The organism is Reyranella sp., assembly GCF_004297405.1.
Taxonomy (GTDB): Bacteria; Pseudomonadota; Alphaproteobacteria; order Reyranellales; family Reyranellaceae; genus Reyranella.
In genome coordinates this window covers 55405-111931 of the sequence record NZ_SCVC01000021.1, presented here as the reverse complement: position 1 = coordinate 111931, position 56527 = coordinate 55405, and the positions used below count along the sequence as shown (strand labels likewise).

Below are 56527 nucleotides of genomic sequence, written 5' to 3'. Positions count from 1 at the left end.
ACAAGACGTGGGCGCGACTGGCCGATGGCACGCCGCTCGTCACGGCTGAAAAGCGTGGCCAGGGCTATCTGGTCCTGATGCACACCACGGCGAACACGGGTTGGAGCAACATGTCGCTGTCCGGCCTGTTCGTGAACATGCTGCAGCGGCTGGTGACACTGTCTCGCGGCGTTGCCGGCGATGGCGTCAACAAGGCGCTGAAGCCCTGGCGCACCCTCGATGGTTTCGGTCGCCTCGGCGCGCCGCCGGCCGGCATCCAGATGCTGCCCGCCGATGCCGGCGAGACGTTCCTTCCCAAGCCCAGCTCGCCGCCGGGCCTCTACGGCGACGAGAATGCCCAGGTCGCCTTCAACATCGGTGGCCGCATCCAGCCGCCCAAGCCGCTGGTGCTCCCGAGCGGCGTGACGACCGACAGGCTGTCGGAGGGCGGCGAAACCGACCTGTCACGCTGGTTCCTGCTGGGCGCGCTCCTGTTGCTGCTGGCCGATCTGCTGATCTCGCTGTGGTTGCGTGGCCTGCTGCCGCGCGCCCTCCGGTTCAGCCGCGCCGCGCCGGCAGCCCTGCTGCTGGCAGCCGCGATGACCGGCGCACCGGATGTCCAGGCACAGCAGCTCCAGCCTCCTCAGCGGCCGACGACGCAGACCAGCACGCCCCAGGAGAAGCCCGGCCCGCCGCCGCTCACCGAAGAACAGGCGCTTAAGGGCTCGCTCGACATGCGGCTCGCCTACATCATCACGGGCGACAAGGAAGTCGACGACATCAGCAAGGCGGGTCTCGAAGGCCTGAGCGAGATCCTGCGCAACCGCACGTCCGTCGAGCCGGCCGATCCCGTCGGCCTCGACCTGGAGCGCGACGAACCGCGGCTCTATCCGCTGATCTACTGGCCTGTGACCGCGACGCAGCCCGCTTTGTCCCCGCGCGCGCAGGCGGCACTCGATCGCTACCTGCGGACAGGCGGCATCATCTTCATCGACACGCGCGATCAGCAGATGAGCTTCGATCGTCCGGCCGGTGGCAATCCCGACCTCAAGCGCCTGCTGGCCGGCGTCGAGACGCCGCCCCTGCAGACGATGCCGCCGGACCATGTGCTGACCAAGGCGTTCTATCTTCTGTCCGACATGCCCGGCCGTTGGCAGGGCGGAAAGCTCTGGATCGAATCTGGCAACGGTCGCGTCAATGACGGCGTCACGACGATCGTGATCGGTTCCAACGACTATGCCGGCGCCTGGGCGGTCGACCAGCGCGGCCGCGGCGTGATGCCGGTCTCGCCCGGCGGCGAGACGCAGCGCGAGATGGCCTTCCGCTTCGGCGTGAACCTCGTGATGCATGCGCTGACCGGCAACTACAAGGACGATCAGGTCCATCTGCCCGACATCATGCAAAGGCTCAGGCGATGAACATGACCTCGGCCGTTTCCGTTGCTTTCGATCCCCTGCTGCCGTGGGCGGTGCTCGCTGTCCTGGGAGGCATCGGGCTCGTCCTGGTCCTGCTCGGCCTTCGGGCTGGCGCGCGCGGCACCCTGTGGCGACTGGGTTCGCTCGTCGTCGTGCTGGCCGCTCTCGCCAATCCGTCGCTGATCGAAGAACAGCGCAAGCCGATCGCCGACGTGGCGCTGGTCGTGGTCGACGACAGCGACTCCATGTCCATCGGCGAACGGCGCCAGCAGGTACAGACGGCGCGCGAAGTGTTGAAGCGCAAGCTCGGCCAGCAGGACGGTCTCGAGATTCGCGAAACGGTGTTGCCGCCGTCACACATCCAGCTCGGCAGCGAGCGGCCGGGCGGAACGCGTCTGATCGAGGCGATGCGGTCGGCACTGGTCGAAGTCCCTCCGGAACGACTGGCAGCCGTCGTGCTGCTGAGCGACGGCCAGGTCCATGACGTGCCGACAGGCGTGCCGCCGGAATTGGGCGGCGCGCCTCTGCATGCACTGATCGCCGGCAAGAAGAACGAGCGCGACCGGCTGATCGTGCTCGAACAGTCGCCGCGCTTCGGCGTCGTCGGCCGCCAGGTGACGGCCAAGTTCCGGATCGAAGATCCCGCGGGCGGCACCGCGCCGGTCACGCTTTCGGTCGGTGGTGACGTCGTCAGACGCATCGACGTGCCGGTCGGCCGCTCGGTCGAACTGCCGATCACCGTCGGCAATCCCGGTGCCAATGTCGTCGAGCTGGAAGTCGGCGCCGGTCAGAACGAGCTGACGCTCGACAACAACCGCGCCCTCTTCACCATCAACGGCGTGCGCGACCGTCTGCGCGTGCTGCTGGTGTCGGGCGAGCCCTACCAGGGCGAACGGGCGTGGCGAAACCTGCTGAAGAGCGACCCCGCCGTCGATCTGGTGCACTTCACGATCCTGCGCACGCCGCAGAAGGACGATTTCACGCCGGTGCGCGAACTCTCGCTGATCGTCTTCCCGATGCGCGAGCTGTTCGAGCAGAAGCTGAAGGAGTTCGACCTGATCATCTTCGACCGATACGAGTCGGGGAACCTGATCACGCGCGACTATTTCCGCAACATCGCCGAGTACGTGAAGGGCGGTGGCGCGCTGCTGGTCTCGGTCGGCCCGGTCTTCGCCACGCAGCGTTCGCTCTACCGCACGCCGCTCGGCGCCGTGCTGCCGGCGGCGCCATTGGGTGACGTGCTGGAAACGCCGTTCAAGCCCAAGGTCACCGACATCGGTCAGCGCCATCCGGTGACGGCCAACCTGCCGCAAGCGGGCGACCCGAACAAAGAGCCCGAGTGGGGCCGCTGGTTCCGCCTCGTCACCTCGCGCACCGAGCGCGGCAACGCCGTACTGTCCGGCGCCGAGGACCGGCCGCTGGTCATCCTCGATCGCGTCGGCGAGGGCCGCGTGGCGCAGCTCATGTCGGATCACCTGTGGCTGTGGAACCGTGGCATCGACGGCGGCGGGCCACAGCCCGAGCTGGTTCGCCGCGTGGCGCATTGGCTGATGAAGGAGCCCGACCTCGAAGAAGAAGCCCTGCGTGCGACGGCAGTTGGTGGTCGCATCGAGGTAACGCGCCGCACGCTCGCCAACAGCTTCCCGCCGGTTGCGATGACCAGCCCCGGCACGGCGCCGAATGGGGGCGAGACGCGGACGTTGGAGCTGAAGCAAAGCGCGCCAGGTCTCGGCGTCGCGATCGTCGATGTCGACAAGCCCGGTCTCTACCGTTTCGACGACGGCACCTTGCGCACCGTCGCCGCCGTGGGCAGCCCCGATCCGCTGGAATTCTCCGACGTGCGCGCGACCGATGCCAAGCTGAAGCCCCTGGTCGAAGCGACCAACGGCGGCCTGATGTGGCTCAGCGACCAAAGCGAACCCGATATCCGCGCCGTGCGTCCCGGCCGCGCCGCGGGCGGTTCCGACTGGATCGGCGTGCGCCGCAACGAGGGCTACACGGTCGCCGGCATCAACCAGCTTCCGCTGCTGCCCGGCATCCTCGTGGCGCTGGCGTTCCTGATGGCCATCGGCAGCGCCTGGTGGCGTGAAGGGCGCTGAAAACGGCGAAATCTGCCGTTACTAACCAGAAACTTGATCGCCTGCTTCTTGGCGCCATTTTGGGGCCAAGAGGTAAATCCAATGATCGAACTCAGACCTTTCGAGAAGCTCGGCAAGTCGAACCACGGTTGGCTCAACGCCAACTTCCATTTCAGCTTTGCCGAATACCGCAACCCGGAGCGCATCCATTGGGGCGCGCTGCGCGTGTGGAACAACGACCGCATTGCGCCGCAGTCCGGTTTTCCGCCGCACCCGCATCGCGACATGGAGATCGTCACCTACGTCATCAAAGGCGCGATCACGCACAAGGACCACCTCGGCAACGAGGGCAGGACCGAAGCGGGCCAGATCCAGGTGATGAGTGCGGGCGACGGTATCCAGCACGCCGAGTACAACATGGAGCAGGCCGAAACCGAGCTGTTCCAGATCTGGATCCTGCCCAACAAGCAGGGCGTACCGGCACGCTGGGAAACCGTTCAGTTCCCGACCGACGGGCGTGACGGCAAGCTCGTGCCGCTGGCGTCGGGTCGCGGCGATAATGGAGCGATCCCGCTCTATGCCGACGGCTCGTTGCTCGCAGGCACCCTGAAGGCAGGTCAGACGATCCGCCAGAAACTCGGTGGCAAACCCACCTACCTCGTGCCGGCCAAGGGCAAGATCGAGGTGCGGGGCAGCGATGGCCAGCCTGTGACGGCCAAGGCGCGCGATGGCGTCGCCGTCGTGGACCAGGACGAAATCGAGCTCACCGCGCTCGAGGACGCCGAGATTGTGCTGGTCGAAACCGACAAGCTGAACTGAGCGTCCGTACAATTGACGCTAGGGACCGGGCGGGCTTTGATCCCGCCCGGTTTTCGTTTGGGAGAGAGACATGGCCTACAAGGGCTTCGATCTGACGGGCAAGGTGGCGCTGGTGACCGGCGGCAACGGCGGCATTGGCCTCGGCATGGCCGACGCGATGGCGGAAGCCGGTGCCGACATCTGCATCTGGGGTACCCGCAAGGAGAAGAACGACGCGGCCGTCGCCCAGCTCAAGAAGCATGGCCGCAAGGTGCATGCGCAGACCGTCGATGTGGGCGACGAGAAGCAGGTCCAGGACGCTTTCGCCGAGACGGTCAAGGTGATGGGCCATGTCGACAATTGCGTCGCCAATGCCGGTGTCTCCGGCCGCGGCAAGGGCTCGATCCTCGAGATGGATTACGAGGAATGGCGCCGCGTGCTGCGCGTCAACCTCGACGGCGTCTTCTTCACCTTCCGGGCGGCTGCCAAGCACATGGTCGAGCGCGGACAGGGCGGCTCGCTGGTTGCCATGGCCAGCACGGCAGCTATCGAAGGCGCGGCCCGGTCCAGCCACTACGGCGCGAGCAAGGGTGGCGTCACTGCCATGGTGCGGGCGCTGTCCGTCGAACTGGCGCGCTACAAGATCACCGTGAATTCGATTCTGCCCGGCTGGATCGAGACCGAGATGACCGCGAATGCCGTGGCCAACCCGAAGTTCGCCGACAACGTCCTGCCGCGCATTCCGCACCGTCGCTGGGGTACGGGCGCCGATTTCGGCCCCATCGCCGTCTATCTGGCGAGCAGTGCTTCGAGCTACACGACAGGGCGCGACTTCGTTATTGATGGCGGCTATACGTTGTTCTAGCCCTAGCTAAATTCACGTCCGCGTCCATATCCGCACCCTCGGGGGATCAAAAATGATGAATCGGTTTGCCGCTTGCCTCGCCGTCGTCGTCGCGCTTGGCGCTCTGCCGGCTGCTGCCCAGCCGCAACCCAAGCAAGTCGCGGCGCCGGGTAAGCCCGCGGCAGCGGCGCCGGCCGGGGATGATCGCTATGTCGGCTACTACTATCCGAAGCCCAGCTCGACGGAGCACTACACCTCGCCGATGCAGACGATTGCCGGCACCGACCGCGCCCAGCGCGTGCAGTTCGCCACCGTCGTCTCCCAGGGCACGATCCAGTCGGCGTACCGGGTTCCCTATGCGGTCTTCGTGAAGGGCGAGAAGGCCGACAAGATGATCATCGTCGGCCTGCAGCCCGGCGAGCTCGGCACCGTCTATCGCATGCGTGCGATCCTCGCGAACATGACGACCATGTCGCGCCTCTCGCCGTTCTTCCAGGAGCGCACCGTGGCGGAGGATGCCAACTTCTTCGACCTGCTGAAGCTGCTCGGCTTCCAGCAGATCACCATTACCGACGGTGACAAGGTCACCCATCAGGTGGACATCAAGTAAGCCGCTCTAGATCGCGTTCATGCCGCCGTCGATCACCAGCTCGGCGCCGGTCATGAAGCGGGACTCGTCTGAAATCAGGTAGAGCACGCCGTAGGCAATGTCCTCCGGCGTGCCGAATTCCCCGACCGGTACGCGCTGACGCGTACGCTCTCGCGCCTTCTCGCTCGGCAGGATGCTCTCGCCCATCGGCGTGATGATGATGCCGGGATGCACCGAGTTGCAGCGCACCTTGTAGCCCTTGCGCGCGCAATCGATCGCCACGGTCTTGGTGAACTGACGCACGGCCCCCTTGCTCGCGCCATAGGCCGAAAGGTCGGGCGTGCCGAGGAAAGCTGCCAACGACGACAGGTTGACGATCGATCCACCACCGGACGAACGCAGGGCCGGCACGCCGTACTTGCAGCCGAGGAACACGCCCTCGACGTTGATCGACAGGATGCGGCGCCACTGCTCCAGACTCTCGCCCTCGAAGGTCGAGGGGAATGGCCCGGCGATCCCGGCATTGTTGACGAGCCCGTCCAGCCGCCCCTCGCGTGCCAGGATATCGTCGATGATGCGCTTCCAGTCGGCTTCCTTCGAGGTGTCCTGTTCCTCGAAACGCGCGCGGCCACCAATCTGCTGCACCGTCTCGAGACCGCCCGGCCGATTGACGTCAGTGACGATCACGGTGGCGCCTTCGGCCGCGAGCAGCTTCGCGGTGGCGCGGCCAATGCCCGATCCGGCACCCGTGACGAGCACGACTTTGTCTGCAACGCGGTCCATGTTTTCCTACCTCTGATTTCCTTGTCGCGACGCTAGAAGCAGCGCAGGTTCGCGACAAGCAGGGAGGAACGGATGGCTCGCACGCTGGAATTCTACTTCGACTATGGCAGCCCCTACAGCTATCTGGCCGACACACAAGTTGCCGCCATCGCCGCGCGCACCGGCGCCACTCTGGTCAGGAAGCCGATGTTGCTGGGTGGCGTGTTCAAGGCGACGGGCAATGCCTCGCCGATGACGGTGCCGGCCAAGTCGAAATGGGCATCCACCGACATGCCGATGTGGGCGAAGCACTATGGCGTACCGTTCCAGCCCAATCCGCATTTCCCCGTGAACACGCTCGCCCTGATGCGCGGCGCCGCGGCGGCCGAAATCGACGGGCTGTTCGAGCACTACCATCCGGCGATCTACAAGGCGATGTGGGTGGACGGGCGCAACCTCAACGACATGAAAGAAGTCGCTGCCGTGCTCACCGCCGCCGGCATCGATGCCGCGGCCTTCGGCAACCGGATCCAGGATCAGGACGTCAAGGATCGCCTCAAGGCCACGACCGAAGACGCCGTGGTACGCGGCGTGTTCGGCGCACCAACCTGTTTCGTGGACAGCATGATGTTCTTCGGCAACGATCGTCTGCCATTCGTGGAAATGGCGCTCAACGGAGACCTTAAATGAAAAGACTCGGGGCACTCGTCGCGGCTGGCACCCTCTTCGCCGCCCTGCCCTCTTTCGCCCAGACCGTCGGCACCTGCCCGCGCGGCGGTGGCAGCAGCCAGCCGCAACCCGTGCGCATCCTGTTCGACCTCGGCAGCTCGCACATCCGGCCTGCCGAGAAGCCTGTCATCGCGCAGGCGGTGAAGACCGCCAAGGATCGGCAGGTTTCGGCCATCTGCCTGATCGGCCATACCGACAAGCTGGGCGACAAGGCCTACAACGAAAAGCTCTCGCGGGCGCGGGCACAGGCCGTCGCCGCCGAGATGGTGCATGCGGGTTATCCGGGCAAGGACATCACGATCGTCGCCGACCCGGAAGCCTTCGGGAACATGAGCCTGGGCAAAGAGAATGCCTCGGAGATCGATCGCAAGGTGACGATCTTCTACGCGCGCTGAAGCGGCGTCTGCGCGCGCTGAAGGTCAGGTACCCATCTCGATCGCGACCTTGCCGACCACCTTGCGGTCGATCAGGGCGCGGAAAGCATCGGCCGCGCGCTCCATCGGGAAACGATGCGAGACGTGCGGCCGCATCACGCCGAGGCCAGCAAGCCGCGGCAGCTCCTCGACATAATCCCGGCCGAGCTCGGGCGAGTGACGCAGGATCGTCTCGCCGGCCCGCACGCCCAGCACGGTCAGGCCCTTGATCAGGATGTGGTTCGACATGAGCTTACTCGGCCCGCCCGAGGTGAAGCCCACCACCAGCAGCCGCGCGCCATAGGCGGCAGCCCGTACGGATTTTTCCAGCACCTCGCCACCGACCGGATCGTAAACGACGTCGACACCACGGCCGTCGGTCAGGCGTTTGACCGCCGCGACGAAGTCGTCAGTGCGATAGTTCACGACATGATCGGCGCCGTTCTGGCGCACGACGGCCAGCCGGGCATCGTCGCTGCCGGTGGCGATCACCGTGGCGCCGAGATGTTTGCCGAGCTGAACGGCCGCCAGACCAACGCCGCCCGAGGCGCCGTGAACCAGCAACACCTCCCCCTTCTTGAGCTGGGCGCGATGAACCAGCGAATGGAAGGCGGTCTGGGCCGCGACCCTGAAGCCCGCGCCCTCGGCGTAGGACCAGTCCTTTGGAAGATGCAAAAGCGGGCCACTGGCCGGCACGCGGACATATTCGGCGAAGGCGCCAGGGCGAACGCCGAAGATCACCCGGTCGCCTGGCTTCCAGCCCGTCACGTCGGCGCCGACAGCGTGGATCGTGCCCGCGCCTTCCATGCCGGGAACAAACGGCAGCTCCGGCTTGTGCTGGTAGCCGCCCGACACCATCAGCACGTCGGGAAAGTTGACCGAGGCCGCACCGACCCGGATCACGACATCGCCCGGCCCCGCTTCGGGGATCGGGCGTTCTTCGATATGAAGGACTGAAGGATCGCCAAGGCGATCGCAAACGACCGCCCGCATCAGGCTAGTCGAGCTCGAAGGCGTTCTTGTAGTCGAGCTTCAGCGCCGGATCCTGGTCTTCCTTCTTGAGGAAGCAGTTGCCGACTACCAGGACCTCGATCTCGCTGCCCATGAAGCAACGGAAAGCGTCCTCGGGTGTGCACACGATCGGCTCGCCACGGACGTTGAACGAGGTGTTCACCAGAACCGAGCTGCCGGTCTTGGCCTTGAACGCCTCGATAAGCTTGTGGAAGTCCGGATTGGTCTCTTCGTGCACGGTCTGGACACGCGCCGAATAGTCGACATGCGTGACCGCTGGAATGTCGGAGCGCGGCACGTTCAGCTTGTCGATGCCGAACAGCGCTTCTTCCTCGGCCGTCATGGCGCGGCGACGATCCTCGACCACCGGCGCGACCATCAGCATGTAGGGGCTCTCGGTCTTGATATCGAAGTACTTCGACACGTCCTCGCTCAGCACCGCCGGCGCGAAGGGGCGGAACGATTCGCGATACTTGACCTTGAGATTGAGCGTCTTCTGCATCGAGGGCGAACGGGCATCGCCCAGGATCGAGCGGGCGCCGAGCGAGCGCGGCCCGAATTCCATGCGGCCCTGCATCCAGCCCACCGCCTTGGAGTCGGCCAGTGCCTGCGCCGTCTGTTCGATCATCGCGGCATGGTCGAGACGGGTGAACTTGGCGCCGGCGGCCGTGAGGCGCTCGGCGATCTCGTCGTCCTTGAAGTCCGGCCCAAGGTAGGAGCCGGCCATGCTGTCCATATGACCGTTGAGCTTGCGCGCCTGGCCGAGGAAGCCGTGATAGGCGGCGTAGGCCGCGCCGACCGCGCCGCCGGCATCGCCGGCCGCGGGCTGCACCCAGATGCCGTCGAACACGTTCTCGCGCAGCAGCTTGCCGTTGGCGACGCAGTTCAGCGCCACACCGCCGGCGAGACAGATGTTCTTGGCGCCGGTTTCCTTCTTCACCGACTTGCCGAGGCGGATCACGATCTCCTCGGTGACGGCCTGCACCGACGCCGCGAGGTCCATGTGATGCTGCGTGAGCTGCTGCTCGGGCGTGCGCGCCTTGCCGCCGAACAACGCGCCGAACTTGTCGTTCGTCATGCGCAGGCCGGTGCAATAGTCGAAATACTGCTGATCCAGACGGAACGAGCCGTCTTCCTTGAGGTCGACGATCTTGTCGAGGATCAGGTTCTTGAACTTGGGTTCGCCATAGGGCGCGAGGCCCATGACCTTGTATTCGCCCGAGTTGACCTTGAAGCCCGTGTAATAGGTGAAGGCCGAATAGAGCAGGCCGAGCGAGTGCGGGAAGTGGATCTCGCGCAGCATCTCGAGCTTGTTGCCCTGGCCCCAGGCCAGCGACGTCGTGGCCCACTCGCCGACACCGTCCATGCACAGCACGGCGGCTTCTTCGTAAGGCGACGGGAAGAAGGCCGAGGCGGCGTGGCTCTGGTGATGCTCGCCGAACAGCAGGCGCTTATGCCAATCGAAGTCCGGCTCCCAACGCTTCATCTCGTCGCGCAGCAGCGTCTTCTGGAACAGCTTTTCCTTCAGCCACAGCGGCATGGCCATACGGAAGGAACTGAAGCCGCGCGGCGCGTAGGCGAGGTAGGTCTCGAGCAGTCGCTCGAACTTCAGGAACGGCTTGTCGTAGAAGGCGACATAGTCGACGTCCGGCAGCTTGATGCCGGCGCGGTCCAGACAGAACTGGACCGCATTCTGCGGGAAGCCCGCATCGTGCTTCTTCCGGGTGAAGCGCTCCTCCTGCGCAGCGCTCACCAAATGGCCGTCCTCGATAAGCGCCGCAGCACTGTCGTGATAGAAGGCCGAGATGCCGAGCACCCGCATGGGACTGGTCCTACCGGATTAGAAGAGTGTGTAGATGAATGGCGCGATCGCCGACCCCTTGGTCAGCACGATCAAGCCGCCGAAGATCACCATCATGATGAGGATCGGCAGCAGCCAGAATTTCTTGCGTTCTCTCATGAACGCCCAGAGTTCGACAATGATTGAGCCCATGGCTCGGTCCTTTCGCGATCAGAACTGGTTGCGCATCGACTGCGGCGGCGGCCCTGGCGGGGTGCGCTCGATCCAGTAGGTCTTGGCATTCCGGTCGAGCTTCAGCCGCAGGAAATCCTTGCCGAAAGCCCGCATCACCAGACCGATCGGCATGATCGTCACGAAGAACAGCAGGCCGAGGATGAGCGGGTTCATCACCTTATAAAGGAGAAGCCCGAACTTCAGCCAAAGCCGGTTCAGCGGACCGAGAATCTTGGGGAAAGTCAGTGCAACGACAAGGAACGCTACCGCAACCGGTAGCGTCCAATGCCATGCCCAACTTTGGTGCCACAGCGAGAACGCCGTGAGGATGCCGAAAAATCCGGCAAAGACGAGACCAAAGCCGCGATCGGAGCCCGCCTTGACGTGCTCCTCTCGCGAAAAGTCTTCATGAAGCTGGCTGGTCGCCATGTGCTAAGCGTTCGCGGTTCCGTTTGGGGGCTCTTAACTCCCTGATCCCAAACGCCAAGTCAATTGGCGACCTCGTGAGCGGTTATTCCGCCGCGGCGGCAGCGACCTGGTTGTACCCCAGCAGCGCCGACAGGGTCCGGCGCCACACGGCCGTGGCGCGCTCGAAGCTGAGCCCGTCCCGGCGGCGGAGCACGATCCAGGCGTCGAGCGACAGGGCCGCACCGATCGCATCGGCCAGCTCCTCGCGGGCCTGCTCGTCCAGAGCCTCGAATTCAGGCGCAAACGTCTGGAAAGTAGCCGCCCGAAGCTCGCGCTTGGACGCCAGACCACGCTCGATCAGGGCCGGATGGCCGACGAACTGGCCGGCTGCAACCCGCAGCGGGACAGTCTTGTCGAACAACTCGGCGAAATTCTGCACCAGCGAGGCGATGCGGATGACCTGCGGCTCGTTGGCCGCCGTCGGCGCCGGGGCCGCCACGTCCTTACGGATGGCGTCCATGACAGTTACGAAAAGTGACTCAACATCGCCGAAATGCTGGAACACCGAACGCACCGAGACGTCCGCGCGCTTGGCAACCGCAACCACGGTGGGGGCGGTGCTGGTTTCGGCGATCATCGCCTTCGCCGCTTCAATGACCTTACGACGGGTCTCGGCCGCACGCCGATTGCGCCCATCGGTCCGGCCACCCGTCCCGCTCATGTCCGCCGCCGTCGTCGTTGCCACTGCGTTGCCGCGCGGCATCACCGCTGCTTCGCTCATGTGCTCTTTCCTATCCGAAGTGGAGGCGAACAGATGGTCAAGGACCAGTACGTCGCCTATGGAGGGCGTGAGATAAGGGTCGAGTAAGGCAGGAACAAGGTAAACACCGTCGCACCACCATGAATACGAGCCATGCAAAAACCCCGCTCGCGGTCCTCTGGGACTTCGGCGGCGTGATTCTCTCCAGCCCGTTCGAAGCGTTTAATCGTTACGAATCAGAGGCTGGTCTTCCCAAAGATTTCATTCGCGGCCTGAATGCGCGCAATCCGAATACGAATGCGTGGGCAAAGATGGAACGAAGCGAAGTTTCCCTCGACGGTTTTGTCGCACTCTTCGAGGAGGAAGCGCGGGCGCAAGGTCACGCTGTCGACGGCTGGAAGATCTTGCAGGCACTGAGCGGCGACATTCGGCCGCAGATGGTGGAAGCCCTGCGCCGCTGCAAGGCAGCCTTTCGCGTCGCATGCATCACCAACAACATGAAGTCGGGCGAAGGCCCGGGCATGGCACGCGGCCCGGAGAAGGCCAAGGCCGTCGCCGAGATCATGACTCTTTTTGAGCATGTCGTTGAATCGAGCAAACTCGGCCTGCGCAAGCCGGATCCCAAGATCTATCGGCATGCCTGCGATCTTCTCGGCGTGCCGCCGGAGCGATGCATCTATCTCGACGATCTCGGCATCAACTTGAAGCCGGCGCGCGAGATGGGCATGCGCACCATCAAAGTGGTGGATCCCGACGTCGCGATCGACGAGCTGCAGGCGATGGTGGGGATTCCCCTGCGAGGCTGATGCAGGTGAAGCGCGTCGCGCGCCCGATCACGGCGAAGTATCTGCAGAACGCGGCTGCGTTCTATCTCGAACGATATGCGAGTTCGGCGGAAGGATTGCGGCGCGTGCTACGGCGTCGCGTGCGCAAGGCGGAGATGCTCGACGCACCTGTGATGGACAACGTCGAACAGGCGATCGAAGTCGTCGTCCAGAAGTTCGTCACGGCCGGCTTGCTCGATGACAAGGCTTTCGCCCAGACCAAGGCGCGCTCCCTCCATCGTCGCGGCGCGTCGAACCGCCTGACCCGACAACGCCTGCAGGCGGCCGGCGTCGACCAGGATACGGTCGACCACGCCATGACCTCGCTCGACGACGAGCTTGGGTCTGACCCAGCGAGCCGTGAGCTGAAGGCGGCGGCGGCGTTCGCACGGCGGCGGCGTCTCGGCCCCTATCGGGCAAAAGATCGCGAGTCGTATCGCCTGCGCGACCTGGCGGCGCTGGCGCGCGCCGGGTTCGCCTACGACCTCGCCCGCAAGGTGATCGATGCCGCCGATCCCGACGCCCTTGCCGGCACGCTGGACGAAGCCTGACCGGCTCGCCATGGTTTCAAAGGAAGAGGCTCCCATGACCGTCACGATCTGGCACAACCCGCGCTGCAGCAAATCCCGGCAGACGCTCGATCTTCTCCGGAGCAAAGGCGTCGAGCCGACGGTGCGCGAATATCTCAAGGAGCCGCCGAGCAAAGCCGAGGTCGAAAAGCTGATCGGTCTCGTGGGCGGCGACCCAGCCGAGCTGATCCGCGACGGTGAGGCTGAATTCAAGTCGCTGAAACTCGACAAGACCAAACTCGGCAAGGCCGAGGTCGCCGAGGCGATCGCGGCCCATCCGATCCTGCTGCAGCGTCCCATCGTGGTGTCCGGGTCGCGTGCGGCGATCGGGCGGCCGCCAGAAGCCGTTCTTTCGCTTCTGAAATGACACCATGACCGGACGGCTACGCCTCTGGTCGGGTTACGTCCTCTTCTTTTATGTCATCACGCATCTTCTCAATCACGCCCTCGGGCTGATCTCGCTGCGCGTTCTCGAGGCGGGCCGCCACTGGTTCGTCTTCATCTGGCACAATCCCATAGGCCAGGCCGTTCTCTACGGCGCCCTGTTCACCCACTTCTTCCTCGCTTTGTGGTCGCTCTACCGGCGCCGTGCACTCAAACTGTCGCATTGGGAATGGCTGCAATGGAGTCTCGGCATCCTGATCGTGCCGCTAGGCACGATCCATGTCGTCGGCACGCGACTGGCCCATGAATTCTACGGCGTCGAACCCGGCTACCCCTGGGTGCTGGCCTCCATGCTGGTCGGCGGATGGGAAAGCATCGCCCGACAGTTCTCGCTGCCGCTGGTCGTATGGGTTCATGCCTGTATCGGCCTGCACTTCGCCTGGCGCCTGAAGCCCTGGTATCGCGACTGGCTGCCCTACCTCTACGCCGTCGCTTTGCTGGTGCCAGTGGCCGGCATCGCCGGCGCCGCCATCGCCCTGCGCGATGTCGCCGACCTCGCCCAACGACCGGGCTTCCTCGACAGCCTGTTCGAACGCGTTCGTGCGCCAACGCGCGAGCAGGTCGCCAACCTCTATATGATCTCCTACACATTGCAGAGCGTGGCGCTGGCGCTGCTGGTGGCGATGTTCGCCGCACGGCCGCTGCGCGACCTCTGGGAACGGCGTGCCGGTGTGGTCCGCCTCGACTATGGCGAGCGGCGAAGCGTGACCCAACCCACGGGGTTCACGATCCTGGAGATGAGTCGTCTCGCCGGTATTCCGCATGCGTCGGTGTGTGGTGGCCGTGGACGCTGCTCGACCTGTCGCGTGCGCGTCGGCGGTGTCGATCGTGACAAGCTGCCGTCAGCCCAGCCTGAGGAAGCGAAGGTGCTGGCGCGTATCGGTGCGCCGCCCCATGTGCGCCTGGCCTGCCAGGTCAGGCCACCGCCCGGCCATTACAGCATCACGCCGCTGCTGCCGGCCTCGGCAGGACCGATCGAGGCCTATCGCCGCCAGCCGCAGGCCCATGGCGGCGAGCAGTACATCGCCATCCTGTTCGCCGACATCCGGGGCTTCACCTCGATCTCCGAAGGCAAGCTGCCCTACGACGTGGTCTTCCTGCTCAATCGTTACTTCCGCGCCACCGGTCAGGCGATCGAAGCGGCCGGCGGACGGCTCGACAAGTTTATCGGCGACGGCGTGATGGCACTCTTCGGTTTGAACCGGACGCCCGAAGTCGCATGCCGGCAGGCGCTCGATGCAGCCCGACGCATGTCGGATGCGCTGACCGATCTCAACGAAGCCCTGTCGGGAGACCTCGACCAGCCGTTGCGGATCGGCATTGGCCTTCATGCAGGACCCGCCATTGTCGGCGAGATGGGCTACGAACGCGCCGCCCAGATCACGGCCATCGGCGACACGGTCAATACGGCGAGCCGGTTGGAGACTCTCACCAAGGAGTTCGGCGTCGAGCTGGTCGTCTCGCAGGAACTGTTGGACCGCGCCGGCATCGACCTCGGCGATGCCGCCCGCCACAATGTCGAGATCCGTGGCCGCCAGGGGCGGCTCGCCGTACGCGCCGTGAAGCGGGCAGGTGAACTCACGCCAATGTCATAAGATTTTCGTTGCCCGCCGAACGGGCCTGACAAGAATCGCAATCGTCTTCGGGAGGTACCCATGCGCTCCATCCTCGTTGCCGCCATGACGTCAGCGGCCATCGTTCTTTCGGTTCCTGTCCTTGCCGCAGGCGGCGGTGGTGGTGGCATGGAGCAGCCACAGGCCAAGCCTGTCGATGCCAACTACACGCGTGCCAAGGCGATGATCGAAGCCAGGGATTACAGAGGCGCGGTGCCGCTGTTGCAACAGGTCGTGGCCAAGGATCCCAGGAACGCCGACGCTTACAATCTCATGGGCTTTGCCACCCGCAAGTCGGGCGATGCTGCCGGCTCGCTGCAATACTATCAGCAGGCACTGGCCATCGACCCCCGCCATATCGGCGCCTACGAATATCTCGGCGAGGCCTATCTGATGATGGGCCGGCTGCCCGACGCCGAGCAGCAACTGGCGCGCCTCGATTCGCTCTGCACCTTCGGCTGCACCGAGTATCGCATGCTCAAGGCCGCGATCGCCGACTTCAAGGCGGGCAAGCGCCCGACGAACTAGCGTCCGTCCCTCAATGGGCGACGAGCAGCGGTACCGTCATGCTCGCGAGCAAGGTCCGGCTGGCGCCCCCGAGGACCATCTCCCGCACGCGCGAGTGGCCGTAGATCCCCATCACGATCAAGTCGACGTCGCGATCGGCGGCGCGTGAGAGGATCACGCCGCCGACATCGGAGCCTTCCGCGCTATCGTGCTGGAGGACAGCCTTCACGCCGTGGCGGGACAGCCATTGGGCAATATCCGCACCCGGCTCGTTGGCCGCCGACGTTTTCTGCGGATCGATCATCAGCAAGGTCACCTTCACCGCCGCCTTCAAGATCGGCAACGCTGCCGTGGTCGCGCGCACCGCCTCGCGGCTGTTGTTCCAGCAGACCATCACATTGCCGCCCGGCGGCTTCATGACGCCGATGTGGGGAACGATCAGCGTGGGCCGCTCCGTCGCCATCGCCACGCGCTCGACCAAGTCCGACGATGTGGTCACCGGCAAGGCTTCGGGATCGTACTGGCCCAACACGATCAGGTCGGCGTACCGCCCCGCCTCGATCAGGCACTCGTCGGCCATGCCGGCCACAGTGCGCCATTCGCTGGAATCGCCGGCACTGCCGGCCAGGTCCTGGAAAATCGCGGAAGCCGCCGCCTCATCGGTACGGGTCGTCTCCTCGTAACTGGCGTAGAGCGCGTCCATGGCCGCGCTGGCATCGGTGAATATCGGCGTCTGGAAAGGCTGCCGGACATGCAACCCGATGAGATGCGCTCCATGTTGCCGTGCAACATCGGCGGCGATCCTGAGCCGGCCCGCCGCGCCACGCGTCGCATCGCAGTGCACGAGGATGGTCTTGTAGCCCATGGTGATCCTCCCGAGGTTGCCCGTCTGCCCTCGGGTACAACGCAATTGCTCGCGCAAGGATGCGAAACTCTCGTCCGCATCGACACTTGCAGCCTTTCCCGATCGTGCGTTCGCCCGCTATGCTGGCGCGGAATAAACGCCCGTTCACGCCGCCGCATCCGGAGGGCTTCCCGCGATGAGTACCGTCACTCCCGTTCCTCTCGTCTTTGGCGACTATGCGCTGGAGGATCGCTACCGGCTCGGCAAGGGCCGCGTGTACATGACCGGCATCCAGGCGCTGGTGCGCCTGCCGATGATGCAGCGCCAGCGTGACCTCGCGGCCGGCCTCAACACCGGCGGTTTCATCTCCGGCTATCGCGGCTCGCCGCTCGGCATGTACGACAACGCGCTCTGGGGCGCGAAGCGCTACCTCAAGGAAAACAACATCCACTTCCAGCCCGGCCTCAACGAGGACCTGGCGGCGACGGCGGTGTGGGGCAGCCAGCAGACCAACCTGTTCCCCGGCGCCACCGTCGATGGCGTGTTCTCGATCTGGTACGGCAAGGGCCCCGGCGTCGATCGTTCGATGGACGTACTGAAGCACGGCAACGCCGCCGGCACGTCACCGCATGGTGGCGTCATCGCGCTGGCCGGCGACGACCATGGCTGCCAGTCCTCGACCTTGCCGCATCAGAGCGAGCAGGTCTTTTCGGCCGCGATGATCCCCGTCGTGAATCCGGCGACGGTGCAGGAATACCTCGACTTCGGCATCCTGGGCTTTGCACTGTCGCGCTACTCGGGCTGCTGGGTCGGCTTCAAGGCGATCTCCGAGACCGTCGAGAGCGGCGCCTCCGTGTGGGTCGATCCCGAGCGCATCCAGATCGTGATGCCCACCGACTTCCAGCTCCCGCCGGGTGGCCTCGGCATCCGCAACCCCGATCCGCCGCTCGAAGCGGAGAAGCGCCTGCACGGGCCGAAGATGGATGCCGTGCGCGCCTTCGTGCGCGTCAATGGTTTCGACAAGACGGTGATCGATCCGCCCCGCCCGCGCATCGGCATCATGACCACCGGCAAGGCCTATCTCGATACGCGCCAGGCTTTGGAAGATCTCGGCATCAACGACGAGCGCGCCAAGGCGCTCGGCATCCGCCTCTACAAGGTCGGCGTCACCTGGCCGCTGGAGCCCGAAGGCGCCCGGCGCTTCGCCGAAGGCCTGCAGGAAGTGATCGTCGTCGAGGAGAAGCGCTCGAACCTCGAAGACCAGCTCATCCGCCTGCTCTACAACCTGCCGGCCGACCGTCGCCCGCTGGTGATCGGCAAGGCCGACGAGACCGGCCGCATCATCCTGCCGAGCGAGGGCGAGCTGACGCCGACCGGTGTCGCCATGGTGATCGCCAACCGGCTGATGAAGCATCAAGGCGAGTCACCCGAACTGCGCCAGCGGCTGGCCCGCCTCGAGGCCAAGGAGAAGCTGCTCGCCGCGCCGCCGCCCAAGGTGGCCCGCACGCCATTCTTCTGCTCGGGCTGCCCGCACAACACGTCGACGCGTGTGCCCGAAGGTAGCCGCGCCATGGCCGGCATCGGCTGTCACGGCATGGCGATCTGGATGCCGGAGCGGCGCACGTCGCTCATCTCCCACATGGGTGGCGAAGGCGTGGGCTGGGTCGGCCAGGCGCCGTTCCATTCAGACAAGCACATCTTCCAGAACCTGGGCGACGGCACCTACTACCATTCGGGCTTGATGGCGATCCGCCAGTCCGCGGCCGCGGGCGTCAACATCACCTATAAGATCCTGTTCAACGATGCCGTCGCCATGACCGGTGGCCAGCCGCATGACGGGCCGCTGACGGTGCCGGAGATCACGCGCCAGGTCGAAGCCGAGGGGGCGAAGAAGGTCGTCGTCGTCACCGACGAACCGGATAAATATCCGATGAACGCCGGTTTCGCGCATGGCGTCACCATCCGTCATCGCGACGAGCTCGATGCCGTGCAGCGCGAACTGCGCGACATTCCGGGTCTGACCGTGCTGGTTTACGACCAGACCTGCGCCGCTGAGAAGCGCCGCCGCCGCAAGCGCGGCACCTTCCCCGATCCCGCCAAGCGCGTGTTCATCAACGACGCCGTCTGCGAGGGCTGCGGCGATTGCTCCGACAAGAGCAACTGCGTGTCGGTGAAGCCGTTGGAGACCGAGCTCGGCCGCAAGCGCCAGATCGACCAGAGCAATTGCAACAAGGACTTCTCCTGCGTGAACGGCTTCTGCCCGAGCTTCGTGTCGGTGCATGGCGGCGCCGTCCGCAAGGCACGCCGGCCGCAGCTCAAGGTCGTGCAGGACGATCCTTTCGCATCGCTGCCCATGCCGACACTGCGGCCTCTGAGCGAGGCCTACGGCATCCTGGTGACCGGCATCGGTGGCACCGGCGTGATCACCGTCGGTGCGCTGATCGGCATGGCGGCCCATCTCGAAGGCAAGGGCTGTACCGTGCTCGACTTCACGGGCCTCGCGCAAAAGAACGGCGCGGTGATGAGCCATATCCGGCTCGCCCCCAAGCCCGAGGATCTGCATGCCGTCCGCATCGCTGCCGGCGGCGCCAACCTCGTGCTGGGTTGCGACATGGTCGTGGCAGCCTCGCCCGCGGCGCTCTCGCGCATCGAGCAGGGCGTCACCAAGGCGGTGATCAACGGCCATATGCAGCCGGTCGCGGCCTTCGTCATGAACGGCGACATGGACCTCGGCGCCGAAGCGATGATGAAGGCGATCCGCGACGCCGCGGGTGACGAGGCAACGTCGTTCATCGACGGCACCGGCCTCGCCACGGCAATCCTGGGCGATTCGATCGCAACCAACCTCTTCATGCTGGGCCATGCCTGGCAGAAGGGGCTGATCCCGCTGTCGCTGGAAGCGATCGATCGCGCCATCGAGCTGAACGGCGTTGCCGTCGAGACCAGCAAGCGCACCTTCGCCTGGGGTCGTCTGGCCGCACACAATCTCGCCGCCGTGCAGGCCGCCGCCAAGCCGACGCTCCGCGTCGAGAAGCCGGTCGCCCGCACCCTGGCCGAGATCGTGTCCAAGCGGGTCGACCTCCTCACCGCCTATCAGGACAAGGCCTATGCCGAGCGCTATCGCGCCCTCGTCGACAAGGTCGCGAAGGCCGAGAAGGACAAGGCGCCGGGCCGTCGTGGCCTTGCCGAGGCCGTCGCCAAGTCGCTCTACAAGCTGATGGCTTACAAGGACGAGTACGAAGTCGCCCGCCTCTACACCGACGGCGAGTTCCTGAGGAAGCTCGGCACGCAGTTCGAAGGCGACTACAAGCTCACCTTCCATCTCGCGCCGCCGCTGTTCGCCGATCGCGATCCGACGACGGGCCAGCTCAAGAAGAGCGAGTTCGGAAGCTGGGTGATGCCGGCCTTCCGCTTCCTCGCCTCGATGAAGCGCCTGCGCGGCAGCAAGCTCGACATCTTCGGCTATACCGAGGAGCGACGCATGGAGCGCCGGTTGATCGGTGAATACGAGGCCACCGTCGAGACGCTGCTCGCCACGCTCGGCCAGGACAATCACACGATGGCGGTGCAGATCGCCGCGTTGCCCGAGACGATGCGCGGCTTCGGCCACATCAAGGAGAAGAACGTGAAGGCTGCGAAGGAGCGCGAAGTCACGCTGCTCGCCGCCTACAAGAGCCCGGCAACGCAATCCGTCGCCGCCGAGTAGCGGTATCTCAAAAACGAGGGCGGGACGTCCGCGCTCCCAGAAGGGGTTGGGGAAGAAGCGCAGACGTCCCAGGTACGCACGCCGTCTGCGAAGGGAGGGATGCAGTCGGCGTACCTGCCGCTATAAGCCCGTTCGCCTGGGGAAGGTAAGCACAATCCGGAGGCGAGAATCGCACTCATAGTGCAATCGCACGCGGCGTCGACGCGTCAGGCGCGACCGGTCTGATGTGAGAAAGATGCGGGATCGAACCGACCACCGGGGCCGCCCCTGCCGCCGAGGCGATCGAGCGCGCGCTGCCACTTGGCGGCGAAGTCGGCGTCGAACACCAGATCGGCATCGCCGTCGACGACCAGCCAGGCATTGTCCTGCATCTCGCGATCGAGTTGACCGGGCGCCCAGCCGGAATGGCCCAGCGCCAGCCACGCGTTCTTCGGCCCGCTGCCGTCGGCCATGTCCTTCAGGATTTCGAGCGACGCCGTGAGCGCCATGCCGCCGTCGATCAGCAAGGTCTCTTCGCGCTTGTAGTCGGCGGAATGCAAGACGAGACCGCGCGACGGCTCGACCGGACCGCCAAACAGCACCGGCCGTTCGGCCGCCGACGGAGACACTTCGATGCCAAGCTGCTTGTAGACCTGGCCCAACGGCAGATCGTCGACCTTGTTGTTCACGATGATGCCCAAAGCGCCATCGTCATCGTGCTTGCAGATAAACACGACGCTCTTCTGGAAACGCTCGTCCGGCATGGACGGTGCGGCGACCAGGAAGCGGCCGACCAGCGTAGCGGCGGGGGAGCCTGACCCGGACATGATTCTATAATCCTCCAAATCCATGGGGATTGTCCGGCCAAAGATCAAGGGTCACAGGCCCCTGCATAGACAAAGAGCAGCCCCCGGCCTAGGGTCCGCCGGTTCGCAAAAGGCCGCGGTTGGGCGGCATTGGAGGAGCAGAGAATGGCGAAAATCGGCGACAAGGTGCCCAGCGCCACGTTGCGCACGATGGGCCCGGAAGGCCCCAAAGCGGTCACCACCGAGGAACTTTTCGCGCCCGGCAAGAAGGTCGTTGCCTTCGCGCTGCCGGGGGCGTTCACCCCCACTTGTTCAGCAAAGCACGTGCCCGGGTTCGTGGCCGAAGCAGCGGCTCTGAAGGCGAAGGGTGTCGACACCATCGCCTGCATTTCCGTGAACGACGCGTTCGTCATGGGCGCCTGGGGCAAGGACCAGAAGGCCGGCGATGCCGTCCTGATGCTGGGTGACGGCAATGGCGAGTTCACCCAGGCGATGGGCCTCACCATGGACGGCTCGAAGTTCGGCCTCGGCACGCGCAGCCAGCGCTACGCCATGGTCGTCGAGGACGGCGTCATCAAGAACCTCTTCGTCGAGAAGCCCGGTGCCTTCGAAGTGTCTTCGGCCGAACACGTGCTGAAGAACCTCTAGCGCCTGGAGCAATCCACAGCCAAGATCGACGGCGGGGCGCGAGCTCCGCCGTCTTCGTTTGGAGCAGCATGACACCGGCAGATCCGTCGCTTTTCAACGGCCTCTTCCAGGTAAACGGCGCCACACGCCTCTACGGCACGATCGGCGACCCGATCCGCCAGCTCCGCATGACCGCGATCATGCCGCAGGTCTTCGCCGCCGTGGGCGCTAACGCCGTCTGGCTGCCGTTCGAAGGCGGGTCCGACCTCCTGCCACTGATGCTCGATGCGCTGACCAAGATGCGCAATCTCGGTGGCTTCACAGTCACGATCCCACACAAGACCACCATGCTCGAATTGCTGGGCCGTGCGACACCGCGCGCGCTGGCGGCGGGCAGCGTCAATCTGGTGCGGCGCGACGACGATGGGGCGTTGGTCGGCGACAATGTCGATGGCGTCGGCTTCGTGCGCGGACTGGAGGCGCAGGGACATCGCGTGCGCGATGCCAGCGTCTGGCTGGTCGGCCTCGGCGGCGCCGGTGGCGCGATCGCGGCGGCACTCTGCGAAGCCGGTATCGGCCGCCTGCTGGTGACTGAAATCCAGGATGCACGGGCGAGCAAGGGGATCGACCGCCTGCTGCGTCACTACCCGGATGTACCGGTGGCGGAGGTCCGCTCGCCGCCTAAAGGCATCCATATCGCGATCAACGCGACGCCGCTCGGCCTCAAGCCCGGCGATCCGCAGTCCTTCGACCCGATGACCCTCGATCCCGACACGGTCGTGGCCGATGTGATCATGAGCCCGGCCGAGACGCCCTTGCTGCAGCGCGCCCGCACCCACGGCCGACGCATTCATCACGGCCGGCACATGCTCGACCACCAGGTGCCACTCTATCTCGAATGGTTCGGCATCGACGCCAAGGGCATCGACATCGTCCGCCTTGTACGCTCGATCGGAGGCTAAAGCGTCACGCCGCCGTTCACGTGGATTGTCTGGCCGGTGATGTAGCTCGAGGCCGGCGAACTGAGGAAGGCGATCAGCGCCGCCACCTCGGCAGGCTTGCCGTAACGGCGCATCGGGATTGACTCGCTGATCTTCTCCATGCCGGCACGCGGCACGGCGACATGGGCGTCGGGGTCTTTCTCGATGAAGCCCGGCGCCACGCAGTTCACTGTCGCGCCCGAGGCCGCGAGATCGACGGCGAAAGCTTTGGCAAAAGCCTCGATACCGGCCTTGGCTGCGGCCGACGCCGGAAACGTCACGAGGCCGCGGGCAAAAGCGTGCGCCACGAACGAGGAAACGCCGATCAGACGGCCCGCCGCCCCAGCCTTGAGCAGCCACGGCTTGGCCGCCGTCGCGAGTTCGAAGAAGGCTCCGGCCATCGACGCCTGGCTGGCATCCCAGCCGGCCCGGTCGAGATCGCCGACCTGGCGACGATCGGCGAAGCCTGCGTTGCTCACCACGACCTCGAGCCGTCCGAACTTGGCCACCGTTTCCTCGACGAGACGCGCCGCGGTGCCGGACTCGGCAAGGTCGCCTTCCAGAATCAGCGCCTGGCTCCCGGCTCCCGTCACGAAGGTTGCGACCCGGTCGAGCCCTGCGCGGTTCTTGCGGGCGTGAAGCGCCAGCGCTGTGTCGGGAGTGGCGAGAGCGCGCGCCGTCGCAGCACCAATGCCGGAGGAAGCGCCCGTGATGAGGATCACGCGAGAAGGAGTGGTCATACCGACAGGAGTAGAATCCCGTCAGGCCAGCGGCAAGCCCGCCGTGCGCCGGCTCTCTCGTAAATCTCAACAATGATGACTACAATCAAAAGAATCACAGTCACAGCGAGCCGGGTCGATGCGGATCACCAAGGAACAGGCGAACGAGAATCGTGAGCGCGTGATCGACACGGCGTCCGAGTTGTTTCGCGCCCATGGCTTCGACGGTATCGGCGTGGCCGATGTCATGAAGGCGGCGGGCTTCACCCACGGCGGCTTCTACAATCACTTCGACTCCAAGGAAGCCCTGTCGGCGGCAGCAACGCGCCGGGCCTTCGAGCGGATGGCCATCGATCGCGAGCGTGCGCGCGATCTGGCCGATCTGCTCACCAGGTATCTCTCCCGCGCCAGCCGCAAAACGCCGGCAAGAAGCTGCCCTGCAGCCGCCTTGGGTGCGGATGCCGGGCGTCAACCCGATCGCGTGAAAGCGGAGTTCGCGGAGGGGATCGAAGGCATGATCGCCACCATGATGCAGCGGCTCGAAGCCGAGGGGGCAACGGGAGAAGATATGCGCCGCCGTGCGCTCAACATCGTGACCAAGATGGTGGGCGCCCTCATGCTGGCCAGGGCCGTGCCCGACGACGATCCCCTCGCCCACGAAATCCTCGCGACCGGTCTCGACGGCTGTCTTGCCGAGGCCGCCCCCAAGCCCAGGACGCCCGCGCGGCGCCGCTGATCCAAGCAATCCAAGAAGCGTTGCATTGACAGCACTTGTCCATCGACTCAATAATGATGATTATCATCATTATTGAAACCCTCGACGGCCAGGGAGAACGGGCATGCCTTTGTGGAAGATCTATCATCCGGTCGGCGCCTACAGTGCCGCCGACAAGAAGACGATGGCCGAACGGATCACGCGTCTCTACGGACGGCTCCCCCGCTTCTATGTCGGCATCGTCTTCCAGGAGATCGCCGCCGATTCGTTCTTTATCGGCGGCGAGCCCACCGACCGGTTCGTCCGGATCTGGGTCGATCACATTGCCCGATCACTGCCCGTGGAAGCACGCGGCTGGTGGATCGACCAGTGCAACGAGGCCATCGCGCCCTTCACCAGGGATCGTGGCTACGACTGGGAGTTCCATATCGACGAAACGCCGTTCGACATCTGGTCGATCCAGGGCATGAGGCCTCCACCGGCCAACTCGGACGCCGAGAGGAAGTGGATCGCGGAGAACAGACCCACACCCTACACGCGCGAACCGGCTCAGCCGGCTTGAACAGGAAAGGGCCGGCATTTCAGTGCCGGCCCGTTTTCTTTGATCGCAGAAAAAACGCACCGGTCGTGATATAGATGGTCGCTCAGGCAGTTGGAGAATGCTGGCTATTCGTAGCTCGTTTGAACCAGCTGGCCGATTGAACAGCACCAGCGAGAGTCGCGCTTTTCATCCCGTCGCGTGATTTACCTCCTTAGTAGTCAGTAGCGTCCTCAGGTAGCCCGCCGAGTGATTGCGCGATATTGGCTGGAAGGAGAGACGACCGTGCGTTTCATGCCCCGCACCGTTGCCCCAGCCGCCGATCGAGTGAGACGGCGCGAATTCATCGCACTTGCTGGTGGTGCGGCGAGCGCGGCGGCATGGATGGCCCCGGCCCGAGCGCAGGCCCTGCCAGTCATCGGGTATCTAGGCTCCGAATCCCCGGAGCGCTATGCAAGTCGCCTCAGTGCCTTCCGCGAAGGACTGGCAGAAACCGGTTATGCCGAAGGGCGCAATGTCGCGATTGAGTTCCGATGGGCGGAAGGTCAATACAGTCGACTACCGGCACTCGCCGTGGAGTTGGCCAACCGTCAGGTGACCGTGATCGTGGCGCCGGGCGGCGCCGAGGTAGCGCTCGCGGCGAAATCCGCGACCACGACGATCCCGATTGTCTTCGAGATGGGGGGCAATCCCATTGCACTCGGCGTGGTGAGCAGCCTGTCTCGGCCAGGAGGCAATCTCACCGGCGTGTCGAGCCTGAGCGTGGAGGTCTCGCGCAAGCGCCTGGAATTCATGCATGAGGTGCGTCCGGACACAAAAAAATTCGCCGTTGCCGTCAATCCGACGAGCCCAACCTCGAACTCGCAATTGAAGAACCTCCATGCCGCGGCGGACGCGCTCGGACTGGAGCTTGTTGTCTTGAAGAACAGCGACGAACAAGAGTTCGGCGCCATGTTCACCGCGGTGCGTGAAATGCAGGCGGGCGGACTGGTCTTCAGTTCCGATCCTTATTTCGCTTACCGCAGTCAGCAGCTTGCCGCGCTCGCGGTCCGCTATGCCGTGCCAGCGATGACCCAATCCCGCGACTTCCCGCTCGCAGGCGGCCTGATGAGCTACGGCGGTGATTTCGGTCAATCGCACCGTCACACTGGAATCTACGCGGGCCGCGTCCTCAAGGGCGAGAAGCCTTCCGATCTGCCCGTGCAGCGCGTCACCAAAGTCGAGCTCTTCATCAACCTGAAGGCCGCCGGCAACCTCGGCATATCCTTCCCGCCTTCGCTTCTGGGTATCGCCGACAGGGTGATCGAATGACCTGGCCCGCCGGCCACCGCGCGAACTAACACGATGTCCGACCTACCCGTCGCCCCACGCACGTCGCTGTTCAGGAAGTACTTCCTTGCGCTTTTTGCGGCGGTCGTCGCACCGCTTCTGATCGCGGGTGGGAGCGAGGCATGGTTCGGCTACCACGACCAGCGCGCTAGGCTGAACGACCTTCTGGATGCAGAAGCCCGGTTGGCGGCGGTGAAGATCCAGGATTTCATCGAGGGACTTCACGATCAGCTCAGCTGGACCGTGCAACTGCCATGGACGGAGAACACCGGTGACAGGCGCAGGCTCGACGCCCTGCGCTTGCTACGCCAGGCCCCGGCCGTCAGAAGCCTCAGCCTGATCGATGCCAGCGGGAAGGAACGCCTGTTCGTGTCGCGCATCGGCCTCAACAGGATCGAGGGCGGCGACGACCATTCCACGAACCCAGCCGTGATCGGAGCCCGTTCCGATCGGATCTGGTTTGGTCCCGTCACATTCCAGGACGGCTCGGAACCCTTCATGACCATCGCCGTCGCGGGCAACCGTACGGCAGTCGGGGTGGCGGTCGCGGAGATCAATCTCAAGTTCATTTGGGAGGTGATCCTGGGGATCCGGGTGGGGCGCACCGGCGAGGCCTTCGTGCTGGACCGGCCGGGACGTCTCGTCGCCCATCCGGATATCAGCCTGGTGCTGCGGGCCGACGAAGCCGCGCAGCGTCCGCTCCAGGCTTTGCGGGCAGCCATTCTCGCGCGGCCGACCGGCCAGGCGGCCATTGGTCAGGACATTACGGACAAGACAGTGTTGGCGGCGATGGCGCAAATCCCCGGCGTGGACTGGAGCGTCATCGTCAAGCAGCCCGTCGCCGAGGCATTCGGGCCGATCTACGCTGCTCTTCTGCGCACCGGGGTGTTGCTCATTGCCGGCGCAGTCCTTGCAGCGGCACTCGCCTACTGGCTGACGCAGCGCATGATTGGACCCATACGGGTGTTGGAGGACGGGGTCGCCCGAATCGGCGCGGGACAATTCGATCACCGGATCAGCCTTGCAACGAGCGACGAATTCGAGCGGCTCGCGACCCGTTTCAACGAGATGGCCAGCGAGCTGTCGGTTTCACAGGAGCGCTCGGAACGTATAAGCCGGTTGAAGCGCTTTCTCGCGCCGCAGGTCGCCGAACTGATCGACCGTACCGGCGACGATCATGTCCTCGACGGGCGGCGCGTCGAAGTGGTCGTGGTATTCTGTGATCTGCGGGGCTTCACCGCCTTCTCGGCCCAGGCCGAGCCCGAAGCCATTATCGGCGTGCTGCGCGAATACTACGATGCGCTCGAAAGGGTGGTGACCACCCACGGGGCAACGCTCATAAACTTCTTCGGCGACGGCGTGATGGTGCTGCTCAACGCGCCGGTTTCCTGTTCGGATCCGGCATTGCGCGCCGTCAACATGGCGATCGACATGCAGAGGAGCGTGCAGAAGTTTCTAGTCAGCTGGCGCGCACTACATCCCCGGCTTGGCTTCGGCGTGGGACTGGCAATGGGGCCCGCCACGGTCGGGCGGATCGGCTCTGAAGGCCGCCTCAACTACACCGCGATCGGCAATGTCGTGAACCTCGCTTCGCGCCTCTGTTCGAGCGCAGAAGATTCTGAAATCCTCATCGATCGCATCGCAGCTAAGGCGATCGGTTCGAGCGCGTCTCTCGTCGAACTGGATGCACGGGTGTTGAAGGGCTTCGACCAGCCCGTTCCCGTGTTTGCCGTCGTCTCCGCTCCCACACCATAGCCGGCGTGATCCGTAGTCGGCTGATATCTGCGTTGCTATCGAGGAGAAATGGCGCGCCCTGAAGGAGTCGAACCTCCAACCTTCTGATTGCCGAGCGTAGCCTCGAAGCGAATGCCGCTCGGGCCGCTGACCCGCTTGAGCAGGGCCATGACGCCCTCTTCAGGTTTACCGGATGATAGCAGCCTGCGCCTTTTGAGACGTGCCAGCCAGCGGTGGGGGCGGGCGTATCTAGTCACACCTACAACCGGCGGCTGGTATGGCTTGGTAAGGGATGGTACAATTTCCACGATAAGTTGTTTCTACCAATGTTCGGTAAGTTTGCGGCGTTTTGATCTTTTGACCAAACGAGGAGCAATTACCATGGCAAGGAAACGCACAGTATCGCGCAAGAAGCAGACGGCACCGGGCTTCACGACGACCCCGTTCAAGACGCCTGATCTTCCTGACTATGTCGTAGCGGAGCTGCGATACGAGAGCCCGGTTGCGTTCACGACATCCTCCTTTGTCGCGCCTGCTGCGGCGGAGAATGAGGCCAACAGCCTTAACAACGTCCTAGCGCGCTTCGACATTGCCACCGTGAGATCGCAGTTCGGGCAACGGATCGCAGATGTGCGTAACCGCATCGAACTTGCTGAGGCGCTGCCTGCCGAACCGTCGGCCAGAGTCCTAAAGGCGAAAGGCGCAGACGCGGCGTTCCGCCAGAGCGGTTTCGTGCAAATCGTGCCCAAGAAGGGCGCCGACGCAAAGAAGCTCGCGGACGCTTTGAATAGGGCCAAGCCGGTGTGGCAGGCGTATGTCGCGCCACGGCCGGTGCCGGCCGGCCTGACCGGCAGCAGCGTTGGAACGCGGCTGTTCGAGCCCGGGCAGGGCTATTTGTACTCTGCTCCAGACGGGATCGGCGCAGCTGACGTCTGGGGCCTCGCTGGTGCGAAGGGCAGAAGTGTCACCATCTGCGACATCGAAGGTGCCTGGAATACGAGGCACGAGGACCTACCGGCCGGGATCTCCCTGATCGGCGGCACCATGATATCGGACCTCGGATGGCGCAACCACGGCACGGCGGTGCTTGGCGAAATGGTCTCAACCCCCAACAGCAAGGGCTGCGTCGGCATCAGTCACGAGGCCAAAGCCGTCGTTCATTCCGCTGTGATCAATGGCGTCTTCAACCTAGCGCAAGCGCTGACCAACGCGGCGGCCCAGCTCAAGGCCGGCGACGTCATTCTGATCGAACTGCAGGCCACCGGGCCCAACGGCAAGTACGTCGCGATGCAGTACTGGTCGGATGTCTTCTCCGCGATAGTGGCCGCCACCGCTAAGGGAATCACGGTTGTCGAGGCTGCCGGCAATGGCAATGAGAACTTCGATTTGCCGATTTTTAACAACACTGGACTGCAGAAGGATAGCGGCGCCATCATCGTCGGCGCCGGGATTCCGCCAGCAAATTTCCTCGATTTCGACGGCAGCGGGGGCTTCGGTTCAGCCTACCAGAATATTGGTGTGCCGCGCTCGCGCATCTGGTTCTCCAACTACGGCAAGATCGTCAATGTGCAGGGCTGGGGCTTCCATGTCACGACGCTGGGCTACGGCGACTTGCAGGGAGATGCCTCGGAGAATAAGTGGTACTCGATGAGGTTTTCCGGAACCTCGAGCGCATCGCCGATCGTAACGGGCGCCGTGGCGTGTATTCAGGGCCGTGCCAAGGCGAAGAATGGCGCGCCACTGACCCCGGCTAAAGTGCGGAGTATTTTGATGTCGACCGGAACGGCGCAGGTGGCGGGACCTGGCGTACCCTTGGCCCAGCGCATCGGGCCACAGCCAAACCTGCCCAAGGCGATGCTATCGGTCTGACGCGCCGCTCCAGTTCGCGGAACGGCGGGAAATGGAGCAAACGTGATTCCAGCCGTTTTGCCGCCGAAGGACCTTACAGGCAGGACAATCGACCTCAAGCTGAAGCCGGGTTGGTGGTATGATGAAGCACGTGGCGTGTTTCTCAACGCAGACGGCGAGTCGTTTGTCCCGCGTTCTCTTCGGAGAAATGCACGCATTGTCTACAAGGTGCCTGACTTGGCGCGCGCCTCCCCCCAGGCACTTTCCGATGCCGAGAAGGATCTCCGCAGCTATCTGCAAGTGATCCTGCCGACCTCGCACGGAACCAAGGCGCTGGTGAAACAGGTGCAATCTTGGCCCGCGATCGAAGAGGCCCATCTCGCCCCCCAGATCAGCTTGCCGACAGCGGCGGCGGCGCAGCGACTGCCTGGGCGCGCCGGCAAGAAGCGCTAGAGGACCATCATGGCTTGGCGCTGACCGCCGGAGCGCCCCTTCATCATCGACGGGTTCCGCGGCGACTTCTTCGGCGCGACACTTGATGGCAGCGGCACGCAACGGCTCACCCTGAGCAACGGCAGCACCGTCGAGCTGCAACCGCCACAGGGAGCGAAGGCATGAGAACGAGGAAAGACCCGGCCGCCCGAGCATGTAAGGCAATCTCAAAGGGCCGGCACTTCATCGACAGAGTCTGACGAATTTCGCCGTTAGGCTCCGTGCCGCTTCTGTTCACGGTCGTGCATAACAAAGGCCGGCGATGAAACGCCGGCCAGTTTGAAACGGATCTATGAGAGAATGGCGCGCCCGGAAGGAGTCGAACCTCCAGCCTTCTGATTCGTAGTCAGATGCTCTATCCAGTTGAGCTACGGGCGCACAGCCGGACGCCCCGATAAGGGCCCCCGGCGAAGAGGGCGCACCCTAATGAAACTGCCCCTCCGTTGCAAGCCACTCCGTACAGACAAAAATCGCCCTCTAAAAGCGACGCTGGCGGCCTCCAAGTCATTCTGCCAGCAGGAGAATTGCCGTTGAAGCAGGCTCCTCCCCAGCGTGCGGCGTTTCGCGTAGAGTTGCCGCATGGCCTTCCGCCTCCTCGCCCTCTTCGGTTTGATCCTCGGCCTTGCGATGCCGGCCGCGGCGCAGGTGTCGCCGTCCGATGAGACCGCCATCCGCGAGACGATCCAGGCGCAGGTCGACGCTTTCCGTCGCGACGATGGCGAGGCGGCGTTCGGCTTCGCCTCACCCAGCATCCGCAGCCTGTTCGGCACGCCGGATGTTTTCATGGACATGGTGCGGCAGGGTTATCGGCCAGTGTATCGGCCGCAGGTCTTCGAGTTCCGCGAGATCGTCACCCTGCATGGTCTCGTCACGCAGAAAGTCCATGTCATCGGGCCGGACGGGCGGCCTGTGACCGCCTACTATCCAATGTCGCGCCTGCCCGATGGGAGCTGGCGCATCGAAGGCTGTTACCTGCAGGCACCGGACGAGCATCAGGCCTGATCAATCGTGACCCGCGTTTCACCCAAGGTGCTGGGCCTGCTCGGCGCCCTTACCTTCGTATGGGGCACCAACTGGCCGCTGTTCAAGATCGCGCTCGACGAACTGCCGGTCCTGACGTTCCGCACGATTGTCCTCGCGGCCGCCGTGATCATGCTGACGCTGATCCTGCTCGCGCGCGGCGAGAGTTTTGCCGTTCCGAAGGGTAAGTGGCTGCCGCTGATCGTGGCGTCGGCGATGAACATCTTCGTCTGGAACATCGCGACGTCGTTCGCCGTGCTCTACATCCCCTCGGGGCATGCGTCGGTGCTGGCCTACACAATGCCGCTCTGGGTGGCGGTGATCGGCTTCATCGTGTTCCGCCAGAAGCTCACCGGTCGTCTGCTGGCGGCCATCCTGATCGGCGCCGCCGCCGTCGTGGCGCTAATGGCGCCCAACTTCCAGAGCTACGCCCAGGCGCCGCTCGGCCTCTTCTGGGGGCTGTTTGCAGGCTTCTGCTGGGCGATCGGCACCTTCGTGGTGAAGCGCACGACATGGCCCGGCATGGGCCTGTCACTCACCTTCTGGCAGGTCCTGTTGACCTTCCCGCCGATTGCGCTGGGCGCTCTCTTCATCGACGGCCTGCCGACGCACTGGCCCTCCACCAAGGTGCTGGTCGCCACGCTCTACACCGGCTCGATTCCCATGGCACTGGGCACCGCCACCTGGTTTGCTCTGGTGAAACTGCTGCCGGCGCAGGTCGCCGCCCTCTCCTCCATCGCCATTCCCATCGTGGCGATCGTGAGCGGCATCCTGATTCTGAATGAGCCGCTTTCCACTCTGCAAGCCGTGGCCATCGCCTCGACAGTGATATCGCTCTGGCTCGCCCTGACGCCCGGCAAGGAGCGCTAGTGCGGGTTCCAATCGAAGGGAACCGCTCGCGGTTCCCTTCGATTGGAAACGCATTGGTCTAGGCGCTGCGACCTCAAAAGCATATTCCGTCCAGCTGATTCCAGCCGGACGGAATATGCTCTAGTTGTCTCGCGTCGGATAATTCCTACATTGGCAAAGGGCTTGGAGGCCCACGCAAATGAATAGAGGAAATTCGAGAGACTGGATGTGGTCGGAAGCGCTGCAGATGCTGGCGCAGGCCGAAAGACTGCATGGCCAGGTGTTCCGGCCGCAGCGCGCCGCGATGCGCGTGCCGACATGGGAGCCACCCATCGATGTGCTCGAGACCGAGCAACAGGTGTTGATCCTTGCCGCGCTGCCCGGCGTCGATGTCGATCAGGTGGAAGCCGTGATCCAGAATGGCGCGCTGGTCATCGCCGGTGAGCGCACGGTGCCGGAAGAATTAAAGACCGCCACCATCCATCGACTGGAGCTGCCACAGGGTCGCTTCGAGCGCCGTATCGACCTGCCCGCTGGCGTCTACGGCGACGTGAAGCGGTTTGCGATCAATGGTTGCCTGGTGGTCACCCTGGCCAAGGCCGGCGGACGGAGGGTGCGGCCATGACTCCGCAAGACGACGCAACCCGCGCCGCAAGCCCGGCCGCGGCTCCCAAGCCTGCGTCCACGCCGCTGCCCGCCGACGCCATGATCGTCGTGCCGGTGCGCGACCTCGTGCTGTTCCCCGAACTCGTGTTCCCGGTGAGCGTGGGCCGGCCCTCTTCGGTCGCCGCCATCCAGCAGGCCGTGCGCGAGCAGCGCCAGATCGTGCTGGTGTTGCAGCGGGAGGCCCAGAAGGAAGAGGTCGTGCCCGCCGACCTGCACCAGGTCGGCACGGTAGCCAATGTCCTGCGCTATGTGACGACGCCTGACGGCAACCATCACATCGTCTGCCAGGGCGTGCAGCGCTTCCGCATCACCGATTTCGTCGATGGTCATCCGTTCCTGATGGCGCGCGGCCTGCATCTGGCCGAACCGACCACGACCGGGCCGGAAGTGGAGGCGCGTTTCCTCGTCCTGAAGCAGCAGCTCAACGAAGTGCTCGACCTGCTGCCGCAGGTGCCGCAGGAGCTGCGCCAGACGGTCGAAGCCACGACGTCGGCCGGCACCCTGGCCGATCTCGCCGCGTCCTATCTCGACTCCAAGCCGGCCGAGAAGCAGGAAGTGCTGGAAGCGGTCGACCTCGTGCCGCGCCTCGACAAGGTTACGCAGCTTCTCAGCAAGCGACTCGAGGTGATGCGCATCTCGAGCGAGATCGGGCGCCAGACCAAGAGTTCGCTCGATGCCCGCCAGCGCGAGATCGTGCTGCGCGAGCAGATGGCCGCGATCCAGCGCGAGCTGGGCGAAGACGATTCGGGCAAGCAGGCCATCGCCGATCTCGACAAGGCGATCACCGACGCCAAAATGCCGCCGGAAGCGGAGACGGCCGCGCGCAAGGAGCTGCGCCGCCTGCAGCGCACGCCCGAAGCGTCGGCCGAACACGGCATGATCCGCACCTACCTCGACACCTTGATCGAGCTGCCTTGGGCCCTGCCCGAGACGCAGCCAATCGACATTGCTGAGGCGCGGCGCGTGCTCGACCACGACCACTACGGTCTGGAGAAGATCAAGAAGCGCATTGTCGAATACCTCGCCGTGCGCAAGCTCGCGCCCGAGGGCAAGGCGCCGATCCTGTGCTTCGTCGGCCCGCCCGGTGTCGGCAAGACCTCACTCGGTCAGTCGATCGCCCGCGCCATGGGCCGCAAGTTCTCCCGCGTGAGTCTGGGTGGCGTGCACGACGAGGCCGAGATCCGCGGCCATCGCCGCACCTACATCGGCGCCCTGCCGGGCACGATCATCCAGGCCGTGCGCAAGGCCGGCTCGCGCGACTGCGTGTTGATGCTCGACGAGATCGACAAGATGGGCAGTGGTGTCCACGGCGATCCTTCGGCGGCGATGCTGGAAGTGCTCGACCCTGAGCAGAACGGCACGTTCCGCGACAACTATCTCGATGTGCCGTTTGACCTGAGCCGCGTCGTCTTCATCGCGACCGCTAACATGCTGGAGACGATCCCCGGTCCGCTGCGCGACCGCATGGAGATCATCGCGCTCACCGGCTACACCGCCGGCGAGAAGCTCGAGATCGCCAAGCGCTACCTCGTGCGCCGCCAGCTCGAAGCCAACGGCCTGACGGCCGAGCAGGCCGGTATCGACGATGCGGCGCTGCGGCTGATCATCGACAGCTACACGCGCGAGGCTGGCGTGCGCTGGCTCGAACGCGAGATCGGGCGTGCTTTGCGTCACGTCGCCGTCGAAGTGGCGGAAGGCAAGGCAACCAAGGTGCAGATCGGCACCGCCGACATCGAGAAGTTGCTGGGACCGGTGCGCTTCGAGAACGACGTCGCGATGCGCACCAGCGTACCGGGCGTGGCCACGGGGCTTGCCTGGACACCGGTCGGTGGCGACATCCTGTTCATCGAAGCGACGCGTTCGCCCGGCGGCGGGCGGCTGATCCTGACCGGGCAGCTCGGCGAGGTCATGCGCGAGAGCGCGCAAGCCGCACTCAGCCTGATCAAGAACAAGGCAGCCGCGATCGGCATCGATCCGTTTGCGTTCGAGAAGACGGACATCCACGTGCACGTGCCGGCCGGCGCCACGCCCAAGGACGGGCCAAGCGCCGGCGTGGCCATGTTCATGGCGCTGACCTCCTTGATGACCGGCCGCACGATCCGCAGCGACACGGCGATGACGGGCGAGATCAGCCTGCGCGGGCTGGTGCTGCCGGTGGGCGGCATCAAGGAGAAGGTCGTGGCTGCCGCCGCGGCCGGCATCACGCGGGTGATGCTGCCGGCCCGCAACAGGCGCGACTACGACGACATCCCCGAGGAAGTCCGCAACAAGCTCGAGTTCATCTGGCTCGAGAAGGTCGAGGACGCCGTCGCGCAGGCCCTGTCGGCCCCCGAGGAGAAGGCCGACTAAGCCATCGGCAACGAAAGCGGCGAGATCTGGTCGCCGGGGCGGTTTGCGTAGTCGATCTTCACCGAGTCGCGGAGCATGCGGGCCTGCGCCTCGGCCACACGCTCCATGGCGGCGGCAGGATCGAGATGAACCGGGCTGCCCTCCTTCAGAACGACCTCGCCATCGACGAGGACGGTGCGCACCGCGCGGTCGGCTGCGTGGAACACGAAGGAGCGCAGCGGATCGCGGGCCGGCTGCATCAGCGGGTGGTTGAGGTCGACCAGCACGATGTCGGCCGCCATCCCCGCGCCGAGCGCGCCGATATCTTCGCGGCCCAGCGCCGCCGCCCCGCCAAAGGTCGCGGCCTCGAAAGCACCTGCCGTGTCGAGGCTGCGGATATCCTCACTCATGAGGCGCCCGGCGACGATGGCGAGCCGCATCTCCTCGATCAGGTTGTGCGGAGCGCAATCGGTACCGAGCCCGATGTTCACGCCCTTGGCTCGATAGCGGCCGATATGGTCCATGGCGAGGCCGTAGCGCGCGAAGGGCTGCGGACAATGCGCCACCGAGGCGCCCGCCTCGGCAATCAAGTCGAGATCCTTCCGCGTATGCCAACCGATCTGCGGATGGTCGTCGAGCAGGATGCAGTGTGCGAGTACGGTGTCGTCTTTCAACAACCCCTGCGAGGCCGCCCACTGCACGGGCGTCATGTTGTGGCGCCGGATCATCTCGCGCACCTCGACCACCGACTGGCCGATATGCGTGGAGAAGCGCCGCCCTGAGTCGTCGGCGTGCTTGCGGCCTGCCGCGAACAGTTCCGGTGTCACCGTGTCGATCTGCGCCGGGAAGACCATGGCATCGAGGCGGCGCGAATTGTGCGCCTCGGCATCTTCCATGACCTTCTTGGCCCTCTCGAACTGGGCGAGGCCGCCAGCCTCGTCCCATTTCCAGGTCACGGTCTGCGGCGCTGCCATGCCCCAGCGCGCCGAAGCGAAGGTCGGGGCCGCATAGAAGCGCATGCCGCTTTGCGCCATCGTCTCCAGCCAGCCATCGAACGGCACGGTCACGTCGCAGGCGGTCGTGGTGCCGGCCCGCAGCATCTCGCAATAGGCCAGCGTCGCGGCCCCCTGCCGACCGTCGTCACCCAGCCGGAAGGCCTGCAGGCGCTCCATCAGACCGGTCATCTGCTGCTCGGGAACCCCGTGATCCTCGCGCACGCCGCGATAGCCGGGCTCGGTCGAGGGATGGGAATGGATGTTCACCAGCCCCGGCAGGGCCAGCATGCCAGTGCCGTCGATCGTCAACTCGCCGGGACCGGTAGGCCGCGCCCCGGCCGGCGCGATCTCGACGATCCGCCCCTCCTCCAGGTGCAGGTCGACGTCGCGTCGATAGACATGCCGGCGATCGGTGCCGTCCCGGACCACGGCCCAGGAGAGGTTCCGAATGGAGTTCGGTCGGGAGCTCATGGATTGCACGCCTCCGGGGAGCGGCGCCCTCTAGGGCACGCCTGTTGCATAGACCGCGCAATGGGACGATAGAATCGGAAAAAACAGAGAACAAGGAGGCAGGCTATGCGGAGAGTGAAAGGAGCGCTCGCTGCTGCAGCGGCGGTGCTGTTCTCGGCCTCGGTAGAGGCGCAGACGCTCAAGGTCGTGATGCATTCGGACGTCAAGATCGTCGACCCGATCTGGACGACTGCCTACATCGTGCGCAACCACGGTTACATGATCTACGACACGCTGCTGGCGGTCGACGACAAGCTCGCCGTAAAGCCGCAGATGCTGGAGAGCTGGAAGGTGAGCGACGACAAGCTCACCTACACCTTCACCTTGCGTGATGGTCTGAAGTTCCACGACGGCGCAGCGGTCACGGCCGAGGATTGCATCGCGTCGATCAAGCGCTGGGCTTCGCGCGACGCCATGGGCCAGAAGCTGATGGGTTCCGTGAAGTCGATGACGGCCGTCGACCCCAAGACCTTCACCCTGGTACTCAACGAACCCTACGGCCTCGTCATCGAATCACTCGGCAAGCCGAGTTCGAACGTTCCCTTCATCATGCCCAAGCGCGTCGCCGAGACGCCGGGCAACACGCAGATCACCGACTTCACAGGCTCCGGACCCTTCGTGTTCCGTCGCGACCTGTGGCGGCCGGGCGAGAAGGCGGTCTACGACAAGTTCAAGGACTACAAGCCGCGCGCCGAACCGCCATCGGCCTTGTCGGGCGGCAAGAACGTTTATCTCGACAGGGTCGAGTGGGTGAACATTCCCGACCCTCAGACTGCCGCCAATGCACTGCTGACCGGTGAGATCGACATGATCGAGCAGCCGTTGATCGAGCTGCTGCCGATGTTCGAGAAGGACAAGAACATCGAGATCGTCGACTACAATCCACTGGGCAGTCAGTACAGTCTGCGTTTCAACGTGCTGCACAAGCCGTTCGACAATGCGCGAATTCGCCAGGCTGTGCTCTATGCGCTGAACCAGAAGGACTTCCTGCTCGCGGGCATCAACGATCCGAAATACTTCAAGGAATGCAAGGCACTCTTCATCTGCGGCACGCCTTACGCGACCGACAAGGGTTTCGAGGACAAGCTCACCTCGAACTTCGCCAAGTCAAAGGAGATCCTGAAGCAGGAGGGCTATGACGGCACGCCAGTGGTGTTGCTCTATGCCACCGACACCAACACCGGCCGCCTGACGCCGGTCGCGAAATCCCTGCTGGAGCGCGGCGGCTTCGTCGTCGACATGCAGGCGATGGATTGGCAGACGGTGCTGTCACGCCGCTCCCGAAAGGAGCCGCTGAATGCCGGTGGCTGGAGCGGGTTCATGACCTCCTGGGTATCGGCCGACCTGCTCGACCCGATCGTCTCGGCCTTCGTAGGTGCCGCGTGCGACAAGGCCGCCATCGGCTGGCCGTGCGATGCCAAGCTCGAGGAACTGCGCGACGCCTTCGCCAAGACGACCGATCCCGCCAAGCGTAAGGAGTATGCCGAGGCCGTTCAGGTGCGTGAATCGGAGTATCCGACCCTCGCCCATCTCGGGCAGTTCAACATCCCGGTGGCCAAGCGCACGACCGTGACCGGCAACCTGATTTCGCCGGCACCGGTCTTCTGGAATGTCCGCAAGGCCCAGTAGCCGGAGGCGTCACGACCGCAAGCCAGCCTTGCTCAGACCTTCGACGATGTGTTGGAGGTCATCGGGCGCAGCATTCCATTTCTGCAGCTCGGTGCGCGCGCAGAAATTCGGCTTCACCGCGAGGATGCGGTCGACCGCGTCGCCGGCGTCGGCACGGCCGAGCTGGCCCTTCGCCGCGCCGGCCATAATATGCGTCCAGTAGAAATGTGGCAGACCGATCCTGTCGGCGTCAGCGATCACCTGCTCGTAATCCTTCCGGCTGTAGTGCAGACGGGCGGAGGAGAAGAGATACCAGCCCGGATGCAGTGGATTGAGTTCCTGTGCGCGGCGTGACAAGTCGACCCCGCGCTCGAACTGGCCCATGAACGCATAGAAGTGGCCGATATAGGCCAACGTTTCCGGATCGTTGGGATTCAGGCTCAGAGCGAGCCGAGCCTCACGCTCGAAGCGCTCGTTCTCGCCACGGAAGAAATGAACGATAGCAAGCCAGCAACGCGCGTAGGCGTTCTCCGGATCGAGCTGGGTTGCCGCCAGCGCATGCGTCAGCGCGCGCCCGACCGGATTAGGGCGCGGGTTCATCTCGAAGCGATGCTCACCAAGATACACGTTGACCAGAAGTGCATGGGCATCAGCCGACAACGGGTCGAGTTCGACGGCCTTCTCGAGCAGGTCGCGCGCTTCGGCATGCATTTCGGCGCTGAGCAGCCAAGTGTAGCGACGCGCTCGCAGGATGCAGTCATAGGCCGACAACTCGGCAGCGTTCTTCTTCAGTGCATGCCCCAGCGCCACGTTCTGAAGCTTGACGCCGAGGGTGGCAGCGACGGTGCGTGTCACCTCGTCCTGGAGAGCGAAGATGTCGATCATCTCTCGGTCGTAGTGGTCACCCCAAAGCTGAACGCCACTGGTTCCGTCGATCAACTGTACCGAGATGCGCACACGGCCAGCGGCACGGCGGACGCTCCCCTGAACGAGATATCCTGCCCGGGTACGCGCACGCGTCTGCTCGAGATCGATCGCGCGCCCCTTGAACTGGAACGACGACGCCCCGCCGATGACGCGCAGGTCGCGGAAGCGAGCGAGGTTGGTGATGATGTCCTCAGTGAGTCCGTCGGCAAAGTACTCGTCGGTATCGACAGAGAGGTTGGTGAACGGCAGCACCAGAATGAGCGGCATGGGATCGTGGACGGCTTTGGACGACAAAGCGGCCGACACGGGCTCAGATCGTATCGGCTCGTCGACCGCGACCTCGCCGCGGAATTCGAAACCTCGGCCGCGCACGGTACGAATGTAGCTCTGGTTGTCACCGTTATCGCCGAGCGCGCGGCGGGCAGATTTGACGGCACTCGAGATCGTCGCATCGGAAATGGCCCTGCCACTCCAGACGGCTTCGATCACCTCGTCCCGGCCGACAACACGGTTCGGATTACGGACGAAGAACAGGATGAGATCGAACACAAGCGGCTCGACGGGCTGCACCACATCTTTTCTGTGCAGCTCGTAACGGCCGGGGTCCACCAGATACTCGTCGAAGCGATAGCGCATCATGGCCTCGGCGACTGTTCGGCAGACATCATAGACCGTGCAATCCCGGCCGATCCAACCAGAACCTGGCCGCCCCCCGGCAATTCCCCCCGAAGAGCAACGGCAATTCCCGGCTACCCCTCAAGCAGCTCTTGAACCGATCCGGCAGGATTCCACTCGTGTCGAAGGGCGTAATGGCGCCCGGGTCAATGCGTTGACGATCGGAGAACCAACATGACCATGACGATGGAAGCCACTGCCCAGCCGGACTATGCGACGATCAAGAGCAAGCAGAACGCCGCCTGGGCGTCCGGCGACTATGCCCGCATCGGCACCACCCTGCAGATCGTGGGTGAAACGCTCGCCGAAGCGATGAACGTGCGGCCGGGATCCAGCGTGCTCGATGTCGCTGCCGGCAACGGCAATGCCACATTGGCCTTTGGCCGCCGCTTCTGCCACGTCACCTCCACCGACTATGTCGATGCCTTGCTGGCGCGCGGCCGCAGCCGGGCCGAAGCCGAGGGTCAGGACGTCACATTCAAACTGGCGGACGCCGAGCACCTGCCCTTCGATGACGGGACATTCGACGCCGTGGTCTCGACCTTTGGCGTCATGTTCACACCGAACCAGACCAGGGCCGCTCGCGAGATGCTGCGTGCCTGCCGGTCGGGCGGACGGATCGGCATGGCCAACTGGACGCCCGAGGGTTTCATAGGACAGGTCTTCAAGACGCTCGGCCGCCACGTCCCGCCGCCGGCCGGGGTAAAGTCGCCGGCTCTGTGGGGCACCGAAGCCTTCATCAAGGAGCAGTTCGGTCCCGCAGCCAGGCATATCTCAAACGAGAAGCGCTCCTTCACCTTCCGCTACAGCTCCCCTGAGCACTTCATCGATGTCTTCCGGACCTACTACGGTCCGGTGCACAAGGGCTTCCTGGCACTCGATCCGGCCGGTCAACAGACCCTCGCCAAAGACCTGATGGCCACGATCGCGAGCTTCAACAAGGCGACCGATGGCTCGATGCAGGTCCCTTCCGAGTATCTCGAGATTGTCATCGACAAGGCCTGACCGACCGGGACACCGTTGCAGGCGACGTGCCCCGATTGGTCTCGGAGCACGTCGCGGCAGCTTTAGCCCAGCTCCAGGCTGGTGACGCCGAACAAGCCGGCATAGTTCACATCGGGGTCGGCCCCGGTGTACATGCGGGCCGTCTCGAACGACGGTTTGAGGCCCATCTCCCCGGCGAGCTTCACCGCCGCTTTGTTGCGATCGGGGATGTCGATCGCGACGGTCGCGGAGCCCGTCTTCTGTGCCAGGGCGGAAACGAGGCTGCCGGCAATTTCCGGCGTGGCCGCAAACAGCGGTCCCACTCGCGATGCCGCCGCCGAACGACGCATCACCGCAAAGCCTGCCAACTCGCCGTCGCGCAACGCGACCATGGCGGCCCGCTCCGGCAGCGAAATCCACGACGCGAGAAAGGCATCCCGCGCTTCGGGAAAGAAGGTGCGGTCGTAGGCGGCGAGCTTGTCGAAGGCGATGCTGCGCGCATCAGCGAGAATCACGCCGGCCGGCGCCGGGGCCGCGGGCGCAGGCCCTTCGTGGCGGATGTTGTTCCAGGCGAGCCGAAAGCCCGATTTCTTGTAGTTCCCCTGCTGGGCCACGACGCCGTCGAGGCCGACATTGCGCCCGGCGAGCCGCGCCATGCCGGCGCGCCAGAGCTGGATGCCGTAACCTTTTCCGCGGATCGCCGGCCGCGCAATGTAGAAGCCCAGGAAGCCGAAGCCTGCACCGTACTTCACAACGGAGATGCAGGCCTGCGGTTCGCCGTCGAGACGGCCGATCAGGAAGCCGCCGGGATCGGCGGCAAAGAAGGCGTACGCATCGGTCTTGCCGGGATTCCAACCCTCAGCGTCGGCCCACTGGGCCATACGCTGAACATCGTCGGCACTGCCGACCGCGATCTCGAAGCTCATGCCTCCGAGGTTACTCTGCCGCTTTGGCCGTGGCTGCGAAAAAGCGGTTGTCGGGCCGTGGCAGGCCAAGATTCTCGCGCAGAGTCTGGCCTTCATACTCCTTGCGGAACAGGCCGCGGCGCTGCAGTTCCGGTACGACCTTGTCGACGAAATCGTCGAGGCCGCCCGGCAGGTACGGGAACATCACGTTGAAGCCGTCGCAGGCTTCCCCGACCAGCCATTCCTCCATCTGGTCCGCGATCATCTGCGGTGTGCCCAGCATGCCCAGCCCGCCATAGCCGCCGAGACGACCGGCGATCTGGCGCACGGTCAGGTTCTCGCGCTTGCCGAGTTCGATGACCCGGTCGCGGCCGCTCTTGCTGGCCTGGGTCTCGGGGATGTCGTCGGGCAGGGGCTTGTCGGGATCGAACTTGCGCGCGTCGACGCCGAGCGCAATCGAGACCGCGGCAATGCTGCTGTCGTAGTTCACCAGGCTGTCGAGCCGGGCGCGCTTCTCTTTCGCCTCGTCGAGCGACTCACCCACGACCACGAAGGCGCCGGGCAGGATCTTGATGTGATCGGGGTTGCGTCCAACACGCGCCGTGCGCGCCTTCACGTCGGCATAGAATTCCTGTGCGCCCTTGAGAGGCCCACCGGCGGCGAACACAACCTCGGCGGTCTCGGCCGCGAGCTGGCGGCCGGCATCGGACGCGCCGGCCTGCACGACAACCGGCCAACCCTGGACGGGCCGCGCGATGTTCAAAGGCCCGCGCACCTTGAGGTACTTGCCCTTGTGATCCAGCACATGCAGGCGCGCCGGATCGAAATAGAGGCCGCTCTCCACGTCGCGGATGAAGGCATCGTCGGCCCAAGAGTCCCACAGCCCCGTCACGACATCGAAGAACTCGCGTGCGCGGGCGTAGCGCTCGGCATGGGGCATCTGGTCGTCCATGCCGAAGTTGAGCGCCGCATCGGGATTGGAGGTCGTGACGAGATTCCAGCCCGCCCGGCCCTCGCTGATATGGTCGAGCGAGGCGAATCGCCGGGCGATCGTGTAGGCAGGCTCGAAGGTGGTCGAGGCTGTGGCGATCAGACCGAGATGTTTGGTCGCCATGGCAAGCGCCGGCAACAGAGTGAGCGGATCGAACGAGGTGACCGTGGCGCTCCTCTTCAGCGCCTCCATCGGCATGTTCAGCACGGCCAGGTGATCGGCCATGAAGAACGCGTCGAACTTGCCGCGCTCCAGGGTCTGGGCGTACTGCACCAGCGCCTTGAGATTGAAGTTGGCGTCCGGCGTGCCGCCGGGATAACGCCAGGCGGCGGTGTGGATGCTGACGGGGCGCATGAAGGCGCCGAGGCGGAGCTGACGTTTCTGGGTCATGGCTCCTAATCTTGCCCCCGCCCGGCGGACCGACAAGGTCCGCTCGGACGACAAGAACTAATTCAACGAATTATTTCTCAATTCAGACGATCGCGGGATGCTTTTTGTCCGTTCCCGCCGCCCGTTCCCAGGCCCGCGCCACGGCGAACACGGTGGCCTCGTCGAAGTAGCGACCGACGAACTGCACGGAAACCGGCAGGCCGCCCGTCGAGAGGCCGGCCATCATCGCCAGCGCCGGATGGCCCGTGACGTTGAACGGCGTGCGTGCCTGGCGCGGATAGGTGCGCTCGACATCGGCCGGCCTGTCGATGCGGCAGGCCGGATCCATCGAGCTGGCGCAGAGCAGCACATCGACCTCGCGCAAGGCCGCCTCGACCTCGGCGATCATCTCGAGCCGCCGGCGGCTCGCCAGCACATAGTCGCCGGAGCTCATGAAGGCGCCGGCCATCAGACGGCGACGCGACAGCATGCCGTAGTCCTCCGGCCTTTCGCCGAGCCAGGGGGCGTGGATCGACCAGGCCTCGCTTTGCAGGATGACGCGATTGACGGCGCCGAACTCGCCGAGCGTCGGCAGCTTGATCGTGTGAAGCTCCGCCCCTTCCGCTTCCAGAGTGCGCGCGACATGTTCCAGTCCCGCCGTGACCTCGGGATCAGCCGGCACGTCGGTCTCATGGAAGTGCCGCACGAAGCCCACACGCAAGCCGCGCATGCTGCGCTCGAGGCCAGCCGCGTAGTGGCCCCGAGTCGATGCAGCACTGCCGGGGTCGAGCGGGTCGTGGCCGGCGATCGCTTCCAGCATCAGTGCATTGTCGGCGACGGTGCGCGTCATCGGCCCGATATGGTCGAGCGTGAAGGAGAGCGGGAAGACGCCACGGCGCGAGACCAGGCCGTAGGTCGGCTTCAGACCAACGATGCCGCAGCAGCTCGCCGGGTTGCGCACGCTGCCACCGGTGTCCGTGCCCAGCGCCATCGGAAAGAGACCAGCGGCGACCCCCGACCCCGACCCGGAAGACGAGCCGCCGGGATGATGATCGGTATTCCAGGGATTGCGCGCCGGCGGCCAGGGCAGGTCGAAACTCGGTCCGCCGATGGCAAATTCATGAGTAGAAAGCTTGCCCAGCACGATAGCGCCGGCGCCGCGCAGCCTCTCGACGCAGACGGCATCAGCCGTCGCAACATTATCTTCGAGGATCTTCGAATGGCAGGTCGTCGGCAGGCCGGCGACATCGATGATGTCCTTGATGCCGACCGGCACGCCATGCAGCGGCCCGCGCAGGCGGCCCGAAATTGCTTCGGCTTCGGCAGCCTTGGCCGCCTGCAGCGCCGCCTCGCCATCGATGCGGATGAACGCATTGAGCTTGGGGTCGAGCCGCTCGATGCGATCGAGCAACGCCTTGGTGAGCTCGACAGGCGAAAGCTCGCGAGTCGCGATGGCGCGCGCCGCCGCGCCCGCCGTCATCCAGTGCAGATCGCTCATAGGCCGGTCCCCGCCCGCATCGGCGGCCACGGCTCCGCTCTCGGATCGGCCGGTCGTTTGATCTTCTGCGCGACATCCGCCGCCTGCTTCGCCGAAGCGGTGACGTCGTCGGGAAATTTTTCCAGTGCCTTGGCAAGGCCGGCGCGGCGCGCCAGCAACTCGATCGTTTCCTTGTCCACCTGAACTCTCCTTCGGATGGCGCAAGGTCAGCACGAGTCGTGTCATCCGTCCATCCATGCGATACACGACGCGATCGGCATCTGATGGGGAATGGCTTGGCAGTAGAACACACGACGGCAATCTTCGTGGCCGAGCTGATCCTATTGTTGTTTTTCGGGCGTTTGATCGGCGAGGGAATGACCCGGATCGGTCAGCCCGCCATCTTCGGTCAGCTCCTGGCCGGCGTGCTGCTCGGCCCCTCGGTGTTCGGCGCCCTCCTGCCGGAAGTGCGGCAGGTCATCTTTCCCAACACGCCCGCCCTGAAAAGCATGATCGATGCCGTATCGCAGATCGGCATTCTGCTTCTGCTGCTGCTGACGGGCATGGAAACCAACCTGGCGCTGGTGAACCGCAAACGCCGGGCGGTGATCTCGACGTCGTTGATGGGTATCGCGATCCCATTCGCTTGCGGCGCGGCGCTGGCCTATGCACTGCCTACCGAACTGATCCCCAACCCCGCGGCACGGCTGGTCACCGCGCTCTTTCTCGGTACGGCGCTCTCGATCTCCTCGGTGAAGATCGTCGCCATGGTGCTGATGGAGATCGGCGCCATACGGCGCGACCTCGGCCAGCTCATCCTCGCCACCGCCATCCTCGACGACACGCTGGCCTGGGTGATCATCGCCGTCATCTCGGGCATCGCCGCCTCGGGTGCCGTGAGTCTGGCCGACGTCGGCACCAGTCTCGCCCTGACCGCGCTTTTCCTGATGGCCAGCCTGACGATCGGGCGGCGCGCCGTCGCGTACGTCATCCTGTGGTGCAACGACAATCTCCGGATCGAAATGCCGGTCATCAGCGCCATCCTGGTGATCACGCTTTCCATGGCGCTGACCACCGAGCTGATCGGCGTTCATACCGCGCTCGGCGCCTTCATGGCCGGCATGCTGATCGGCCAGTCGCCCATCCTGACGGAGCATATCGAGGACGAGCTGCGCGGCTTCATCATCGCCTTCTTCAGCCCGGTGTTCTTCGCGGTCGCCGGTCTTGGCATGGATCTGCGCACCCTGTTCGATCCGACCCTGCTGCTGTTCACGCTGGCCATCATTGCCGTGGCGAGTATCGGCAAGTTTCTGGGAGCCCTGGTCGGCGGCAAGCTGGGCGGGCTGACCGGCCTCGAATCGCTGGCGCTGGCCACCGGCCTCAACGCCCGCGGCTCGACCGAGGTCATCATCGCGACCATCGGCCTGTCGATGGGTGCCCTCAGCAACCAGCTCTACACGATGATCGTCGCCATGGCCGTAGTCACGACCATGATCATGCCGCCGACCTTGCGCTGGATGATGGCGCGCGTGCCGCTGCGCGACGAGGAGGCAAAGCGGCTCGACAAAGAAGATGCCGAGGAGAACCAGGCCGTCCCGAAGATGGAGCGCGCCCTGGTCCTGGCCGACGACAGCGCCAACGGTCAGTGGGCAACGACGCTGGCCGGCGTTTTCGCCGGCCGCCAGCGGGTTCTGACGACGGTGCTGGAGCCGCCGCGGGCGGACGCAGCCGTAACGACGCCCCCAGCCAAGGACCGACTGATCAACGCGATACGATCAGCACTGGAAGATGGTCAGCCCGCAGCCCCTCCGGACGCGCCTGCAGCCCCGAAACTGCCCGCCGAGCAGTTCGTCCAGACGCGCGTGCTCACGGCCGAAGACGGTCTCGAAAAGGAAGTCGCCAAGGGCTACAGCATCGCCTTCGTTGGCATCGAAGAGCCAATCTCCTCACAGGCGCCGAAGTTCCAGGATCAGCTTCAGCGACTGGTATCCACCTTCGACGGACCGACGGCGATTCTGGTGAATGGCAACCGGGCCTTCTCGAACGTCGGCAAGCCTCTCGACATTCTGGTGCCCACAGGCGGCAGCCCGGAGGCCCGCCTTGCCACCGAGGTCGCGTTGGCGCTCGCCGGTGGCAGCCGGGGCACGCTGACCGTGCTGCACGTCTTCGATCCGAATGACGACACGATGCTCCTGCGTGGCCGTGCCCGGCGGCTGGGCCTTTCCCTGCTGGTAGACGCTCGACGACTGGGCAAACGCAGCGGCGTGTCGGTCAAGGGCCTGACCGAAACGAACAGCCAGCCGGACACCGAGATACGCCGTGCGGCTCGCCGGGGACGTCATGACCTCGTCGTTATCGGCACCTCGCTGCGGACCGGCAATACCAGGTTCCTGAGTGCCCGCAGCGTCGCCTTGATCGAGGCGCTGCGCAGCCCCGTGCTGCTGATCGCGCGCTGACGATCACATCGCGCGCGGCGGCACGCCGGCCGGCTGGCTGAGGCCCGGCGGCACCTTGTGCCAGGCGCGGCCCGACAGGATCTGGTCGCGACCGTAAGCGAAGAGCGCCTGCATATAGGCTTGGTCGAACTCCCCCTTCTTGGGATGTTCGAAGTCCGAGCCCATATAGGCCAGGTTGTAGTCGACGCCGTCCCGCTTCGTGACGAAGTAGGTGCGAATCACGTCGTTGTAGCCACTCGCGGCCAGCATTGTGTTGATGGCACGGCCGGCGATGGTGATGGTGCGGCGTTCGGCCATTGCGTAGTCGGGATCGAGACGGGCGTTGCGAATGATGTAGGCATGCCGCTCGCGCTTGAGCCCCGAGCCGGCAACGTCGATGGACGGCGGATAGAGGAAGAGCTGAGCGATGGCGCCGCCATCGACATGCATCTCCTGGTATTTCTTGCCGTCGACCTCGACGTCGATCATCACCGGCTCGAAGGCACCCGGAATAGCCGCCGAAGCACGCAGGATCTTACGTACGAGATCGAGCGAACCCGGATGGCCACTGGCGGCAATGGCGCCGATGTTCCAGATCACCGGCCGCTGCGCATCGAGATCGGTCGTGCCGATCATCAGCAGCCGACCCTTGCGATACTCCGCGGCAATAGCATCCAAAAGCGACTGGTTGGCATACTTGGCAATGACGCCAGCCAGCGGCGAGGTATCGGCCATGGCGTCGTTGAACAGGGCTGCCGCCAGGCCACGGGCGACGTAGACCTTGTCCGGCGTCATGGTCGTGTAGACTTCACGCAATTGCACATCGTAGGCCGATCCGAGGAACGCAAACGGGGCGATCAGCGCACCGGTGCTGACGCCGGTCACCATCTTGAACTGCGGCCTGGTGCCGAGTTCCGTCCAGCCGTTGATCAGGCCGGCGCCGAAGGCGCCGTTGTCGCCGCCACCGGAAACGGCCAGAAAGTATGCCGGCGGTAAGGGCCTTATCGGCTTGCCTTCGGCCTGTAACGTCGCAACCTCCCGCCGAACCGCGTTCATGCCTTCTTCGATCATCGGCTTGGGATCGCCATCGGCAAAGAAGCGCACATTCGGCAGGCCGAGCGGCTGGGCGCGCGTGGTATCGGCACGAGGCACAGCCGGCTCACGCGGCGGGATCGAGCAGCCAGCGGTGAATACCGTGGCCATCACGGCCAGCAGCGATAGATATCGTATCATGGTGAAATCTCCCCTGACCTATTTCGAGGGCTGCGGGCCGGGTTGGTTCGAGCCGTACATGTAGCTGCGAATCTTCCAGCCGCCCTGCTCGCGGCGAAAAACGACGAGTTCATCGAACGAATTGGTTGTCTCAGCACCTGACGACAGTACCTTGACCTTGCCTTTCGAGGTCGAACGCAGCCAGGCGATGTCGCCTACCACTTCGGTTTCCTGGATCGAGAAGGCGAGGTCGACCTTGAGCGCGGCGAAGACCTCCTCGTAAGCGGCCCTCAGGGCGTCGCGTCCCACGGCGGCCGGCATGTTCTCGCGCATGAACACGCCGTTCGGAGTGTAAAGTGCGACCAGTGCTTCCACATTGCCCGACCGCAGCGCGGCGGCGTAGCGCTCCATGACGGCCACCAGTTGTGCAGGGTCTGCAGAGCCCTGTGCCGCTGCACCGGAGGAGACGGCAACGAGCGCTGCGGCAACGACGAAGGCGCGGCGGGAGGGCATGACGGTGGTTCTCCGGGCTGATGGTTAGAAGCGCAGATAGGTCGAGATCCAGTAGCTCGTCGGGCTGTCCGGACACTCGATCGGGCCACACAGGGCGAAGCTGCTGACGGCATTCGCCAGCGCCATCGCGACGAGGAAATAGGCAGCGAATCGACGGATACCGCTAAAACGCAGATCAGCGTGACGACCGTCACGATCGTGATCCGGCCGGCCTCCCAGGATCATCAGCACGGCGATCCCGGCAATGACGGCCACGAACAGCAGAAAGCCCCATGTGTAGAGGTGCAAGCCGAGGACCGGCGAACCATAGGTGCCACTGCCGGGAACAATGTGCAGCAGCACCTGGCGACCCGAGACGGCCGCGCCGAACAGGGCGCCAAGCAACGAGAGCCCATAATGCAAGGGCTGAACGCCGAACCGCAGGTTGAGGACGAAACCGAACCCGCACAGGACCCAGGCGACCCGCTGCAGGTTGCAGAGGGGACAGGGAAGCTCACCGAACCAGAATTGCAGGCCAAAGGCCACGAGCAGGATGGCCGCGATGCCGATCGCGGCAGCGGCATTGCCCAGATTTGCGAGCACATTCATCGCGGCAGCCTAGAAAGCCAGAGTCAGCGGATCGGTCATGTGGTGATCGAACCACAGCACGGCCGCAACGGATGAAACGCCGAACAAGGCAATCGCCACGCCGCGATAACCCGCGCACGCGACCATCATCGAAACGCCCGCTAATAGAAAAATCAGACCGGCCATGACGCCTCTCCCCCACCGCATGGTAGGGCGGGGAACGGCCAACGCCAACAGATCAGCGCTCGAACAGGTCTCGCCAGCTGCGGGCCGCGCCGAGTGTCTCGGCATTGTAAACACCGCGTGCCACGGCGCGGGCGAGACAGTCCGCGGCCAGAGTGCCGAGTTCGGCCAGCGCCAGCGCATCGTCACCGAGATCGTGCCGGCCGGTCGCGATGGCAAAGACCGTGTCGCCGTCCTGCGGCGTATGCACGGGGCGGATCGCGCGTACCAGCCCATCCTGCGCCATGACCGCCAGCCGCTTGGCCGACGCCTTGTCCAGCCGCGCATTGGTTGCGACGACAGCGATGGTCGTGTTGGCGCGGGGATCGCTGCGGGCAACATCGGCTGGATCGTGGGTGAGATCGGCGCGGTCGTGCGACACCGCGAGACCAAGGCCGCGTGTCGGCGGCGGCAGGCCACCGAATTCCCTGCCCTGCTCCAGCGGCCAGGCCCAGAACTGCGCCATGTCGCCCATGGTCGTGTAGCCGCGGGCATTGACGGCCACGAGGGCGCCAACCTGAAGGCCGCTCGCCGGATCGACCGCCGAGGCGCTGCCGAGGCCGCCCTTGAGGTTCCCGGCCTTGGCGCCAAGCCCGGCACCGGCATTGCCGAGCGCGAAGTCCCGCGTCGCCCGGCCGGTAGCGTCGTAACCGAGATCGCGATAGGGCGGCCAGTCCCAGTGCTTGTCGCCGCCGTTCAACAGATCGAACAGGATCGCCGTCGGCACGATGGGCACCACGACATCAGCGACAGCCAGCCCGCGGCCACGCTCGCGCAGCCAGCGCATCACGCCATCAGCCGAGGAAAGCCCATAGGCCGATCCGCCGGAGAGGCAGATCGCATCGACCCGGTCGACCCTGCATGAGGGATCGAGCAGGTCGGTTTCGCGTGTGCCCGGTGCCCCGCCGCGCACGTCGACCGACGCCATCGCAGGCGTCTCACAGAGAACGACGCTGACGCCCGACCGCAGCCGCTGGTCCTCGGCATTGCCGACCAGAATGCCGTCGACGTCGGTGATCAGGTTGCGGGGGCCGTGGCGCAGCATCAGATCAGTCGAGCTGCAGGACCATCGCCTTGAGATAGGCCGTCTCGGGCAAGCCCGGATGCACCGGATGATCGAGCGCCGCGCCCGAGCTGCGCAGGATGCGGCCGCTGCGCTCGGCATCGCGCAGGCCGCGACGCACCTGTTCGGCGAACAGCGGCGGATCGACGAGATGCGAGCAGGACGCGACGAAGAAGAAGCCGCCCTTGGCGACCAGCGGCGCCGCCAGCCGCACCAGCTTGCGATAGCCCTGTGCGCCGATCTTGAGATCCTTGCGGCTCTTCACGAAGGCCGGCGGATCGCAGATCACGACATCGAAGCCGCGGCTCTTCTGCTTCTCCAGTGCCTCGAAGGCTTCCGCCTTCTCGAAGCCCACGATCTTGTCGACGCCGTTCAGCGTTGCCGCCTGTCGCGCCGCGTCGAGCGCGGGTTGCGACCGGTCGAGACAGATCACCGACTTGGCCCCTTGGTGTGCCGCCAGCACGCCGAAACCGCCGGAGTAGCTGTAGACATCGATGACGCGTGCGTCCTTGGCGAGACCCGCCATGAAGCGCCTGTTGTCGCGTTGGTCGTAGAACCAGCCGGTCTTCTGACCGCCCGACAAATCGGCGACGAACCGCGCATCGTTCTCGATGAGTTCGACGCTTCCCGCCTCGCCTTTCGCTGCCACGACTTCGCGCTTCAGGCCTTCGAGCTCGCGCACCGGCGAGTCGTTCTTGAGGATGATCGTCTTGGGCGAGAACTCGGCCTCGAGCGCTTCGAGCAGGATCGGCGTCAGCGCCTCCATGCCGGCGCTGTTCACCTGCACGACGAAGGCATCGCCGAAGCGATCGACGATCAGGCCGGGCAGGCCGTCGGCCTCGGCATGGATCAGGCGATAGTAGGGAACGCCCACCAGCCGGTCGCGCAGCGCCGCAGCCTGTGCCAGCCGCCGGCCAATGAACAGCGCATCGACGGTGGCTTCAGGATTGGAACTGAGCACCCGGGCAGCGATCAGCGAATGCGGATTGAAGGTGACCAGTCCCAGCGCCTCGCCGCCCGGCGCCCGCAGGGTGGCGAGCGAACCCGGTGGCAGCGCCTTGGTCTCGGCGTCCATGAAGATTTCGTTCGAGAAGGCCCAGGGATGGCCGGCGCGGACGCGACGATCCTCGCCGGACCGCAGCAATACGGTAGGGAGCTTCTTGGCCACTTTGATCGTTCTCCGCCTATTCGCCTTTGGCGACGCCATCGCGCCGCGGGTCCGCGGCCCCTTCCCAGCCCTCCGCCGTGCGGCGGATGGCGGAGAGTCCACCTTCGTGAGGGCGGACTTGTACTTCATGGCCCAGCGCGCGCAAGGCGTCGGCCTGGGTCGCCGCGGCGGTCCCCTCCTCCAGCTCGGTGGCGCCGTTCAGGTTGAGCACCCGCGGCAGGGCCAGGGCAGCCTGTGGCGACAGGTTCCAGTCGAGCAATCCGACCGCGGCCTGCAAAGTGTCACCGATGATGCGCGAACCGCCGGCCGAGCCAAGGGCCGCCACCAGCTTGCCGTCGCGGTCGAGAACGAAGGTCGGCGACATCGACGAGCGCGGCCGCTTGCCGGGCTGCACGCGGTTGGCGACCGGCTTGCCGTTCAGCTCGGGCCGCGGCGAGAAGTCGGTGAGTTCGTTGTTCAGCAGGACGCCGCGCACCATGATCTGTGCCCCGAACGGCGCCTCGATGGTGGTCGTAAAGCTGGCGGCATTGCCCCAGCGATCGACAATGCTGATGTGGCTGGTGCCGCGCTCGACATAGCCCGGCGGCACACCGGCCGCGACCTTGCCCATGCTACGGTCGGGCGACATCAGCTTGCGGCGTTCGGCGAGATAGGCCGACGACAGCATGCCGGCGACCGGCACATCGACGAAGGCTGGATCGCCGACATAGCGATCGCGATCGGCGAAGGCGAGCCGGCTCGCCTCGGCAATGAGGTGGAGCGCGCGCAGGTCGGTGGGCTTGTCGTGCCAGATCTCGAACGGCTCGAGCAGGCCCAGGATCTGCAGGATCGCGATGCCACCGGACGAGGGAGGCGGCATGCTGCAGATCGTCCAGACGCGATAGGGACCACACACCGCCTCACGCTTGATAGGACGATAGTCCGCTAGATCGGTCGTGGAGAGGGTTCCGGGCCGGCGATGGCTCTGCACCCGCTCGACCATCTCGGCGGCCATCGCGCCCTGATAGAACGCGCGCGGTCCCTGCTCGGCGACCAGGCGCATCGTTTTGGCAAGCTCGGGATTGGCGATGCGCTCGCCGAGCTTCTTGGGCGATCCGTCGGCATTGAAATAGATCGCGCGAATGGCCGGCTCTTCGCGCAAAGATGGAATGCGCGCGAGCCAGGCGGCGAGCCGAGGTGGTATTGCAAACCCATCGCGCGCCACCGCGATCGCCGGCACAAACAGGTCGGACCAGGCGAGCTTGCCGCGCTCCTTATGGGCAAGCTCCAGCATCGCCAAGAGACCGGGAACACCCACCGACATGCCGGAGGCGATGGCCTCGCGAAAGCCGAGCGGCTTGCCGTCGGCATCGAGGAACATCGAAGGGTTGGCGCCCGCTGGCGCCGTCTCGCGGCCGTCGTAGACGGTGATGGCCTGTGTGCTGGCGTCGTAGTGCAAGAGGAAGCCGCCGCCACCGATGCCCGATGCGTGCGGCTCGACGACGCCCAGGACCATCTGGACGGCAATCGCCGCATCGACGGCCGAGCCGCCGCGTCGCAGCACTTCCAGTCCGGCATCGACCGCCAACGGATGCGCCGCCGCCACCATCGTCTGCGGTGCCGCAAAGCTCGCCGAGGCGCGGCAAGCCGCCAGCAGCAGAAGCAGGACGGCGCCCAGCAGACGAATAGACTTCACGCGCGACGCGCCACGATGAAGAGCCGCCGGAACGGAAAGATCGTGATGCCGTCGGCTCGTGTCGGATAGGCCTTGGCGGTCAGGCCGGCATAGGTTTCGTAGAAGGCCGAGCGCTCCGGTTCCTGCAGCAATTCGAGATAGGGCCGCAGGCCCGTCGACGACGTGTACTGCGCCACCGGATCCTTGCCCGTGAGCGGTTGCTGATAGATCGTCTCCCAGACCTCCAGCTCGGCGCTGAGCGGCTTCAAGACGTCGTAGTAATCCGCTGGCTCCTGCACCCGCGCGATGGGGCGCACCTTGGCGAGCTTGTCGCGCCAGGGCCCCGCTTCGGCAGCCGTCTTCATCTGCGCGTGCGAGGGCGCTTCATGATTGCGCGGCATCTGGATCGCGAGCTGGCCTCCCGACGGCAGCAGCCTCATCAGGCCCGGAAACATGTCGATATGGCCGTCGAGCCACTGATAGGCGGCGTTGCTGTAGAGGATGCCGGGCGGCCGATCGGGCTTGAAGGCAGCGAGATCACCCTTGGCGAAGGTGATGCGCGGATCTGTCGTCTGTGCCCGCGCCTTGGCGAGCATGTCCTCAGACGAATCGATGCCGACGATGGGCGCACCCGCGAAGCGATCCGCCAGGACACGCGAGATATTGCCCGCGCCACAGCCCAGATCGTAGATCGCATGTCCTGGACGCGCAGCGTTCGCCGGATCGAGCCGGCTCATCAGGTCGAGCGCCGGCCGCGTGCGATGGTCGGCGAATTTCAGATAGAGATTGGCGTCCCACTTGGTCGACTGGTCGATCGACTTGGCGTCGTTCATGTCACTTCTCCTCGAACGCCGCATCGACGGGTACGCGGTAGGCCGTCGCGATCTTGTTGCCCTTCTGCGCCGCCAGCACGACGGCCATGAACTCGCCGAACATCTCGTCGGTCATGCCCTTCTGGCGCGCCATGTAGCCGTGCGAGTTGATGCAATAGTCGCACTGGTTGGCGATGCTGACGGCGAGATAGATCATCTCCTTGGTCAGCGCATCGAGCTTGCCCGGCGCCATCACCTCACGCATTTCGGTGGCGAAGCGCTCCATCGTATCGGGATGGCGCGCCAACGCTTTCCAGACGTTGTTGATGTTTGCCGGATCGCTGCCGCGCGCTTTCGCGATCCCCTCGACGACAGCCTTGGCCCGCGGGTTCATGTCCTTGTATTCGGTCAACTTGGCCACGGATCGCTCCACCACAAATAAAAAGGGCCGGCATGCGCCGGCCCCATCATGGCGCTTTCGCACCGATTGTCAGTACATATGCTGGCCGCCGTTGATCGACAGGGTCGAGCCGGTGATGAAGCCGGCATCGTCGGCGATCAGGAACATCACGCCGCGGCCGATCTCCTCGGCCTTGCCGAGACGTCCCACCGGGATCTTGGCCACGATCTTCTCCAGCACATTGGCCGGAACCGCGGAGACCATGTCGGTGTCGGTGTAGCCCGGCGCAATTGCATTCACAGTGATGCCCTTGGAAGCACCTTCCTGCGCCAGTGCCTTGGTGAAGCCATGGATACCAGACTTCGCCGCGGCATAGTTCACCTGGCCGTACTGGCCACCCTGGCCGTTGATCGAGCCGATATTGACGATGCGGCCGAAGCCGCGCGTGTTCATGCCTTCCCACACCGCCTTGCACATGTTGAAGCAGGAGCCGAGGTTCGTATCGATCACGGCATCCCACATGTCGCGCGTCAGGCGGCGCATCGTGGAGTCGCGCGTGATACCGGCATTGTTGACCAGAACGTCGACCGGCCCGAGATCCTTCTCGATCTGGCCGATGACGGACTGGCAGGCCGCGAAGTCACCGACGTCGAACTTGTAGACGTTGATGCCGCTCTCGGCCTTGAACTTGTTCGCGGCCTCGTCGTTGCCCGCGTAGGTGGCAGCGACCTTGTAGCCCTTGTCCTTGAGCATCCGGGAGATGGCGGCGCCTATGCCACGCGTTCCGCCCGTCACAACTGCTACCCGATCAGCCATTGTTTCCTCCCTTGCTGTTGGCAAGCACACTCTAGCCGGTTCTCCCCCATCCCGGGCAAGCCAGACGCGGCGATATATCCTCGGCGTTTGAATTGATGTCCGACAGCGGATAGAGCGCCACACGTTGCCGGTCATAGAACGGCAACCATGAAGCCCTTCACTGCTCTTCTCGGCGTCTCCGCCGGAACCCACGCAGCCGACCAACTCGCCCTGGCGACGCTGCCCCTTACGGCCACTCTCATCCTGGGTGCAGGACCGGATGTTCTCGGTCTGCTCGTGGCTGCCCAAAGTGCGGCGTGGCTGCTGGTCTCGTTGCCGGCCGGCGCCTGGGTCGATCGCGTGCCGCGCCGCCGTCTGCTGATCGTGGCACTCGGGCTGGGCCTCCTGGCGTCCATCGCCGCGGTGATCGCCGCGGCAACCGGCATTGCCGTTCTGCTCGGTGTGGCCGCCTTCGCCGGCGCCTCCGGCACGGTCGTCTTCGTCCTGACATCGGTCTCGCTGCTGCCGAGTCTCGTGCCGGCCGACGACCTGCCGCGCTCGAACGCACGGCTGGAGCTGACGCGCGCCGTGGTGAGCCTGGCCGCACCGTTCGTCGCGGGCCTGGTCGCCCAGCACCTGTCACCGACCTGGGGCTATGCGCTGGCTGCTTTCGGCGCCGCCCTCGCGCTTGTCTGCGCACTCGCCCTGCCAAAAGGCGTCGCCCCGAACAACCAGGCCAACCGCCCCTCGCTCTTCCAGGCCATTCGGACCGGCGCTGAGTTCGTCGCGCGTCATGAGCTGCTGCGTGGCATCAGCCTTTGCGCGATCTGCTGGAACTTCGCCTTCTTCGCCCTGCTTGCCATCTGGGCGCCACTGGCACTGGGGCCGCTGCATCTCGACCCCGCCCATATGGGTCTGGCGCAGTCGGCCTATGGCGCCGGCATGATCCTGGGCGCCCTGGTCGCCCCGATCTCTTCGCGCCAACTGCCGCCCTTCGCGACGTTGATCTTCGGACCGGCGGTTTCGGTGGTCGCGGCGCTCCTCTTCCTGACAGCGCCGTCGGGCCACGGCTTCCTGCTGTCGGCCGCCGGCCACTTCCTAGTCGGATTCGGGCCCATCCTGTGGCTGATCTGCCAGACTACCGTACGCCAGCTGGTCACGCCGACGCCGCTTATGGGTCGCGTCAATGCCACGGTGCAGACTGCCATCTATGGCGTGCGTCCTTTGGGAGCACTGGCGGGCGGCCTGGTGGCAGCCCAGGCCGGCTTGCAGAGTGCCCTGATCCTGATCGCGGTGGCCTTTGCGCTC

General features: G+C 65.0%; 54 protein-coding genes and 1 tRNA gene (2 of these 55 running past the window's edge). 29 read left to right on the top strand and 26 right to left on the bottom strand.

Features of this window, described 5'->3' with window-relative positions; translation table 11 throughout:
* From EPO50_RS14180 to EPO50_RS14160, 5 genes are all read left to right on the top strand, one after another.
* A protein-coding gene (locus EPO50_RS14180) for a DUF4159 domain-containing protein (protein ID WP_296345045.1) crosses the window boundary here: on the top strand, positions 1–1397 show its 3' portion. Its footprint begins 1393 nt before the window's first position; 1397 of the gene's 2790 nt are visible here — the last part of the coding sequence; the start codon falls outside the window, past its left edge; its stop codon occupies positions 1395–1397.
* Between the two features lie 2 nt (positions 1398–1399).
* Entirely contained in the window at positions 1400–3493 is a 2094-nt protein-coding gene (locus EPO50_RS14175; protein ID WP_296345043.1) for a hypothetical protein, read from the top strand.
* 81 nt (positions 3494–3574) lie between these two features.
* Entirely contained in the window at positions 3575–4291 is a 717-nt protein-coding gene (locus EPO50_RS14170; protein ID WP_296345041.1) for a pirin-like bicupin family protein, read from the top strand.
* Positions 4292–4361: 70 nt separating this feature from the next.
* The gene (locus tag EPO50_RS14165) at positions 4362–5135 is read left to right on the top strand and encodes an SDR family oxidoreductase (protein WP_296345040.1); all 774 of its coding nucleotides are present in this window, start codon (positions 4362–4364) and stop codon (positions 5133–5135) included.
* A gap of 52 nt (positions 5136–5187) precedes the next feature.
* Positions 5188–5724 carry a hypothetical protein gene (locus tag EPO50_RS14160; RefSeq protein ID WP_296345038.1) on the top strand — a complete coding sequence of 179 codons (537 nt, stop codon included), beginning with the start codon at positions 5188–5190 and terminating at the stop codon, positions 5722–5724.
* Positions 5725–5730: 6 nt separating this feature from the next.
* Here EPO50_RS14160 and EPO50_RS14155 read toward each other — a convergent pair whose 3' ends face one another.
* Positions 5731–6486, bottom strand: a complete 756-nt coding sequence (locus EPO50_RS14155) for a glucose 1-dehydrogenase (RefSeq protein ID WP_296345036.1) — start codon at positions 6484–6486, stop codon at positions 5731–5733.
* A 72-nt stretch (positions 6487–6558) separates the two neighbouring features.
* Between EPO50_RS14155 and EPO50_RS14150 the strand changes: the two genes are divergently transcribed.
* Complete coding sequence (locus EPO50_RS14150; RefSeq protein WP_296345034.1) at positions 6559–7155, top strand: 2-hydroxychromene-2-carboxylate isomerase; 597 nt, start codon at positions 6559–6561, stop codon at positions 7153–7155.
* Positions 7152–7589, top strand: a complete 438-nt coding sequence (locus EPO50_RS14145; RefSeq protein WP_296345032.1) for an OmpA family protein — start codon at positions 7152–7154, stop codon at positions 7587–7589. The genes EPO50_RS14150 and EPO50_RS14145 overlap by 4 nt, the downstream gene beginning before the upstream one ends.
* Before the next feature lie 24 nt (positions 7590–7613).
* Here EPO50_RS14145 and EPO50_RS14140 read toward each other — a convergent pair whose 3' ends face one another.
* From EPO50_RS14140 to EPO50_RS14120, 5 genes are all read right to left on the bottom strand, one after another.
* Positions 7614–8603, bottom strand: coding sequence for an NADPH:quinone oxidoreductase family protein (locus EPO50_RS14140; protein ID WP_296345800.1), 990 nt, complete (start codon positions 8601–8603; stop codon positions 7614–7616).
* Between the two features lies 1 nt (position 8604).
* Positions 8605–10440: a carbamoyltransferase gene (locus EPO50_RS14135; RefSeq protein ID WP_296345030.1), complete on the bottom strand. Its 1836-nt coding sequence runs from the start codon at positions 10438–10440 to the stop codon at positions 8605–8607.
* Positions 10441–10458: 18 nt separating this feature from the next.
* The gene (locus EPO50_RS14130) at positions 10459–10611 is read right to left on the bottom strand and encodes a DUF5989 family protein (protein WP_296345028.1); all 153 of its coding nucleotides are present in this window, start codon (positions 10609–10611) and stop codon (positions 10459–10461) included.
* A gap of 18 nt (positions 10612–10629) precedes the next feature.
* Positions 10630–11061 carry an SxtJ family membrane protein gene (locus EPO50_RS14125; RefSeq protein ID WP_296345024.1) on the bottom strand — a complete coding sequence of 144 codons (432 nt, stop codon included), beginning with the start codon at positions 11059–11061 and terminating at the stop codon, positions 10630–10632.
* Between the two features lie 82 nt (positions 11062–11143).
* Positions 11144–11821, bottom strand: coding sequence for a TetR/AcrR family transcriptional regulator (locus tag EPO50_RS14120; protein WP_296345022.1), 678 nt, complete (start codon positions 11819–11821; stop codon positions 11144–11146).
* A gap of 119 nt (positions 11822–11940) precedes the next feature.
* Here EPO50_RS14120 and EPO50_RS14115 point away from each other — a divergent pair, with 119 nt between their 5' ends.
* The 5 genes from EPO50_RS14115 to EPO50_RS14095 are packed head-to-tail and all read left to right on the top strand — an operon-like array spanning position 11941 to position 15778.
* A complete protein-coding gene (locus EPO50_RS14115; RefSeq protein WP_296345020.1) occupies positions 11941–12606 on the top strand; it encodes an HAD-IA family hydrolase in 666 nt (221 codons plus the stop codon).
* Positions 12607–12611: 5 nt separating this feature from the next.
* On the top strand, positions 12612–13175 hold the full coding sequence (locus tag EPO50_RS14110) for a RecX family transcriptional regulator (protein WP_296345018.1): 564 nt from the start codon (positions 12612–12614) through the stop codon (positions 13173–13175).
* A gap of 34 nt (positions 13176–13209) precedes the next feature.
* Positions 13210–13560: an arsenate reductase (glutaredoxin) gene (gene arsC / locus EPO50_RS14105; RefSeq protein ID WP_296345016.1), complete on the top strand. Its 351-nt coding sequence runs from the start codon at positions 13210–13212 to the stop codon at positions 13558–13560.
* Between the two features lie 4 nt (positions 13561–13564).
* Positions 13565–15232 carry an adenylate/guanylate cyclase domain-containing protein gene (locus EPO50_RS14100; RefSeq protein ID WP_296345014.1) on the top strand — a complete coding sequence of 556 codons (1668 nt, stop codon included), beginning with the start codon at positions 13565–13567 and terminating at the stop codon, positions 15230–15232.
* A 60-nt stretch (positions 15233–15292) separates the two neighbouring features.
* Positions 15293–15778, top strand: coding sequence for a tetratricopeptide repeat protein (locus EPO50_RS14095; protein WP_296345012.1), 486 nt, complete (start codon positions 15293–15295; stop codon positions 15776–15778).
* Positions 15779–15788: 10 nt separating this feature from the next.
* On the opposite strand, the gene EPO50_RS14090 is transcribed toward EPO50_RS14095, so the two are convergent.
* Positions 15789–16622, bottom strand: coding sequence for a universal stress protein (locus EPO50_RS14090; protein ID WP_296345010.1), 834 nt, complete (start codon positions 16620–16622; stop codon positions 15789–15791).
* Positions 16623–16797: 175 nt separating this feature from the next.
* Between EPO50_RS14090 and EPO50_RS14085 the strand changes: the two genes are divergently transcribed.
* Positions 16798–20307, top strand: coding sequence for an indolepyruvate ferredoxin oxidoreductase family protein (locus EPO50_RS14085; protein ID WP_296345008.1), 3510 nt, complete (start codon positions 16798–16800; stop codon positions 20305–20307).
* A gap of 206 nt (positions 20308–20513) precedes the next feature.
* Here the strand turns inward: EPO50_RS14085 and EPO50_RS14080 are convergent, their stop codons facing one another.
* Positions 20514–21113, bottom strand: coding sequence for a YqgE/AlgH family protein (locus EPO50_RS14080; RefSeq protein WP_296345007.1), 600 nt, complete (start codon positions 21111–21113; stop codon positions 20514–20516).
* Positions 21114–21257: 144 nt separating this feature from the next.
* Between EPO50_RS14080 and EPO50_RS14075 the strand changes: the two genes are divergently transcribed.
* Positions 21258–21740, top strand: coding sequence for a peroxiredoxin (locus EPO50_RS14075; RefSeq protein ID WP_296345005.1), 483 nt, complete (start codon positions 21258–21260; stop codon positions 21738–21740).
* 68 nt (positions 21741–21808) lie between these two features.
* Positions 21809–22681: a shikimate dehydrogenase gene (locus EPO50_RS14070; RefSeq protein WP_296345004.1), complete on the top strand. Its 873-nt coding sequence runs from the start codon at positions 21809–21811 to the stop codon at positions 22679–22681.
* On the opposite strand, the gene EPO50_RS14065 is transcribed toward EPO50_RS14070, so the two are convergent.
* The gene (locus EPO50_RS14065) at positions 22678–23439 is read right to left on the bottom strand and encodes an SDR family oxidoreductase (protein WP_296345002.1); all 762 of its coding nucleotides are present in this window, start codon (positions 23437–23439) and stop codon (positions 22678–22680) included. The two genes, EPO50_RS14070 and EPO50_RS14065, sit on opposite strands and share 4 nt — an antisense overlap.
* A gap of 118 nt (positions 23440–23557) precedes the next feature.
* On the opposite strand from EPO50_RS14065, the gene EPO50_RS14060 reads away from it, so the two are divergent.
* From EPO50_RS14060 to EPO50_RS14035, 6 genes are all read left to right on the top strand, one after another.
* Positions 23558–24154 carry a TetR/AcrR family transcriptional regulator gene (locus EPO50_RS14060; RefSeq protein ID WP_296345000.1) on the top strand — a complete coding sequence of 199 codons (597 nt, stop codon included), beginning with the start codon at positions 23558–23560 and terminating at the stop codon, positions 24152–24154.
* Positions 24155–24257: 103 nt separating this feature from the next.
* Complete coding sequence (locus EPO50_RS14055) at positions 24258–24695, top strand: tautomerase family protein (protein WP_296344998.1); 438 nt, start codon at positions 24258–24260, stop codon at positions 24693–24695.
* A 270-nt stretch (positions 24696–24965) separates the two neighbouring features.
* Positions 24966–25982, top strand: a complete 1017-nt coding sequence (locus tag EPO50_RS14050; protein WP_296345798.1) for an ABC transporter substrate-binding protein — start codon at positions 24966–24968, stop codon at positions 25980–25982.
* A 33-nt stretch (positions 25983–26015) separates the two neighbouring features.
* A complete protein-coding gene (locus EPO50_RS14045) occupies positions 26016–27755 on the top strand; it encodes an adenylate/guanylate cyclase domain-containing protein (protein ID WP_296344997.1) in 1740 nt (579 codons plus the stop codon).
* 360 nt (positions 27756–28115) lie between these two features.
* Positions 28116–29603 (top strand): S8 family serine peptidase, encoded by a 1488-nt coding sequence (locus tag EPO50_RS14040; protein WP_296344995.1) that lies wholly within the window; start codon positions 28116–28118, stop codon positions 29601–29603.
* Positions 29604–29645: 42 nt separating this feature from the next.
* Positions 29646–30035: a hypothetical protein gene (locus EPO50_RS14035; protein WP_296344993.1), complete on the top strand. Its 390-nt coding sequence runs from the start codon at positions 29646–29648 to the stop codon at positions 30033–30035.
* Between the two features lie 340 nt (positions 30036–30375).
* Here EPO50_RS14035 and EPO50_RS14030 read toward each other — a convergent pair.
* Positions 30376–30452: transfer RNA gene (locus tag EPO50_RS14030), tRNA-Arg, on the bottom strand.
* 201 nt (positions 30453–30653) lie between these two features.
* On the opposite strand from EPO50_RS14030, the gene EPO50_RS14025 reads away from it, so the two are divergent.
* From EPO50_RS14025 to lon, 4 genes are all read left to right on the top strand, one after another.
* Positions 30654–31076: a DUF4864 domain-containing protein gene (locus EPO50_RS14025; protein WP_296344991.1), complete on the top strand. Its 423-nt coding sequence runs from the start codon at positions 30654–30656 to the stop codon at positions 31074–31076.
* A gap of 6 nt (positions 31077–31082) precedes the next feature.
* Positions 31083–31964: a DMT family transporter gene (locus EPO50_RS14020; RefSeq protein WP_296344989.1), complete on the top strand. Its 882-nt coding sequence runs from the start codon at positions 31083–31085 to the stop codon at positions 31962–31964.
* A gap of 178 nt (positions 31965–32142) precedes the next feature.
* Positions 32143–32568 carry an Hsp20/alpha crystallin family protein gene (locus EPO50_RS14015; RefSeq protein WP_296344987.1) on the top strand — a complete coding sequence of 142 codons (426 nt, stop codon included), beginning with the start codon at positions 32143–32145 and terminating at the stop codon, positions 32566–32568.
* Positions 32569–32648: 80 nt separating this feature from the next.
* Positions 32649–34958 (top strand): endopeptidase La, encoded by a 2310-nt coding sequence (gene lon, locus EPO50_RS14010; RefSeq protein WP_296345797.1) that lies wholly within the window; start codon positions 32649–32651, stop codon positions 34956–34958.
* Here the strand turns inward: lon and EPO50_RS14005 are convergent.
* Positions 34955–36403 carry an amidohydrolase family protein gene (locus EPO50_RS14005; protein ID WP_296344985.1) on the bottom strand — a complete coding sequence of 483 codons (1449 nt, stop codon included), beginning with the start codon at positions 36401–36403 and terminating at the stop codon, positions 34955–34957. The two genes, lon and EPO50_RS14005, sit on opposite strands and share 4 nt — an antisense overlap.
* Before the next feature lie 105 nt (positions 36404–36508).
* On the opposite strand from EPO50_RS14005, the gene EPO50_RS14000 reads away from it, so the two are divergent.
* Entirely contained in the window at positions 36509–38071 is a 1563-nt protein-coding gene (locus tag EPO50_RS14000; protein ID WP_296344982.1) for an ABC transporter substrate-binding protein, read from the top strand.
* Between the two features lie 9 nt (positions 38072–38080).
* On the opposite strand, the gene EPO50_RS13995 is transcribed toward EPO50_RS14000, so the two are convergent.
* Entirely contained in the window at positions 38081–39616 is a 1536-nt protein-coding gene (locus EPO50_RS13995) for a winged helix-turn-helix domain-containing protein (RefSeq protein ID WP_296344981.1), read from the bottom strand.
* Between the two features lie 210 nt (positions 39617–39826).
* Between EPO50_RS13995 and EPO50_RS13990 the strand changes: the two genes are divergently transcribed.
* Entirely contained in the window at positions 39827–40657 is an 831-nt protein-coding gene (locus tag EPO50_RS13990; protein WP_296344979.1) for a class I SAM-dependent methyltransferase, read from the top strand.
* A 62-nt stretch (positions 40658–40719) separates the two neighbouring features.
* Here EPO50_RS13990 and EPO50_RS13985 read toward each other — a convergent pair whose 3' ends face one another.
* From EPO50_RS13985 to EPO50_RS13970, 4 genes are all read right to left on the bottom strand, one after another.
* A complete protein-coding gene (locus EPO50_RS13985; RefSeq protein WP_296344977.1) occupies positions 40720–41562 on the bottom strand; it encodes a GNAT family N-acetyltransferase in 843 nt (280 codons plus the stop codon).
* Between the two features lie 10 nt (positions 41563–41572).
* Complete coding sequence (locus EPO50_RS13980) at positions 41573–42922, bottom strand: LLM class flavin-dependent oxidoreductase (protein WP_296344975.1); 1350 nt, start codon at positions 42920–42922, stop codon at positions 41573–41575.
* A gap of 82 nt (positions 42923–43004) precedes the next feature.
* Positions 43005–44399: an amidase gene (locus tag EPO50_RS13975; protein ID WP_296344974.1), complete on the bottom strand. Its 1395-nt coding sequence runs from the start codon at positions 44397–44399 to the stop codon at positions 43005–43007.
* Entirely contained in the window at positions 44396–44578 is a 183-nt protein-coding gene (locus tag EPO50_RS13970; RefSeq protein WP_296344972.1) for a hypothetical protein, read from the bottom strand. The genes EPO50_RS13975 and EPO50_RS13970 overlap by 4 nt, the downstream gene beginning before the upstream one ends.
* Positions 44579–44674: 96 nt before the next feature.
* On the opposite strand from EPO50_RS13970, the gene EPO50_RS13965 reads away from it, so the two are divergent.
* A complete protein-coding gene (locus EPO50_RS13965; RefSeq protein WP_296344969.1) occupies positions 44675–46834 on the top strand; it encodes a cation:proton antiporter in 2160 nt (719 codons plus the stop codon).
* A gap of 3 nt (positions 46835–46837) precedes the next feature.
* Here EPO50_RS13965 and EPO50_RS13960 read toward each other — a convergent pair whose 3' ends face one another.
* The 10 genes from EPO50_RS13960 to phbB form a co-directional block, all read right to left on the bottom strand.
* The gene (locus EPO50_RS13960) at positions 46838–48046 is read right to left on the bottom strand and encodes a patatin-like phospholipase family protein (RefSeq protein WP_296344967.1); all 1209 of its coding nucleotides are present in this window, start codon (positions 48044–48046) and stop codon (positions 46838–46840) included.
* An 18-nt stretch (positions 48047–48064) separates the two neighbouring features.
* Positions 48065–48538: an SgcJ/EcaC family oxidoreductase gene (locus tag EPO50_RS13955; protein ID WP_296344966.1), complete on the bottom strand. Its 474-nt coding sequence runs from the start codon at positions 48536–48538 to the stop codon at positions 48065–48067.
* 24 nt (positions 48539–48562) lie between these two features.
* Positions 48563–49126: a disulfide bond formation protein B gene (locus EPO50_RS13950; RefSeq protein ID WP_296344965.1), complete on the bottom strand. Its 564-nt coding sequence runs from the start codon at positions 49124–49126 to the stop codon at positions 48563–48565.
* Positions 49127–49135: 9 nt separating this feature from the next.
* Positions 49136–49291 carry a DUF5993 family protein gene (locus tag EPO50_RS13945; protein WP_296344964.1) on the bottom strand — a complete coding sequence of 52 codons (156 nt, stop codon included), beginning with the start codon at positions 49289–49291 and terminating at the stop codon, positions 49136–49138.
* A gap of 52 nt (positions 49292–49343) precedes the next feature.
* Complete coding sequence (locus EPO50_RS13940) at positions 49344–50372, bottom strand: P1 family peptidase (RefSeq protein WP_296344962.1); 1029 nt, start codon at positions 50370–50372, stop codon at positions 49344–49346.
* Positions 50373–50376: 4 nt separating this feature from the next.
* Positions 50377–51558, bottom strand: a complete 1182-nt coding sequence (locus EPO50_RS13935; RefSeq protein WP_296344960.1) for a class I SAM-dependent rRNA methyltransferase — start codon at positions 51556–51558, stop codon at positions 50377–50379.
* Positions 51559–51574: 16 nt separating this feature from the next.
* Entirely contained in the window at positions 51575–53233 is a 1659-nt protein-coding gene (gene ggt / locus EPO50_RS13930) for a gamma-glutamyltransferase (RefSeq protein ID WP_296344958.1), read from the bottom strand.
* The gene (locus EPO50_RS13925) at positions 53230–54045 is read right to left on the bottom strand and encodes a methyltransferase domain-containing protein (RefSeq protein WP_296344956.1); all 816 of its coding nucleotides are present in this window, start codon (positions 54043–54045) and stop codon (positions 53230–53232) included. Before EPO50_RS13925 ends, ggt begins: the two co-directional genes overlap by 4 nt.
* 1 nt (position 54046) lies before the next feature.
* The gene (locus tag EPO50_RS13920) at positions 54047–54445 is read right to left on the bottom strand and encodes a carboxymuconolactone decarboxylase family protein (protein WP_296344954.1); all 399 of its coding nucleotides are present in this window, start codon (positions 54443–54445) and stop codon (positions 54047–54049) included.
* 69 nt (positions 54446–54514) lie between these two features.
* On the bottom strand, positions 54515–55240 hold the full coding sequence (phbB, locus tag EPO50_RS13915; protein WP_296344952.1) for an acetoacetyl-CoA reductase: 726 nt from the start codon (positions 55238–55240) through the stop codon (positions 54515–54517).
* A gap of 147 nt (positions 55241–55387) precedes the next feature.
* Between phbB and EPO50_RS13910 the strand changes: the two genes are divergently transcribed.
* Positions 55388–56527, top strand: the 5' portion of a protein-coding gene (locus EPO50_RS13910; RefSeq protein ID WP_296344950.1) for an MFS transporter. 63 nt of this gene lie beyond the right edge of the window; the window shows 1140 of its 1203 coding nt (coding positions 1–1140); the start codon lies at positions 55388–55390; the stop codon falls past the right edge of the window.

Coding starts and splice junctions, on each gene's coding strand:
- EPO50_RS14175 (WP_296345043.1), top strand. CDS start 1,400: ATGACCTCGGCCGTTTCCGTTGCTTTCGATCCCCTGCTGCCGTGGGCG.
- EPO50_RS14170 (WP_296345041.1), top strand. CDS start 3,575: ATGATCGAACTCAGACCTTTCGAGAAGCTCGGCAAGTCGAACCACGGT.
- EPO50_RS14165 (WP_296345040.1), top strand. CDS start 4,362: ATGGCCTACAAGGGCTTCGATCTGACGGGCAAGGTGGCGCTGGTGACC.
- EPO50_RS14160 (WP_296345038.1), top strand. CDS start 5,188: ATGATGAATCGGTTTGCCGCTTGCCTCGCCGTCGTCGTCGCGCTTGGC.
- EPO50_RS14155 (WP_296345036.1), bottom strand. CDS start 6,486: ATGGACCGCGTTGCAGACAAAGTCGTGCTCGTCACGGGTGCCGGATCG.
- EPO50_RS14150 (WP_296345034.1), top strand. CDS start 6,559: ATGGCTCGCACGCTGGAATTCTACTTCGACTATGGCAGCCCCTACAGC.
- EPO50_RS14145 (WP_296345032.1), top strand. CDS start 7,152: ATGAAAAGACTCGGGGCACTCGTCGCGGCTGGCACCCTCTTCGCCGCC.
- EPO50_RS14135 (WP_296345030.1), bottom strand. CDS start 10,440: ATGCGGGTGCTCGGCATCTCGGCCTTCTATCACGACAGTGCTGCGGCG.
- EPO50_RS14130 (WP_296345028.1), bottom strand. CDS start 10,611: ATGGGCTCAATCATTGTCGAACTCTGGGCGTTCATGAGAGAACGCAAG.
- EPO50_RS14125 (WP_296345024.1), bottom strand. CDS start 11,061: ATGGCGACCAGCCAGCTTCATGAAGACTTTTCGCGAGAGGAGCACGTC.
- EPO50_RS14120 (WP_296345022.1), bottom strand. CDS start 11,821: ATGAGCGAAGCAGCGGTGATGCCGCGCGGCAACGCAGTGGCAACGACG.
- EPO50_RS14115 (WP_296345020.1), top strand. CDS start 11,941: ATGAATACGAGCCATGCAAAAACCCCGCTCGCGGTCCTCTGGGACTTC.
- arsC (WP_296345016.1), top strand. CDS start 13,210: ATGACCGTCACGATCTGGCACAACCCGCGCTGCAGCAAATCCCGGCAG.
- EPO50_RS14100 (WP_296345014.1), top strand. CDS start 13,565: ATGACCGGACGGCTACGCCTCTGGTCGGGTTACGTCCTCTTCTTTTAT.
- EPO50_RS14095 (WP_296345012.1), top strand. CDS start 15,293: ATGCGCTCCATCCTCGTTGCCGCCATGACGTCAGCGGCCATCGTTCTT.
- EPO50_RS14090 (WP_296345010.1), bottom strand. CDS start 16,622: ATGGGCTACAAGACCATCCTCGTGCACTGCGATGCGACGCGTGGCGCG.
- EPO50_RS14085 (WP_296345008.1), top strand. CDS start 16,798: ATGAGTACCGTCACTCCCGTTCCTCTCGTCTTTGGCGACTATGCGCTG.
- EPO50_RS14080 (WP_296345007.1), bottom strand. CDS start 21,113: ATGTCCGGGTCAGGCTCCCCCGCCGCTACGCTGGTCGGCCGCTTCCTG.
- EPO50_RS14075 (WP_296345005.1), top strand. CDS start 21,258: ATGGCGAAAATCGGCGACAAGGTGCCCAGCGCCACGTTGCGCACGATG.
- EPO50_RS14070 (WP_296345004.1), top strand. CDS start 21,809: ATGACACCGGCAGATCCGTCGCTTTTCAACGGCCTCTTCCAGGTAAAC.
- EPO50_RS14065 (WP_296345002.1), bottom strand. CDS start 23,439: ATGACCACTCCTTCTCGCGTGATCCTCATCACGGGCGCTTCCTCCGGC.
- EPO50_RS14060 (WP_296345000.1), top strand. CDS start 23,558: ATGCGGATCACCAAGGAACAGGCGAACGAGAATCGTGAGCGCGTGATC.
- EPO50_RS14055 (WP_296344998.1), top strand. CDS start 24,258: ATGCCTTTGTGGAAGATCTATCATCCGGTCGGCGCCTACAGTGCCGCC.
- EPO50_RS14050 (WP_296345798.1), top strand. CDS start 24,966: ATGCCCCGCACCGTTGCCCCAGCCGCCGATCGAGTGAGACGGCGCGAA.
- EPO50_RS14045 (WP_296344997.1), top strand. CDS start 26,016: ATGTCCGACCTACCCGTCGCCCCACGCACGTCGCTGTTCAGGAAGTAC.
- EPO50_RS14040 (WP_296344995.1), top strand. CDS start 28,116: ATGGCAAGGAAACGCACAGTATCGCGCAAGAAGCAGACGGCACCGGGC.
- EPO50_RS14025 (WP_296344991.1), top strand. CDS start 30,654: ATGGCCTTCCGCCTCCTCGCCCTCTTCGGTTTGATCCTCGGCCTTGCG.
- EPO50_RS14015 (WP_296344987.1), top strand. CDS start 32,143: ATGAATAGAGGAAATTCGAGAGACTGGATGTGGTCGGAAGCGCTGCAG.
- lon (WP_296345797.1), top strand. CDS start 32,649: ATGATCGTCGTGCCGGTGCGCGACCTCGTGCTGTTCCCCGAACTCGTG.
- EPO50_RS14005 (WP_296344985.1), bottom strand. CDS start 36,403: ATGAGCTCCCGACCGAACTCCATTCGGAACCTCTCCTGGGCCGTGGTC.
- EPO50_RS14000 (WP_296344982.1), top strand. CDS start 36,509: ATGCGGAGAGTGAAAGGAGCGCTCGCTGCTGCAGCGGCGGTGCTGTTC.
- EPO50_RS13995 (WP_296344981.1), bottom strand. CDS start 39,616: ATGATGCGCTATCGCTTCGACGAGTATCTGGTGGACCCCGGCCGTTAC.
- EPO50_RS13990 (WP_296344979.1), top strand. CDS start 39,827: ATGACCATGACGATGGAAGCCACTGCCCAGCCGGACTATGCGACGATC.
- EPO50_RS13985 (WP_296344977.1), bottom strand. CDS start 41,562: ATGAGCTTCGAGATCGCGGTCGGCAGTGCCGACGATGTTCAGCGTATG.
- EPO50_RS13980 (WP_296344975.1), bottom strand. CDS start 42,922: ATGACCCAGAAACGTCAGCTCCGCCTCGGCGCCTTCATGCGCCCCGTC.
- EPO50_RS13975 (WP_296344974.1), bottom strand. CDS start 44,399: ATGAGCGATCTGCACTGGATGACGGCGGGCGCGGCGGCGCGCGCCATC.
- EPO50_RS13960 (WP_296344967.1), bottom strand. CDS start 48,046: ATGATACGATATCTATCGCTGCTGGCCGTGATGGCCACGGTATTCACC.
- EPO50_RS13955 (WP_296344966.1), bottom strand. CDS start 48,538: ATGCCCTCCCGCCGCGCCTTCGTCGTTGCCGCAGCGCTCGTTGCCGTC.
- EPO50_RS13950 (WP_296344965.1), bottom strand. CDS start 49,126: ATGAATGTGCTCGCAAATCTGGGCAATGCCGCTGCCGCGATCGGCATC.
- EPO50_RS13945 (WP_296344964.1), bottom strand. CDS start 49,291: ATGGCCGGTCTGATTTTTCTATTAGCGGGCGTTTCGATGATGGTCGCG.
- EPO50_RS13940 (WP_296344962.1), bottom strand. CDS start 50,372: ATGCTGCGCCACGGCCCCCGCAACCTGATCACCGACGTCGACGGCATT.
- EPO50_RS13925 (WP_296344956.1), bottom strand. CDS start 54,045: ATGAACGACGCCAAGTCGATCGACCAGTCGACCAAGTGGGACGCCAAT.
- phbB (WP_296344952.1), bottom strand. CDS start 55,240: ATGGCTGATCGGGTAGCAGTTGTGACGGGCGGAACGCGTGGCATAGGC.